We start from the raw sequence: 52,198 nt of genomic DNA, 5'->3' as shown, positions 1-52,198 counted from the left end.
AAAAACGTTTCGATACCAGTAGTGCTTATGGTCAGCTGATCATACTGGTGTTTTTGCCCATCTGTGTGTTGGCAGCAGTGGGCGGCATTTTGGTATTTCACGAAACCATGCGTGCGAGCGACTCGGAGCAAGAAGTATTGGCCGAAGCGGTACTTATTCGCTATACGCCAGTCATAGCTGAACTGATTCCTGAGCTGCTAGAACAAGAGCGCCAGCAAGTAGGGAGTAGTGCAGAGAGGACCCAGCAAGCGGCAATGACGACGCTAGAGGGTATCCAAGATAAGCTTGGACGTATGCAGTCTGAGCAGCATGTACAGCGCATTGCTATTATTAATGAAGGCAATCAAGTACTAGCAACAGTCGGTTATGGCCTCAATGAAGAGTGGCCATTAATCAGTGATTCCGCAAGCTTTTTGTCACAACGCCCAACGCCTGTAGGCACAGCGTATGGCAGTGTATTGGGAGAATTTGAAGGGCAGACGTTGTGGCTGCTCGTCGATATGGATAATGAGCCGCTCTACATTGCACGCTACCGTATTGCGATGGCGTTAGTAATTACTGGCTTGTTTACTATCCTGATTCTACTATTGAGTCTAAATATCTATTCGAAACGTTGGATTGCCCCCATTTATGAGCTGCGTTTGCAGTTGCAGCGTACCCATGTCGATAATTTATACCAACCTGTACCCGTTGAGTCAGATGGTGAACTGAATCTATTACAGCAAGATCTAGTCAGAACGTTGCGCCGCTTACATAGAAGCTTTCAAGAGCTCAAAGACCATGCCGAGCAAACTGAGGATGATTTACGTTTGGCATTTGATGAGATGGAGATGCAAAACATCTCTATTCGAAATGCACGTGATGCAGCTATTTCAACCAGCCAAGCAAAATCTGCGTTTTTAGCCAATATCAGTCATGAACTGCGCACACCATTGAACAGTATCGATGGCTTTATTAACTTGCTGGCACGTCACGGTGAGCTTAATCCTGAGCAGGACTTGTATGTACAGACCATACGTAAGTCCTCAGCACACTTGCTCGCTTTGGTAAATGATGTCTTAGATTTTTCTAAAATTGAGGCAGGCAAGCTAGTACTGGATCGTCATGAATTTGATCTTTATGACACTATTTATGATGTGGTTGATATGCTATCTCCTGTCTCTGCGGAGAAGGGTTTGCGCATGGCAGTACTGTTTTACAATGATGTGCCGATGCGTATCAATGGCGATGCGTTACGTCTTAAGCAAGTATTGACCAATATCGTTGGTAATGCCATTAAATTTACGGATAGTGGTGATGTGGTGGTGCGTGTGAGCTTAGATGATCACCGTGATAATTATCTGATGATTAGCGTGCAAGATAGCGGAAAAGGCATTTCTTTGGCAGATCAAAAAATGCTGTTCCAAAGCTTTAGCCAAGGCGATCCATCAATCACGCGTCAGTATGGTGGTACAGGGTTGGGTCTGGTCATCTCCAAACAGTTAACGCGCTTGATGGGCGGGGATATTGGATTTCATGATAATGCTCAAGAAAATATTGCCAATCAAGGCGCGACTTTTTGGTTTCGCATGCCAGCCCATGTCGACGTGCTAGAGGCGGCCACAGGGCAGACGATCGAATTACCAGTATTAGCGCCATTGGCAAGCGAGACCGATGAGTTTAATGTACTGGTTTGGATTAATCATACCGCTTCGATACAAGTACTCAAGGCTAGCTTGCAATACTTACCAATTAAATTGACTCAAGCCAACTCGTTGCCGGGTGTACTGGAGTCGTTGAAAGAGCACGGTAACTATTGGGATTGGGTCATCGTTGATGATGACACTCAAGACGATATGATGGCGCTTCTTAAGCAAATTCGTCTGCATTATCAAGGCAAGCTTGCTGTGTTTGGCTACCAAGTGGCGGCCGATCAAGCGCTACTCAATCGCTATCATGCCAATATATTGTATGAACCATTAGACAAAAGACAGCTGTATGCGATGCTCGATACTCAAAGCCGTAGTACGCCGCAAAGCCTTCAGGAACCACGCTGGAAAGGGGTCACTGTGCTGGCAGTTGATGACCATTTGCCCAATTTACTAGTGCTTGATGCTCTATTGAGCGAGCTAGGGATTCAGGTAGTTACTGCGAGCAGTGGATTTGATGCTATTGAGATTATCAGTAAACAGCAAACCAAAAATATCAAAACTGCCAAGAGCGATAAGCAAAGCCTATCGAATAAAACGCAACTCTCTAAAGCAGAAACACGTGATGAGATAAACAAGAAAACAAATAGCGCGTTCTATCATGAGGACACGAGCGCTGACGATAAGGCGGCTACTCAAGACAAAGACAATATTGATTTGATATTTATGGATATTCAAATGCCGCGTATGTCAGGTCATGAGGCGGCTAAGCAGATTCGAAATATCGAAAATGCGGATAGTCGTATCCCTATTATCGCTCTGACAGCTCACGGGTTGGCAGATGAACGTGACAAACTTATAGCCAGCGGTATCAACGACTATGTTGGCAAACCTATTAGCCAACCTCAGTTATTGCAAGTGCTACAGAAATGGCTTGGTCGTAAGAGTACCACACCACAATTGACCGCGCTGCCCGATACAGATTTGCAAAGCTTTGGCTTACAGCATCCTGATTTGCAGAGTGATAATTTACAAGATGCTAATGTACAAGGTGCTAACGTAAAGGATACCGACTCATCAGAGGCTGAACTAACTGCTATAGACTCGCTGCGCGGTTACTCAATTAATGACAATGATTTATCGAACGACTTACTCTCTAACAAGGTAAATAATAAAGAGTCTCAAGCCAGTTCAGATATGTCTTCAGATGACTCAACCGCTACTTATCCAATAATAAGAGGAGATGGGGTAGATCGTAATAGTACTTCTGTCAGTAGCGAGCCGAAAATTACCCGTCCACTATCCCTGAAAAAAATCCGTGATGACTATCTGCGCGATAGTCAGCCTCGTGAGGGCTATAGACGAGATACTGCGCGTGATATTCAACCGCGCTATGAAAGCTTACGTTTACAAAAACAAGGTCAGTCGCCACTACTACAATCACCAACAAAGTCTATCGACAGCTCTCAAGATAAAAGGCCTCAAGACCAAAGCTTTCACGATAGAACAGCTCACGATAATACGACTTTACACGAGCAAATCAATAATGACCTTAGTAACAACAATATAAGCAAAAGTGATACCTCAAACATTTTAGATTGGCAAGATGCGCTCACTCGTTCAGCGAACAAACCTGAATTGGCGGCCAAGCTTATTATCATGATGATCGATACTATCAATGATGAAAAACAGGCACTCATTCAGGCATGGGAATCGCATGATCGCAATATGCTGGCACAAATTGCTCATCGTATATTGGGCGGTAGTCGATATACGGGTGTACCACAATTGCGTCAGGCTAGCCAAGATTTGGAAGATAAGTGCTTGCTAAATGTACAGCATACGACACCTGTGCAATTTGCAATGATTGAGCCATATTATGAGGTATTATTAACGGCGCTAGACAACTTGCAAAAAGTAGATTTATCTTCTTATCCGCAGCTTAATTATCATCGCTTGAGCGAAAATGACATGACGTGGAAAATGATATAAGTTGAGGGTAAGGCAAGACAGACAAAATCATGCAGGTTCAGAAAGCGATAAGTAACCTCATTAGATTTGCTTATCGCTATCAGCTAGACAACCTGTGTTTGCTGTATATGAAACTGACTATAGTATCGTGGCAGTCAGTTATTACTACGGTACAACAAAGACAAGCCTGCTAATATTGTGAATATCAGTACCAGATTTATTTTATTCATTAATAAGGATTGTTATGAACGCAATTGCAAGTTACCAGTATGAGACCTTACAAGTTAGTATTACAGACAACATACTGACGGTTACCTTAAATCGTCCACATAAAAAAAATGCCATGAGTTTTCAGGTAATCAATGAGCTGATTAAGCTGGCAGGTCGCATTAGCAAGGACAGAACCATACGCGCAGTCATTCTAAATGGGGCAGAGGGAACTTTTTGTGCAGGGATCGACTTAGGGGACTTAAATCATCCAAAGAATACAGCATTTGCGCTTTGGGAGTTGATTAAGCCATGGCAAAGTGCGTTCCAACGGGTGTGCTTGGTATGGCGTGATCTGCCAGTACCCGTCATAGCAGTATTGGAAGGGTATTGTATCGGCGCTGGGTTACAGTTGGCGTTGGCTTGTGACGTACGTATCAGCCATCCTGATTGTCAGTTATCTATTATGGAAGCTAAGTGGGGTTTAGTGCCAGATATGGGACTGACCCAATCAGCATTTGGGGTCCTACGAGAAGATACTCTAAAAGAGCTCGCCATGAGCGCCCGTATCATCGATGCTAATGAAGGCAAAGAGTTAGGCTTGATTAGCCACTGTAGTGAAGCACCTCTTGAACAGGCACAAAAACTTGCTGCCGAGTTTGCAGAGCGCTCTCCTGATGCAGTGCTAGCAAGCAAACGCGTGATAAATGCGATGTATGATCAACCTGCTAAGACTTTATATAAAGAAAAAGCATGGCAGCTGAAAATGATGCTTGGTCGCAATCGTAAGCTTGCCCTCAGAAAAGCAAAGCAGGCCAGCACCTTATTTGGCAAACGCCAATTCCGCTAAATTTTTGCTATCAGTAAATTTTCTAGTGTTATTTTCGTTTGATTCATTCTGATAAAAGAAATTGCTACCTAAGAAAACCAGACATATTTTGATAAATTATTTTGACGATTTTTAATTGTTAACGGTTGTTTCGCCATTATCTTATAGCCATTGAAATGCAAGCAGATAGCACGATATAGCATTGTCTGCTTGCACCGATGTGGGTAAAGATGCACTATTGTTGTTAAAGGTATCTATTTTGATTACTGGATAAGCCAGTAAAATGACGAAAGCCTACCTAACAACACGTGCAAGCAATTAAACGTCGAAAAATAAAATATCAAAAATAATAGCCACTATATAAAACGGTCTAAATATGTCTGCTTCAAAACCCTCCCTTCCAAACAAACCTATCGCTTCTGAACGAGTGCGCTCTGCTGATTTGCCTGTTGCATGGATTATGATGCTTGGGCTGATGGTTGCGGTAGGCCCATTATCGATTGATATGTATCTGCCAGCATTGCCATCGATGGCCGATGATTTCGGTGTTTCAACGGCCTTTATGGCCAACTCTGTCCCTGCATATTTTTTAGGTTTGGTATTTGGGCAGCTATTTTACGGACCATTCAGTGACCGTGTTGGCCGTGTCAAACCCTTATATATAGGTATGACGCTGTATGTTATCGCTTCTATCCTTTGTGCGACCACTGATAATGAGTACGTACTGTTTGCAGGCCGTACTTTACAAGCATTGGGCGCGTGCGTCGGTGCAGTAGTTACTCGCGCTGCGATTCGAGATCGCCTCACTGCCAAACAAACGGCAAAAGCTTTTTCCATCATGATTTTAGTGATGGGCTTAGCACCCATATTGGCACCATCGCTTGGCGCGCTATTCTTACAGTTTTTTGATTGGCACTCTATATTTTGGTTCTTAGCTGCATTTGGCGCTCTAAACTTGCTACTTACTAAGTTTTTCTTTTTTGAAACTTTGACTGAAGAAAACCGTAACGTACGCCCTGCAAGAGAAGTGCTCAGTCAATATTGGGATTTATTAAAAGATCCGACTTTTAATTACCCAGCAATTGGTGGTGGATTGTTAATGGGAGCGATGTTTGTCTATATCAGCTCGGCTTCAGAGTTAATTATGGATACCTATGGCGTCTCAGCGACACATTTTGCTTGGTTGTTCGGAATGAATGCGGCGGGTTTTGTCGGTTTGACGCAGTTAAACCAATGGCTTACCAATCGCTTTCGAATACTAAGTATTTTGCGATTTGGGGCGATGATGCAGGTTATCTCTGCGGGTGTGCTATTCGTGACTGGCTTGCTTTTAGGGACGGATGCTTGGCTACCACTAGTGCTGGCTTGTATTTTCTTTTGTATCGCAGGACTGGGTTTGACTCAGCCTAATGCTTCTGCAATTGCGCTCGCTTTTCAGAAACGCCGTGCTGGTATGGCAAGTGCATTACAAGGCTCGCTAATGTTTTCAGTCGGTATCTTTGGCGGTTTATTATTGAACCTGTTTCCAGTCAATCCAGTCCTCAAGGTTGGTATTGCCCTGTTCTCACTAATGAGTTTCGGTTCCTTCCTGATTTGGAAAATAGATCGTAATTTAAATTTGGATGACGCAGAGTAAAAGCGTTTCGATTTTAAGATAGCTGTATTTTAAAAAGCACTCATACGTTCATAGCGTATGAGTGCTTTTTTGTGCACTCTATATATTTTTCTTCAGAGCAAAATTAGATTTTATAGATATTTTATATGATGGAATTTATTGATTATAAACAAGTATATGTTTTTTATAGTTATATGCAGCCTTTGCTATATATAGCTTACCTTAAATAATGACCAAACATAATTATTGCAATCATGAAATTAGACAAGTACTATCTAGCGTAACTTTCTGTAAGTGAATATGTATAGACATTGCTTAACCTTGCTAGATTGTCAATTAATTAAAATGTAAAACAACGTTAGGTTTCAAGGATAGATTATGATGCAGTTATATCGAGCGTTACCAATTCTATTGAGTGTTGGCCTATTTGGCTGTGGTAATTCTGCTACTCAAGAAAGTGCAAACGCACCAGTAAAGGAAAACACAGATAGCTTTGTGAGTAAGCTACCTGATACAGCGCCAACATTGAAAGTTGCCATGACTGGTGATTTGCCGCCTTTTTCGTTCCAAGATGACTATGGCAATATGCAAGGCACTGATGTTGATTCAATTCGTGCTATTGGTGAAGAGCAGGGATTCAAAGTCGAGTTTTATAAGGAAACTTGGCAAGACATGTTCGATAGCGTCGAAACAGGAAAGCGTGATCTAGCGATTTCTGGTATTTCTTACAAAGACGATCGGGCAGTGAGATATGGTCTATCAACACCATACTTTTTCAACCCAGCTACTATCATGTATTTGGAAGGTAAGTTTGATATAAAAGGCTTAAACGATATAAAAGGTCTAAAAGCAGGTACGTTAGAAGGCTCTAAAGAAGAAGACACGCTAAAAGAGATGGGCAGTTCAGTTGAGCTAATTTCGAGACCTACAGCATTTTTGGCGTATCAGGATTTGGTTCAAGGTAATACGGATGTCTTCTTGTACGATATGCCAGTCTTGCAATATATCGTCAAAGGCTATCCTGAGCATAAAGTGAAAATTGTACCTTATGAAGCTGCAGATGCACCTTCAGCCCAGCAAGTGGTGCTCATGGCAAAAGAAAATACCCAGCTTATCAAAACGGTTAATGAAGGTATTGCCAAACTAAAAGAAAAAGGGACATTTAAAGAAATTGAGGCGCGTTGGTTAGGTGCAGCAGAAACTGCTGAAGAAAGTGATTCTGATACTAATACTAAGCAAGTGAACTAAGGAATTCTGAAGATGGCAACCGTACCTAATGTCGACAATAAGCGCTATCAAGGTCTGATTATTTCAATTGCACTATTTTTATCTCTAATCGGTGCTTTGCTAGCGTTCACGTTTTATACCTCAAACTTATTAGAAAGAAATACCGCTTTAATTGACCAAACCAACCAAGTTGCAAACAGCGCACAGGCGGTAATTAAAGATCTTTTCGACTTGGACAGCAGTTATGGTGAGGATACTAAGTCTCCACACATACAGCGAGTGCTAAGCCGTTTAGAGCAAAACACTGCGCTAATTACCAGCTCTATCGCCGCCATTGAGCAAGGCAGTACGATCACAGATGCAGAAGGTAATAGCTACGATTTACCAAAAATTGATAGTAATGCACAAACCAACATAGCCGCTGCCAACGAGCAGTGGAAAACACTAGAGCCCAAAATTCAAGCATACTTAAAAGATGCTGACAACGTCATGGTGCCTTCTGCTGATGAATTGACTCAAGCAGTTGAACAGGCTAAGACATCAAGTTTGTTTATTAACGAATCTTTGGATAATCTAACAAAAGATGTATTTAATAGTGCAGAACGTCAAGCAACTACCATTCGTCTTATTCAGGTACTTGGTGTTGCCGCTATCTTTACCTACTTCCTAATCTTCGTATTCTTCTTTGTACGTCGTCTACGTGAGACGGATGCTGAAGCACTTGCCGCTCGCCAAGAAACGCAAGAAATTATGGAAACAGTAAACACGGGTCTTTTCCTACTGGATAAAGACTTGAATATTGGTCAACAGCATTCTCGCGCGCTGAACAATATCATCGGCTCTGATCGCTTGGCAGGGGAAAACTTTACCAATGTCTTGCGTGGTCGTATCTCTGATAAAGACCTTAAGACTACACAGCAATTCATTGAGCAGCTCTATAACCCTCGCGTTAAAGAAAAACTGGTAGATTCACTTAACCCGTTAAACAAGGTTATGCTGCATAACCTATCTGAAGACAAGAGTCTTGATAACCGCTTCTTAGATTTCAAATTCTCACGTGTTTATGACAATAAAGACATTGCCCGTATCTTGGTCAATGTGAATGATGTATCAGATGCAGTCTATTTAGAACAGCGCCTAGAAAAAGAGCGTTCGCAAAACGATATGCAGATTGAGATGTTAACGACTATCTTGAATGTAAATCCAAAGATTATTAACGAGTTTATTGGTAATACACAAGCGCATATCGAGAAGATGAATAATATCTTGAAAAATCCTGGTAGCTCACAATATGAGCTTGAAGGCAAATTAAAAGCTATTTATCGTGAAATGCACAGCTTAAAAGGTGAAGCATCAGCACTAAAACTACATAGCTTTACGAAGATTGCTTCTGATGCTGAAGACAAGCTGCATGCATTACAAAACCAAGGTCAGTTGTCTGGTAATGACTTCTTACCATTAGCGGTACATTTGGATGACTTGCTTAGCTTATCGAATACGATTGCGACGTTGGGTGAGCGTATCAACCGCTCAGCACCGTCAGCAGCTAAGGCGTCAACCGTACAAGCACCAGTCGCTACTCAAAATCCAGTAACAGACCATGCAGCTAGCAATGCTGACTTTGATGGTGGGCTAGATATCGACTTAGACAATGAAGCAGATGACGATTTATTGTCTTTTTACAGTGAATTTACAAAAGAAATTGCTGCAAGACAAGGCAAGCGAGTACAGCTAAAAAGTACGACGCTGACCCAAACGAGCATTCCGGCGCATCTTGCAAAGCCAATCAAAGAAATCAGTATTCAGTTGCTACGTAATGCGGTAGTCCATGGTATCGAGTCGCCAAGTGTGCGTCATACTACTGGCAAAACTGACGTTGGGACCATTGATTTAGAAGTACAGGACAACGGTTCAAACTTTATGTTGGTTGTGCAAGATGACGGACAAGGCATCAACTACGACAGCATCCGTAATAAGCTGATTGAAGAAGGTCGTTTCGGTACGGAAGAGGCAAATCAGCTTAGCAAAGGTGACTTGCTCAAACAGCTGTTCTCTTCTGGATTCTCTACCAAAGAGCACGCAGATGAAGACGGTGGCCGCGGTGTTGGACTTGATATCATCAAAGCAAAAGTAAAAGAGTATGATGGCAAGCTTAACGTAAATAGTGAGCTGGGTCAGATGACACGGTTTGTCATTACTTTACCTAAAGCTTAATCAAAATAGTAATTATATTGTCAGGGACGACAAGCACTTCATTAAAGGTAGTAGATAAGTTATGCATAAGTTAATGATTGTTGATGATTCAAATATTATTAGAAACCGTATTCAGCGCGCATACGATTCAGGAAAGTTTATGTTGGTTGCAACAGCGACTAGCGGTGTTCAAGCCATCGAAAAGTTCAATGTCCACCGTCCTGATGTGATCACCATGGACCTAACCATGCCACAAATGGATGGGCTAGAGTGTATTGAAAAAATCATCGCGATTGATCCTGAAGTACGCATTTTAGTGGTATCAGCGTTATCGGACAAAGCCACCGGCATTGAAGCATTGTCGCTAGGTGCTAGCGGCTTTTTGTGCAAGCCTTTTTCGGAAGAGGAGCTTGTAGAGTCTTTGTATGAGCTGATGCAAGACTAATACTATTCATCGACCAAAGCAGATGTCATTATGAAAGAGCAAAAGCTACAGATTTTTTTAAGTATTATTAGTAATTATTTTGACCAGTTTGGGGGAGAAGAGCTTATTGCTGATACCCCTTACTTACTAGAAAACAAACAGCCAAAAGTCCACGATTATACGGGCGTGATTGGTATATCTGGTGGCCAAAAAGGCGTGGTGTATTTTTCGGCGACGCGTGACTTGCTGTCTTCAATCTTAGACAGCATGGGCGAAACCGATAAAAGTGAAGAGAACTATGTAGATCTGGCTGGGGAAGTGGCCAATACAATCGCAGGCAATGCACGCAAAGAGTTTGGCTCAGAGTTTCATATCTCTGTACCATTTGTGTTCAAAGGTGCGCCGCAAAGTATTGTATTGCCGAACGATGAGCGTTCTTTTATCATCCCCATCACTTGGCTTTCTCAAGTAGGCGAGATTGTGGTTTGTTTGCAAGACTAATGCTGCCACGTAATACAGATGGATATTAATATATTATGGTTAAAGTAGAAAAACTGGGTGTATTTCTAAGCTCGATCAATGCATTTTTTGCGCAAATCGATGGCTCGGAAGTGTCAATTGATACCCCTTACTTGAACAACAACAAAAGCGCGATTGGCTTTGATTATAGCGGTGTCATTAAGATATCGGGCCCTTTAGAAGGCTGCGTCTATGTCAGTGCACCAAGCGTGATGTTGCGAGAAGTCATCAAAGTGATGGGCGAGCCTGACTCTTCAATCACGATGATGAAAGATTTGTTGGGTGAAATGGCCAATACAATCTCAGGTAACGCTCGGACAGAGTTTGGTTCAGAGTTTATTATCTCGCCGCCGCACATTGTTGAGAGTGCGCCAAGCGTGTCTTATTTACCTAAAGACCGTCAAAGCTATATCACACCATTTACGTGGCGTGGTTACAAGGCGGTCATCGGTATTTGCATTGTATAAGTTATAGTCAATCCTCTATAAACGAGTGATAGCTATAAAAGAGCGACGGCGGTATCCCTGCTTGAAAATAGCTATTAAAAAGATAATTATGAAAAAAGCGATGCAAATGTGTCGCTTTTTTTGTTTTATTATCGCCATATTTTGTTTTTATCTTATTGATACGCTACGAACAAACTGCTGGAGATTCTGAGGCGTTATGTGATAAAATACAGCGCAGCTATTTTTTATAATTCACTTTATAGTTTAGATTCGGGCATTTGCTTCAATCTAGCGATAGCTTCTTTTTTTAAACCAACCAATGACACACACATCATGGCAAAAAATTGCTGGGTGTTTGGCGACTTGATTAATTTGTGATCTGTTAGTGCTTTACTAATGAAAACTAACTGGTAGCAGATGCGTGTCGCTAAATAGGCTGTTTTTGTGATGTGGAGGCATAACCCAACCAATAGGATATATTCTCATGGCTACAAAGAATCCAACCAAAATCGAAATGCGCGACTTACTACAAGCAGGCGCTCACTTTGGTCACCAAACACGTTTTTGGAACCCAAAAATGGGTCCATACATCTTTGGCGCACGTAACAAAATCCATATCATCAACTTAGAGCACACCGTAAAAGCGTTCAACGAAGCGTTGACTTACGTAAACGGCCTAGCTGCTAAGAAAAACAAAGTATTATTTGTTGGTACTAAACGCGCTGCAAGCGGTATCGTACGTGAGCAAGCAGCTCGCGCTGGCATGCCATACGTTGACCATCGCTGGTTAGGTGGTATGTTGACTAACTGGAAAACTCTACGCCAGTCAATCAACCGTCTAAAAGAGCTAGAAAAGCAAGCAGAAGACGGTACTTTCGCTAAGCTAACTAAACGTGAAGCGCTAGAGCGTACTCGCGATATGGAAAAACTTGAGCGTTCACTAGGTGGTATCAAAGACATGGGCGGCCTACCTGACGCTATCTTCGTAGTAGATGTAGATCACGAAGCTATCGCTATTAAAGAAGCCAAGAACTTGGGTATCCCAGTTATCGGTATCGTTGATACTAACTCTAGCCCAGACAACGTTGATTACATCATCCCAGCTAACGATGATGCTATCCGTGCTGTGACTTTGTACGTAACTTCTATGGCTGATGCTATCATCGCTGGTAAAGAATACGCACAAACTCAAGCTGGTGGTAAAGCTGAGCAAGCACCTGCTGCAACTGAAGAAGCGCCAGCTGCAGAAGAAGCTGCTGCAACTCCAGCAGAATAAGTAGCTGACTTAAAAAGTTTAACTTTGTAAGGATGCCTTGATAGTGTATCTATCAGCATCCATATAATGTTTTGAACAGCGTATAAGCTCATAATAGGCATGATGTAGTTTTACTCGTCATGCCTTGTTATTGAATAAAGCCTTATTAATAATGCCATGCGTATAAGCGAGTAGCTATTGGGCGAGTATTATCGCTCCTACTGGTCATATCGCTATATTGTAGAGATGTTATTTATTTGACATCATTGATGGCTATATTAGTAATCGTTCAAAACGAGCTGTCTGCTAGATTTTAAGTAATACGAAGATATCGAATAGAAATACAGCATTTAGAAATACAGCACTCCTATACATAACTATACTAAGGTGACTCTTATGACAGAAGTAAAAGTATCTGCCAAAATGGTAAAAGAATTGCGTGACCGTACTGGTCTTGGCATGATGGAATGTAAAAAAGCGTTAGAAGAATCAAACGGTGATGTTGAAGTTGCCATTGATAACCTACGTAAATCTGGTCAAGCTAAAGCAGCTAAAAAAGCGGGTAACATCGCAGCTGACGGCGCTATCATCATCGCTCAAGGCGAGAACAAAGCATTCTTGTTGGAAGTTAACTGCCAGACTGACTTCGTTGCAAAAGATGACAGCTTCACTGCATTTGCAGAAAAAGTTGCTAACCTTGCACTAGAAAACAACGTAACTGACGTTGCTGCTATCTCTGAATTGTCTTATGGCGAAGGTCAGACTGTTGAAGAAGCACGTGTATCTCTAGTACAGAAAATCGGTGAAAACATCCAGATTCGCCGCGTTGAAACACTTGAAGGTGCTAACATCGCTGCATACCGTCATGGTCTGCGTATCGGTGTAGTGGTATCTTATGAAGGTGGCGACGCTGACACTGGTAAAAACCTTGCTATGCATATCGCTGCATTCAACCCTATTGCTGTAGATGACGAAGATGTTGCTGCTGACGTATTGGCACGCGAAAAAGACATCATCGAAGCAAAAGCTCGTGAGTCTGGCAAGCCTGACAACATCGTTGAAAAAATGATCGAAGGTGGCCTACGTAAGTACCTAGACGAAGTAACTTTACTACGTCAGCCATACGTTATGGACAACGACAAAAAAGTTGGCGAAGTCCTAAAAGCTGAAGGCGTAAAAGTACTTGGCTTCAAACGTCTAGAAGTTGGTGAAGGCATCGAGAAGAAGCAAGAAGACTTCGCTGCTGAAGTTGCTGCAACTCAGGCTGCTAACAAGTAAGTACCAAATAGTATTGGATCAGGCTGTGAGTACTTAATTGTGGCTCACAGTTTGGCTTTATTACTCTTAATGCATCAAGATATAAAGCATCATGATATAAAGCATCCAAACATAAAAAAGCCCATTGATTCGTTAATGGGCTTTTTTGTGTCTGGCTTTTAGATAATTGACTTATCGTAAAGCCGCATAGGCTGAGTTGGCATAGCTGGCACTATTCACATTGCTGCTGGTGCCATAACTGACATTTTGTAAGCCATTACTGGTACTGGTGCTACTGGTTTGATTGTTAGCACTGATACTTGCACCAAAAAGCCCTGCATCGTTCTTATACAAGCTATGATAACGGCTCATTACTCTTTGAACATAGTTACGTGTTTCTTTAAACGGAGGGATGCCACCGTATTTATCGACATTGCCTTCACCCGCATTGTAGCCTGCGACAGCATGTTCGATATTATTATTGAAGCGGCGCATGAGCCACGCAATATACTTGGCTGATCCTTCGATATTATCTGCAGGGTTCCAAGGATTGCTGACATTGAAACGGCGCGCAGTCGCTGGCATCAACTGCATCAGGCCTTGTGCGCCTACTGGTGAGCGTGCGTTTGGATTAAAAGCTGATTCGGTATGCATCATCGCTTTCATAAGGGCAGGGTCAACACCATTGCGCTCAGCGGACGCACGAATATAGCTGTCGTAAGAGTTGCGACTTCCGCTATTGCTAGCGGCGCTGCTACCATAGCTATCGCTACTTCCGTCATACATCTTAGAGTCTTTATAATAAGTTACTTTTACTTTTTTCGTAAACTTATCAAAATTTCCACTAGGATTGACATTGGTCAACAGTACTTGTCCACCTTTGTCTTTGTAGATATACATGTTGCCTGCATTTGCAGCGACAGAAAAGGTCGAAAGAGCAATGGCACTTAGCAAAAGAGGAGATAAGCAGCGAGTCATCAAAGTAGCCGTATTTATCATAGTAAAATCACTTTTTATCGAATAACAGCAAATTATTTTGCCTACATATGCATTGATTTAGGCGCTTAAGCGGTTACTGATTTTGCAGAATTATTTAGCCCACTGTGAAGACAGCAGCTTAGCAATTATCACTTTCAATAAGGAACCACTTGCAATAGATACAAAAAATAATAGTTGCTTACTATAACATATAATAACTTTTTGGCGCATCAGATTGACAAACTAAGTTGTAAAATCAGATTTTTATTATTAAATAACCTTAGATAAATCAATATGCTAACTTTTCTAAGTGATTTAATGAGCCATTTGTAGTAGGTTTTTTGAGTTGATAAATTTAGACAAATAAAGTGTCTCAATGTTTTAAGAAATAATAATGACATTTGAATAATCGAGGTTATTTTCAATCTGAAATTAACAGTAGGTAAGCCTATTAATGGTTAAATTTTTAAAAATATAAGAATAGTCTAGGTAGGCTTTCAGTGATGACTAGATACCGATAGCACTGATAAAAATAGGTACCCAAACTGCGGTAACTAACCCGTTCACTGCCAAGCCAAATGCGGCATAACGTCCGGCTGTGTGACTGATTTGCCAAGCTTCTACTGTACCAAACGCGTGAGCTGCTAACCCCAGTGCTAGACCTTTGGCTCGGTCGTCATTGATACCGCGGAACAAAAAGCGAGCGACCGTACCACCTATCAGACCTGAGACGATGATAATTAGGTTAGCCATTGCCAGTGGTGCTTTGATTAAATCTGCGACACTCAAGCCAATAGGCGTCGTAACAGAACGGGTAGCGAAAGCCAATAGGGTCTCATGACTGAGCGAAAATAAATAGGCCAGTGACATAGGCAATAATGCGCCAACGACACTAGCAATAGCGACAATTAGAGTGAGTTTTTTGACTGGTAAGCCTTTAAAATTCATCGCCGCCAATGGCACAGCCAGAAGTACTGTCACATATCCCAACAGATGGTCAAATACAGGTTTTGCCGCGCTGTAATAGTTGTTGTAATCCCACTGCAGTACAAATAGGAAAACAAGTACTAGGACAAGTGCGGTAATGACCATCGGTAGCCATGATAATTTACGTGCCAATACACGTGCAATTACGTGTGCTGCTAATGTCAATAATATTGCGGCTAGGGTTGCCATAAATACGCTGTCAAAAGTCATAATATTTCTCCGCAGCTCACGGCTGTCCCTTTTGCTCAGTGGTAGTCGTACTATCAGTGTTTGCAGCGTGATTGAGCCAACGATTGGCCAATAATGCTAGTCCCCACAGCGGTATGAGCGTACTAACGATCATCGTTATCATCACACCCAATAGCTCATCTCCTAGAGCAAATAGCAACAAGCCTGCACCAGCAGAAACTGGTAAGAAGGCAAAACCACTATCGACTAGCAATGTATTACTGGCCTGTGTGAGCCAGCTCGGTAACCCCTTGAGCAGTCGCCACGCCATCAAGATAACAAACATCGCAACCAAGCCGACAATATTGGCCGCTTTTTCGATGCCTGCCATTTGACAGAGGACAACCGCCGTTTCTCGGACAACGATAACCATGGTCAACGTTAGAATTAACGCAAGCCATAGTGGGAGATGGGGAGAGTGAGCAGGCTTCATAAGCAATTCTGGCCAAGTCAGATATAAATGGATGGCGTACAAAACAAAATGCGTGATCGCACCAAGAACACAACTTAGAAAATGATGCTATGCATACTGATAGTAGCAATGATTCACTTTTAAAGTATTAACGCTATCTATCAATATTTGTTGAATGTATAACAGGCGATTATATAGAGATTAAGGCAACTAATAAAGCCTATACACTGTGACTCGTCATATCCAAAAAAAATAGACGATATCACTGGATATCGTCTATTCTATTTTAACGTCCTATATAAGGGTCTGTGGGCTAACAGTATGAATCAAATGCTCATTCAATTACTGCCGCAAATGACTCACTATTCATAATAGCTGTTATTTTACAGGAACAACGATTATTTTTCTGAATCAGCTGTTTCTGAGTGTAATGCATCAAACTCGTCAAACGCTTTTTCCTCAGCCTCTGTCATGGTTGGCTCTTCAACGTCATCAACTTTTTCAAACTCTTCTAGTACCGGCATCAGCAGTGTTGCTTGTGCAAGCGGCAACACATCGATAGGTTTTAAGTTGGCTTGACCCAGTAGCTGTCTTAGACGGTCACTTGGCAAACGAATCGTCAGACATTCACGACCTGTATCGTCATAGCTTTCTTCTTCAATAACGCCCAGTTCATATAGAGTGTTTTTGAACTGTCCGGCATCATACGGCAAGGTCAAATCAAACGTTGTCAATTTACCTGTCAGCAGTTGCTGTACGGCAAGCGTTAGCTCTTCCATACCGAGGTTCTGTCTAGAAGAAACATAGACGCGGTTTGGCTGACCTTCGCTAGCATAGCCGATATGTGCAGGCTCGTCAGTCAAATCAATCTTGTTATAGACATTGAGCACAGGTACATCGTTATCGATTTCTGCCAATACTTCCTTGACCGCCTGAATCTGCTCGTGCATGTCCTCGCTAGAGGAGTCAATGACGTGCAATAACAAATCTGCTTCTAGCGTTTCTTCTAGAGTCGCATGAAAAGACTCAACCAGCTCATGCGGCAGATGACGGACGAAACCAACCGTATCGACCAAGACGACACGACCAACCCCCTGCCAGTCTAAACGGCGTAGAGTAGGGTCTAGCGTCGCAAATAGTTTGTCAGCAGCGTAGATATTTTCATCGACCAAACGGTTGAACAAAGTAGATTTGCCCGCATTGGTATAGCCGACCAATGAGATGGTCGGTACGTCTGATTTTTGGCGACGGGCTCGACCTTGCGCACGGGTCTGACGGACTTTTTCTAGCTTGCTCTTTAACTGATTGACGCGAGTCTGTAGTAGACGACGATCGGTCTCAAGCTGGGTCTCACCAGGTCCACGCAGACCAATACCACCTTTTTGACGTTCCAAATGCGTCCAACCACGTACCAGACGCGTTGATAGATGGTTAAGCTGAGCCAGCTCTACTTGCAGCTTACCTTCGTAAGTACGGGCGCGCTGCGCAAAAATATCCAAAATCAAACCAGTACGGTCTAACACACGGCACTTCACTAGCGCTTCGATATTACGCTCTTGTGAGGGTGACAAGCTGTGGTTAAACAGTACAATGTCTGCTTCGTGCTCACGCACTAGTTCTGCGATTTCTTCTGCTTTTCCGCTACCAACGAAGTATTTGGCGTCAGGGCGTGAGCGTGATCCAGTGACTAGTGCCAATCGATCGGCACCTGCTGAATCAGCCAACAGCTCAAACTCACTAAGATCGTCAGGATCTTGGATTTGGCGGATGTCTAAATGTACTAAAATGGCGCGTTCGCCACCTTCATGTCTCTCAAAATAATCCAAAGAGTATCACCTATTTAATAAAGTAAATGTCTCGCTATAATCAGCTCAAGAAGCTTTGACGTAGCGTTCATGTGATTATCTATATATGGTCTTATCACTTGATATTAAAGCGTATTAGCATAATTAGCGATGGTTTTATGTTACAGCGTTTGCTGCGGATAATTTTTTATAAATCTGCTTTATTGCCCGTTTGTATAAAAGTCAGCACTCACTGAGTGAACAAGCTATCACTGAGTGTGTGAACTTTGTTATACTGGGCTCGTTTTTTGACTATTAAACACCCGTTATTTAATCATGAGGGCGAAGATGAGCCAAGCTAAATCAAGCTTTTCACTCAGACGACAGTTGAGCCGAGGCCGACAGGTGGCTGGTATGACCACGACCATGGTCGGCGGCATACGCGCGGCGAAGCGTATCGGTGCATTTAAGCAGCCACCACGCGAGACCCTACCACGCTATATCCAGACATTCTGCCGCAAGATGGCAGGCTCTTTTGGGGTAAAAGTGGTAGAAGTGGAACCTGTAGAGCAGTTCCATGGCTTGTGGGTATCGAATCACGTGTCATGGATGGATATCCCTGTCGTTGGTACTGTGAGCCCAGCGTTCTTTTTATCCAAGGCTGAAATCGGTGAATGGCCTGTATTTGGCAAACTTGCTCATGCCGCAGGAACGCTTTTCATTGAGCGCGGCTCCGGTGATGCAAGCTCAGTATCGGCGCAGATTGCTGACTTTTTAGCCAAAGGTTTTTCGATTATTTTCTTCCCTGAGGCGACGACCACTAGTGGTAAAAAAGTAAAGCGCATTCATGGAACATTGCTGCAAGCAGCCATAGATGCTGATGTGCCTATCAGACCGATCATCATCGCTTATGTCAATAAAGACGGCACACTAAGCGACGCATTGCCATACTATGGTAAGCTGACGATGAAAGAAAGTATGAAAAAAGTGCTCGATAGCAAAAACGTGACCGCTTATGTATTGCCACTCGCGCCTATAGATCCAGAGGGTCGTAACAAAAGCGAGCTGACCAATTTATTGCAAGCACGCATGAATGAAGGGTTGGCTGAGCTGCACTCAAGAGTACTTAGCGCACCAGTTGAAGACTGATTACTTATAGTTGAGCTAGTTAGAGTTGAACTAGTGCAGCTAATCTCAGCCAGTTAATAGAAAGGGCGCAAATCGAAACGATTTGCGCCCTTTCTTATAGGAGATTTAATAGAGCGAACTTAATATTATTTATTCAGCAGGCTCTATTAACATCCAGTCTCTATAAAATACCAACTATGGTGATGGATTAGGTTGCTGTGTATGCACCGCTTCAATCGCTTCTAATACATCTGCTGTTAGCTCCACATTGACACTGTCGATGTTTGATTTGAGTTGCTCGGTCGTTGTCGCTCCAATGATGTTGCTGGTGACAAAGTGACGAGAGTTTACAAAAGCCAATGACATCTGCGCCATGTCCAGACCTGCATCAGCAGCTATCTTGGCATATTGCTCAGTGGCTGATTTGGCTTGCTCATTCACGTAACGACCGAAACGATCATACATGGTCAGACGGGCGCCAGTTGGACGTTTGCCATCAAGATATTTACCAGACAATACACCAAAACCAAGCGGTGAATACGCAAGTAGACCAACGTTTTCACGATGGGCAATCTCAGCCATACCAACTTCGTATAAACGGTTCAATAGGCTATATGGGTTTTGCACGGTAAGAGGTGGAATTAGGCCATTTTTATCTGCTTCCCATAGATAGCGCATGAGTCCCCACGCGGTATCATTCGATAAGCCATAAGCACGAATACGACCTTTTTTGATTTCATCGTTCAACGCTTGAATGGTTTCTAAAAATGGGGTTAAATCGTCTAATGACTGTGCCGCCATCTCTGCATCATAGCCGCGCTGACCAAAGAAGTTCGCTTGGCGTTCAGGCCAATGCAGTTGATAGATATCGATATAGTCTGTTTGTAGACGTTCCAAATTCCCGTCAATAGCGCTGCTGATGTGCTCGGCGTTAAAGCGCGTTTGTCCATCACGCAAAAAGTTCATTGGCGATATTTTGCTTGCGAGAATAACTTTGTCACGCTGTTTGGTCTTGTTGAACCAAGTGCCCATAAAGCGCTCAGTATCACCCTGTTTGTCTTTATCTGGTGGTGACGGGTACATCTCGGCGGTATCCCAAAAATTCACACCTTCACTGAGTGCCATGTCCATTTGCTCATGTGCTTCGGACTCAGTATTTTGCTGTCCCCATGTCATCGTGCCTAGACAGATTTTAGATACTTTTTCATCGAGTTGCGGTAATGTTTGATACTGCATATAAGTCTCCCTTTTGACTGTTTTTTATCAATATTTATTTTTAGATGAGTTGTATTTATTGATGTTTACATCAATTTGATACCAGTGACGCCGGGTGGTGTGACTTTAAAGATTTTTACTTTGAATAATACGTCTTGTCCTGCCAATGGGTGGTTAAAGTCTACTTCGACTTGGTCTTCATCGATGGCACTGATCGTACCGGGCAGCGTATTTTTGCCTTTGTCTTCGAACTCAACCATCATGCCAATCTCTGGATTGTCAGCGACTAGCGCAAACTGAGTACGGCTAAAATGTTGGATGTTTTCAGGATTCCACTCGCCAAAAGCTTGCTCTGGCTCAAGGTGTGCGGTACGAGTGTCACCGGCGCGCAGATTCATCAGTACTTGCTCAAAACCAGGTAACAAGCTCTCATCACCAATGGTCAAAGACACAGGTGCATCACGATTAAAGGTTGAGTCGATGATGGTGCCGTTCTCTAATGAAACTTCAAAGTGCAGCTTAACGAGGCTACCATGAGCGATACGAGTGTCTTCGTTTGGGTTAATAAATTGAGATTGAGTCATAATAAAAAGCCATCGGTTGCTAGAATAAAAGAATAGAAAATAATGCGTTTGATTACAGTCTCTTTAATTGCAGTATTATAGTGTAAGAAATAATAAGCCATCTAAGACCAGATGTAAGCGTCAATAATGTAACGCAGATGGTGTACTATAATTGGCAATACTAAAAGATATGAGGTGTCGATGGTGAATAAACAACAAGGCACTGTCAAAAAATGGCAGGACGATAAAGGGTTTGGCTTTATTGAAACTGAAGCAGGCGAGTCTGTTTTCTTTCATGTGAGTGAGTTTAAGGCTCAGCGCCGTCCTAATATCGGTGAGGCAGTGGTCTTTAGCATTGGACAAGATGCGGAGGGGCGTAGACGAGCCAAGCAAGTACAAGAACTTGTCTTTGTACAGCAAAAAATGGCACAAAAAAATCAGCAGATCCGTCAGCGCAATCAGAAACGTAGCCACCAAGCGGAATTTGAAGCGGGTCAAAAGAAACGCTCATTTCTTGGACTGGCTTTTTATGGCGTTTTAGCTTTATTAGCAGCGACAGATAAACTGAGCTGGCTAGTGGTCGGTTGGTACGTAGTGCTAGGGATTATTACTTATGGCATGTATGCCAAAGACAAAGCTGCTGCGCAAAGTGGCGATTGGCGTACGCCTGAGTCTACATTGCATATACTAAGCGCGCTAGGCGGTTGGGTAGGCGCGCTATTGGCTCAGACGTATCTGCGTCACAAATCACAAAAGCCTGAGTTTCGAGTGACTTATTATTTGACCGTCGTTGTGAACATGGCAGGCTTGCTATTTTTATTAGCAGGTGGCGGCTTAGAGACTGTCACTGATTTACTATCAGAGTTGCTATAACCATATTATAGATACTGCTATGGTTGGTGATATCACTGTTTATATAAAATGTTATTATTAATAGCAGATAAAAAAAGGTGGGTTACGACTGCGTAACCCACCTTTTTTATTTATAAATTGAATTAATGTCTCTAGCTATAGACGGTTATGAACGTGGCATTTCACGCTTCTTCTCCAAAAACAGCATATCAATGACAATCAATAATACACCGATAGAGATACCAACATCAGCGATATTAAAAATCGGATAATGCCAAACATCAGCATAATGCACATGGATAAAATCAATCACATGACCATGTAATAAGCGGTCGATTAAATTACCAACTGCACCGCCCAATACTAAGGCTAGACCGAAAGATAACAGCGTGGCTTTGCGCGGTGCTTTAATCAGATAAATGATTAGAAATAGCGACATGAGTAACGCCAGTCCTGAAAAAAACCACTTCTGCCAACCACCAGCATCCGCCAAAAAGCTAAATGCCGCGCCATAGTTGTAAGCCAATGTCCAATTGAGAAATGGCTCAATTACCGGCACTGGATCATGAAAGGTCAGTTTGGTTTCTGCCAACCACTTGGTCCACTGATCGATAATGACAATAACCAATGCCAATATATACCATACAAGCGCACGACTGCCATTGGCCACCAGCTTTGGTGTCCTATTTGTTGACTTGGTCAGGCGACTTCTAGGCGTAGTCGAGCTACCTGTGGTTGCATGAGCAGGCTTAGGCGAATGGTCAATCTCAACCTGCGGCTGCTGGTCACGCTGGCTTTCAGGCGAATCAGTTGGGTTAGGCATAGTGACGCACCTCGCCATCGCCACTGACATTGGTCACGCAGCGCGCGCATAGTTCAGGGTGTGCGCTATCTGTACCGATGTCATCACGAATGTGCCAGCAGCGTACGCACTTAGTACCAGTAGCCGCGCTTACTTGGACTACTAAATCTACAGCTTCTTCGGTATTAGTGTCGGTCGCTTCTTCTGTCTGTGCGATGCTATCAGCAGGCGCTTCGCTCATTGGCTTTAGTGCAGCGTTACTAGTAATCAATACAAAGCGTAGCTCTTCATCAAGCTTGGCTAAGCTCTCATACATAGCACCGTCAGCATATAGACTCACGTCGGCAGACAAGTTGGCATTGATGATTTTTTCGCCACGTGCAGTCTCGATATGTTTGTTTACCATGTCTTTTGCGAACATGATGCGCTGCCAGTCATCGTTGCTGATAGCGCTTAGCTCAAACGCTGGGAACTCATACCACTCTTGAGTGAATACATAGCCGCCTTTATCCGTATCACGTTGGTTCAGTACTTCCCAAGCCTCTTGCGCCGTGAATGATAGGATTGGGGTAATCCAGCGAATCAGCGCATGAGTGATATGGTAGATAGCCGTCTGCGCAGAACGACGAGGCTGACCATCCGCCTGCGTGGTGTACTGGCGATCCTTGATAATATCTAGATAGAAGCTACCCAAGTCTTGCGAGCAAAACGCAGTGACGTGCTGAGTGACTTGGTGAAAGTCCATTGCATCATAAGCGCTAATAATTTGCGCTTGGACGGTTTGTGCGCGTTCAATAATGAATTTATCAAGGCTAACCAATTCATTGATATCAATGCTGTCGGTCGCTGGATTGAAGTCATCAGTATTGGCAAGCAAGAAACGCAGGGTATTACGGATACGGCGATACATATCGATCGCACCTTTAAAGACCGTCTTACCTGCGCTCATCTCATAACGATAGTCACTTGAGGCAATCCACAGACGCAGCATATCCGCACCTGTTTTATTGATTTCTTCTTGCGGGGTGATGATATTGCCAAGTGACTTACTCATCTTGCGACCGTTTTCATCGACCACAAAACCATGGGTCAGTACTTGCTTAAACGGTGGGCGCTCATACATGGCTTCTGACGTCAGTAGTGACGTCTGGAACCAACCGCGATGTTGGTCAGAACCTTCTAGATACATATCAGCTGGATTGGTCAATTCATCACGCTGATCCAGTACCGCAAAATGCGTTGTGCCTGAGTCAAACCAAACGTCTAGTGTATCGGTAGCTTTGTCATAGTCAGCGGCTTCACTGCCTAAGAAATCTTCACAGCTAGCATCAAACCACGCTTCTACGCCGCCTTCATTGATTTTTTGCGCCGCAGTTTCCATTAGCTCAAGCGTGTTTGGATGCAGCTCGCCTGTTTCTTTATGCGTAAAGAAAGTAATCGGCACGCCCCACGTACGCTGACGCGAGATACACCAATCAGGACGCCCCGTCATCATTGATTCGATACGGTTTTGTCCCCACGCTGGGGTCCAGTTGACTGTAGGAATATCAGCAAGCGCGCGAGCACGTAAGCCTTTGGTTTCCATGTTGATAAACCACTGAGGCGTAGCACGGAAAATAATTGGCGACTTATGACGCCAACAATGCGGATAGCTATGCTCAATTTTGGTATGGCTGATTAGATGACCATTTTCATGTAGTGCAGCAATGATTTTTGGATTGGCTTTATAGATGTGCTCGCCTGCAAATACTGCAGCGCTATCTAAATAAACGCCCGTACCGCTTACGGGGTTTTCCACTGGTAAGTTGTATTTTAGACCAACGATATAATCGTCTAAACCGTGACCAGGTGCAGTATGTACCAGACCAGTACCACTATCAGTAGTTACATGATCGCCCAAAATGAGTGGCACTTGACGGTCTGCAATTAGTGGATGCTGGGCATGTAGGCCTTCAAGCTCGCTGCCTGATACAGTTGCTAGGATGCCGTTATTTTCTAGTTTTAGCTCACTTAACGCAGTTTCGACAAGGTCCGCTGCGAGTAACAGATTGCCTTTTTTAGTAGCGACCACGCTATAGTTATGCTCAGGATGTACTGAGATAGCTTGGTTGGCAGGTAGTGTCCATGGCGTGGTGGTCCAAATAACAGCAGCGATATTGCCCGCTATTTCAGCCAATGCAGCTACTTTATCTGTACCAAGTACATCAAAACTGACATAGATCGCGTCAGAGACTTTGTCTTGATATTCTACTTCTGCTTCTGCTAGGGCAGAGCTACAGTCCAAGCACCAGTTGACCGGCTTCATACCGCGAGTCACATGACCATTGTCATAGATTTTGGCAAGCGCACGTACGATGTTGGCTTCTTGATGGAAGTTCATGGTCAGATAAGGGTTGTCCCAATCACCAAACACACCTAAACGCTTGAAATCTGCTTTTTGCAGTTCAATCTGAGTACTCGCATATTCGCGGCATAGACCACGGAATTCGGTCGCAGACACTTTTTGACCAACTTTACCGACCTTGGCTTCGACTTTTTGTTCGATTGGCAGACCATGACAATCCCAACCAGGGACATAAGGCGCATCAAATCCTGATAAGGTTTTTGATTTTACAATAATGTCTTTTAGTACTTTATTGACCGCATGACCCAGGTGAATCTGACCGTTGGCGTATGGAGGGCCATCGTGCAAAATATATTTGGTCGCACCAGCACGCGCTTGACGAATTTTACCGTACACGTCATCCGCTTCCCAAGCAGCAAGCCAATCTGGCTCGCGTTTGGCAAGGTTTGCGCGCATCGCAAATGGCGTATCCGCAAGGTTCAGCGTGTCTTTGTAATCTTGGCTTGGTGTGTCAGTGCTTTTATCAGTCATAGAAGGTGTCTTTTTAAAAGGTAGGTTTGTGTGTCGGTTCAAAACCGGATACAAGGCTCGATGTTCAATGTAGTTCAATATAGTACTGAGTGTCACGCGGTATTGATAATGCTTAATTACTAATAGTAGGTATATTGCTCATCATAGTCGGTTTATCAACCATCATGTCAATAAATACCCATTGTCGCTCATTAGTCGGTAAATAGTTACGTCAATAATAAATGGTAACGAGACGATTGCAACATAAAATATGCTAGTAAAAATAATTCAAAAAAATATTTAGATCGGCAGCTATTATATGACAAAAAGGGTAGGGTAAAAAGAGCTGTGCGAGGTCAGCCCAATTTTGTCCAATATCAATCGTTTATCTGTGTTGTATATCATTGGTGAAGACATAGCTATAGGCCTTTTACACAATGACTTATTGAAGCATAAAGTACGACTCAAGTGCTAAAAAACAGATGCTAACCATAAGCGCAATTTCAATGACCATAATGGCTGAATACCTGTTAGCCCCTGTGTCATCTCGCCATTTTCTAATACCACATAAGACGGTGTGACTTGTCCTTGCCAATCTGCAAAGATATTGCCTTGTTGATCATTTATGGTGGTGAAATCAAACTGATGCTGATCGAGGTAGCCGCGTAACTCTTGGTTTGAGCCGGACTGTACGGCAACAGTGACAACGGGATAGTTATCTGCTGCTAGTTTATTGATAGTGGGCGAAGTAAAACTACAGACTGAACACCACGTACCCCAAAAGTATACCAGCGTAGGACGCTCGTGGCTCATCGCTGCCAAGTCGATAGTTTGTCCTTGGTAGTCGGTCAGTTGCAACTGAGGGTTGGCAGGCATGATAGGCTGTCGCCACCAATTGACCACGTTATAGATCAAGACAAACATAAGACCGTATAAGATTATCGTTTTAAGTATCGAAATGATCTTTCGCTTCGGCTGCTTCTTTGGTTTTACTTCTGTTTGCTCAATATCAGTCTTCATGACATCTGCTTTTTAGTTTGCATATTTTTGTCAAATTATGGCTTACAGTGATTGCCTGTTTTATCGTAACTATCTATATAGCCATTGCACAAAGAGTAGACAGTAGATAAAAATAAACGGCTGAAAATCAGCCGTATTATTTATAAAGTCTACTATAAGTGTACTACGTCAACCTATTATGGCTTTTGTGCTCGGTGTTGTAATGGATTGCCAATCAGTACGCTACCTGAATTTTCGCGGCGTTCTTCATCACTCAACTTGCTCGCTGGAACTTTGGCCTTGCGCTTCCATTTCAAGCTAAACAAATCATCACGGCGGTCAATCAGGTTATGTACTGAGCCCTCATGACGAACGTGAGTCAGCTTGTCCAAGTTTACATCAGAGAAGAACACCATCTCCGTGTTGGCAGTAGTCTCTGCCATAATCGCATCATGCGGGAATGCAAAGTCTGACGGTGAAAAAATCGATGACTGAGCATACTGAATATCTAGGCTTTCTACCTGCGGTAAGTTACCGACTGAACCACAAATCATCACATAGCATTCGTTTTCAATAGCGCGTGCTTGGGCACAATGACGCACACGTAAGTAGCCGTTTTTCGTATCGGTCCAGAAGGGCACAAACAAGATATCCATATCATCAAGTGCCATCAAACGTGCAAGCTCAGGGAACTCAACATCGTAGCAGACCAAGATACCGATACGACCCGCATCTGTGTCGAATACTTTGACTTCATCGCCACCTTCGATAACCCAAGCGCTGCGCTCATGCGGAGTAATATGAATTTTGCGTTGCTCTTCAACCGTACCATCACGGCGGCACAGATAGCTGACGTTGTATAAGGTATCGTCTTCGTCCAGTAACGGCATCGAACCGGTAATGACGTTGACGTTATAACTGACGGCTAAATGCGAGATTTCATTTTTGAACCACTCGGTATAACCCGCCAAAAATCGAATGGCAATATTTTGATCGGTTTCTTCGCATAAACCCATCAATGGCGCATTGAAGAATTCAGGTAAGCAAGCAAAGTCTGAGTTGTAGTCAGCCATGATGTCGACAAAGAACTCAACCTGTTGCAATAGCTCCTCAGGTGATTCGACTTCACGCATCTGCCATTGAATACCACCAATACGCACTTCAGACTTACGAGTATTAGGCTTATAGTCTTTAGGCTCATAGTAAATATTTGCCCATTCAAGCAAGGTAGCAAAGCCCTTTGATTGCTTATCATCTGGCAGATAAGCGGTCAAGATACGTTTAACGATAAAGCCATTAGATAGCTGGAACGACAAAGCTGAATCGTGAATTTCACGGCTTTCAACGGCATCAATATATTCGCCTGGAGTCAGATCTTTGTGATTATGATAGTTAGGTATGCGTCCGCCGGCTAAGATAGCACGGAAATTCAACTGTCGGCATAGCTCCTTGCGTGCATCATACAGACGGCGACCGAGACGGTAGCCGCGATAATCAGGGTCGATGAGCGCATCTAAGCCATAAATGGCATCACCTTCTGGATTGTCTCTGATGATTTCTTTTTGACCAATCAAATCGTCATAGGTATGCGGGTTTGAAAACTTGGCATAGTCAACGCGCATGGAGAGCACGATACCAATCAGCTGATCATGATCAAATAAGGCAATCTGACCTTCAGGGAACGCGTCAATCAAAGTATGAATGGTTGTCTTTGACCATGCGCCACCCAAGTTTACATAGACACGATCCATCAAAGCTTTTAATTGTGGATAATCTTTTTTCTTAATCTCAGCAATCGTGAGGTGAAAATCATCTAGTTTTTCCATCTTGCTCATAAGTTTCCTGTTTTAAATAGCTATTGAATGTAGTGTGATTAAATAATGGGGTCATGGCACATTGATGTGCCGATTTTGGTGCAAAAAAGTAATAAAAACATTCCAATAGGAAGATATTGTCGTTACAATAATTTATTGCCGTATTTACAATAGGTTATGTTGATATATCAGGCTGTTTTGCTCACTATATTTAGTAGTGATTTTGGCTAACGCAAAGGGTTAAAGGATAGCGACTGCCACATTCTATATCGCTTTATATCTATTGGGTTTGTAAACACCGATAAGCGCACAACTCTGCATTATCATTGTACCTGCGACTGTCTTGCTATTTATTATCTCAATATAGAATCTAAATAATATCTATCAGCACCTTTTGTTTTGCTTGTTATCATAGCAAGCTGTAACGGTAATAACAGTCTCACGTAGTAAATATTTGCTACGTTTTTGTGAGTCAATTTTTTGGTTCAACTCAGGCATAGTATTGTGTTGCTTGTTTCGTTTAGCCGTATCTCATCGGCTTCTTAGGATTATTTTATTATGCCTTTAAATCATACCAATAGAATCATGAAGTGGGATGACATAGATGACTCCGCTTTGGTTCAGTTGGTTTATGTCAGTACGCTGACTCTGGGCTCGCGTTTGAGCACTTCTATTTTTGATGAAGTAGAAGGCCACGCACGTAACTACAATCAGCAGCATAACATCACAGGCACGCTATGCTACGGCAATGGTCATTTTCTACAATGTATTGAAGGTAAAAAGTCAGACGTATTTAATCTGCAAGAGCGTATCTTTTTCGATAGTCGTCATAAAAATGTAGAAGTATTGCTATTACAAGTCATCAATCATCGCAGCTTTGCCGACTGGCGTATGCGTTTGCTGTTTTTGGAGCGTTGGTTATGGTCACCCGCGACCAAGAAACAAGCCGTACAATTATCTCCGTTTTTACCCTTTGTGCCGCACGGTTGGTCATCTGATCGGACCGAACAGTTTTTGCAAATTATCAAAACTTTCGATAGTCCACCCCATATTAAGGCGGCAGGTATTACTTATAATGCATTGGGTAATATGGTGCGTCATATCGCGGCACCGCATCAGGCGTTTCTGATTATTCAAGGGTTTTTGAGCATATTACTGGTCGTCGCATTGATACTGTTATATTTATAGATTGTAGTTTTTGCGAATTATAAAGTCATAAAAAAGACGCTAGCCTTTCGGGTTAGCGTCTTTTTATTTGCGATAAGCGTTTAGCATGCTCTTCACATATCAAAAATCTTACCACGGTTCATAATGTTGTTTGGATCAAAGACTTTTTTGACCTCTCGTAAATAATCAATCTCAGTCTCACTGCGGCTATAGTGCAGATACGGCTTCTTCGTCATACCAACCCCATGCTCAGCAGACACTGAACCACCATATTTCTGTACCGTCTCAAACACGTATTTATTGACGACCTGACACTCAGCAAAGAAATCATCTTTGCTCATGTTTTCAGGTTTTAAGATATTGAGATGCAAATTACCATCGCCAATATGACCGAACCAACAGACTTCAAAGTCTGGATAGTTGCTGCTGACAATGTGATCAATCTCTTCGATAAAGGTCGGTACGTGGCTTATCAGCACTGATACATCGTTTTTATAAGGGGTAAAGACTGAGATGGTCTCTGAGATATACTCACGTAGCTTCCATAGCTCTGCTGCTTGTGTGAGGTTTTGGCTCATGACACCATCGACCACCCAGCCTTGTTCCATACAATGCTCAAATATGGCCATGGCTTTGTCCATGATTGGCTCATATGGTGCTTCAAACTCTAATAGCGTATAGAACTTGGTACGTGACTCAAACGGCTCTTGTACTTGACCATGTGCCATCAGCTTATCAATCGCTACATCGTCAAAGAACTCAAACGCTGTTAAATCAATCTGTGCCTGAAAAGCAGAGAGTACGTTCATGACGTCATTGAAGCTGTCCATGCCAAGCACCATGACGTTTAAGTCTTGTGGCTGACGCTCAAGTTTGATTTGCGCATGAGTGACAAGGCCAAGTGTGCCTTCACTACCGATGAACAATTGGCGCAGATCATAGCCGGTGGCGTTCTTTACCATGCCGCGATTGAGATGCAAGATATCACCTTTACCCGTGACGACAGTCAGACCCATAATCCATTGACGGGTCATGCCATAGCGAATGACTTTGATGCCGCCTGCGTTGGTGCCGATGTTGCCGCCTATCTGACTAGAGCCTGCTGAGGCAAAGTCGACAGGGTAGTATAGGTCTTTTGATTCAGCGAATTCTTGCAACTGCTGGGTGACGACACCGGCTTCGACTTCAACCATGCGATCGGCAGGATAGAACTGTCCGATCTGGTTCATTTTATCCATGCTAACCACGATCTCACCGTTGGCTGCTACTGCACCAGCAGACAATCCAGTACGACCACCACTAGGGGTGAGGACGACGTTGTGTTCATTAGCTAGTAGCACAATAGCTTGTACTTGCTCGGTGGTCTTTGGAAAGACGATGGCAGCAGCAGCAGGAGCAAAGTGTTTGGTCCAGTCTTTACCCCAATGCTCTAAGCTCTCAGCATCAGTTTTGATTTGGGTCGGGTCAAAATCATGGGTATCAGTGAGCGTGCTCAAGATGGTTTGCACGGCATTGGTTTCGGATGTGTTTTGAGCGGTAGTTGGCGTCATGGTCAAATCTCAATATTGGCGTAAGCACGATGCTGGGGCTGCTTATTATATAGTGAAATAACTATAAATTCAGTGATGAGTCAGCTCGTAGAAGTAATAAGGGGGTGATAATTTTTACCTATAAGAAGAGGTAAGTAATAAATAATTGATTCGAACGGTTTCAAACAGAATAATTCACTATAGCATAAAAATTTTTCAGGCTTGATAACCAATAATTCATCTAATCTGCTAACATCGACCTCAAATTTTGTGTAAGATATCGGGACTGTTTTCGTTTCCTCCATCATAGATTATCCAACAGGTAATCTTATAAAACAATTATAGGACAGTTCTCATATGGCGTTATCACTACAAAAAGACAAAATCCGGTTTTTATTGCTTGAAGGTCTACATGACAATGCCCTAAAAGTATTGGAAGGAGCTGGTTACCACAACATCGAGAATATCAGTCACGCCTTAGATCAAGACGAGCTGATCGAAAAGATCAAAGATGCTCACTTTATCGGTATTCGTTCGCGCACTCAGTTGACGCGTGAAGTACTTGAGCACGCACACAAGCTTATCGGCATTGGTTGCTTTTGTATTGGTACCAACCAAGTAGATCTAGACGCCGCTCGTGATCTTGGTATCCCTGTCTTTAACGCGCCATTCTCGAACACTCGTTCGGTAGCTGAGCTAGTATTGGCCGAGGCTATTATGCTGTACCGCGGTATTCCCGAAAAGAATGCAACCGTACATCGCGGCGGCTGGGGCAAGTCTGCGACCAACTCACACGAAGTGCGTGGCAAGACTATCGGTATCGTCGGTTATGGTTCTATCGGTTCGCAGCTGTCTGTCTTGGCAGAGAGCTTCGGTATGAAAGTCATCTATCATGATGCTGTGACCAAATTGCCACTAGGCAATGCGGTACAAGTTGGTAGCCTAGAAGAGCTATTATCAACGGCTGACATCGTGACATTGCATGTACCTGATGTGCCAAGCACTCGCTATATGATGAAAGCTGAGCAGTTCGCTCAGATGAAAGAAGGCAGCTACTTTATCAATGCGGCACGCGGTACGTGCGTCGAGATTGATGATCTAGCAGATGCGCTTGAGTCTGGTAAAATCTTGGGCGCGGCTATCGATGTGTTCCCAAAAGAGCCAAAATCAGCTGACGAAGAGTTTGAGTCACCACTACGTAAGTTTGATAATGTGATTTTGACGCCGCATATCGGTGGTTCAACACAAGAAGCACAGGCCAATATCGGACTGGAAGTAGCAGATAAGTTTGTTAGATACTCTGATCAAGGTGATACGGCGACGGCTGTGAACTTCCCAGAAGTTTCTATCCCGTTCAAAGAAAACTCGCATCGTCTACTACACATTCACAAAAACGTGCCAGGCGTACTGTCTCAGATTAACCGCCTATTTGCTGAAGCTGGTATTAACATCCTAGCGCAGAGCCTGATGACAGAAGGTGATGTTGGTTATCTAGTGATGGATGTCGATTACAATGATTCGACCGCTGCACTAGACCAGTTAAAAGATGTAGAAGAGACTATCCGCGTACGTATCTTATTCTAATATAGTCAATCCACTATAAAGTTGGATTAACTATATCAGTGCTAATAGCTTTGATAAGCATTGAAGATTTATCATAAAAAAAGAGAGGCTCTATTGATTAGAGCCTCTCTTTTTTATTTCACTTCTTTTTTATTGTACTAATGCTAAGTTTAATTGGCTTTAGTATTGTTTGCAGCTTCCGCTTGTAGACGAGCTTCCGTCTTAGCAGCTTTGCGTTTTTCTATTACATCCATCACGTCACTACCGATATGGGCTTCACCACGCTTTTTGGCTAACTGCATTTGGTGCTCGCGCTCACGGAAACGGGCTTTTTGCTCATCGGTTGCCTTGTCGATACAGTGTGGGCATGACTCGCCTTTGATATAGGCAGGGCTTTGCATTTCATCGACAGTGATCGGCATACGGCAAGCAAAACACTGCTCGTAGCTGCCTTTCTCTAAGTTGTGGTTGACCGATACACGGTTATCAAAAACAAAGCAATCGCCTTGCCACATAGAGTCACTAGCAGGGACTTCTTCAAGGTATTTTAGGATACCACCTTCTAAATGATAGACCTCTTCAAACCCTTGCTCGCGCAAATAGGCAGTAGATTTTTCGCAGCGGATACCACCTGTACAGAACATTGCCACTTTTTTGTGCTTGGTTGGATCAAGCTCTTTTGAGACGTATTCTGGAAACTCGCGGAACGTTTCAGTGTTTGGGTTAACCGCATTTTGGAAGGTGCCGATTTGCACTTCATAGTCGTTACGCGTGTCGATTAAGGTAACTTCAGGATCTGAGATCAACGCATTCCACTCGCTTGGCTTTACATAGCGACCAACGGATTCCAATGGATCGATATTCTCGACACCCATGGTAACGATTTCTTTTTTTAGCTTTACCTTAGTGCGATAAAAAGGCTGTGCGTCAGTATAGGATTCTTTAAAAGTAAACGTACCAATCGCCTCAATACTACGCAGGTAGTCAAGTACGGTATCGATACCTTGGCGTGTGCCAGAAATCGTCCCATTAATGCCTTCTGAGGCAATGAGCAGCGTGCCTTTGACGTCATTATCTAGCATAGTGTTTAGTATAGGCTCACGATACTGTTCAAAATCAGCAAAGCGTGTGAACTTATATAGTGCAGCAACGACGATATTATTAGTTACACTATCGTATACAGGGGCTGAATTGTTGTCAGTTATCGCAGTTTCTTTGTTGGTGCTCATGTCTTTCTCCTGCTGGCTAGGCCGCAAACCTAGTGCGTTGGGGTTAAAGTAACTTTTCAGTTTAAAGCATTAACAAAATTGTGGAATTGGTTAATGCGCGCGTAGTGTAGCAAATTTTGCTAGATTTTTGAATAGTTTGGCTTGCTGCTATAAAAAACAAAAAAGCCCAGTAAAATACTGAGCCTTTTTTATATTCAATTCGTAGTACGAAAGTTAGATACTATTTACTCTGGAACCAAGTATCTGCTTTGCTACGAGCACTGGCGATGTCATCACTTGATAAGTTTAATGCCAACTGACCAATTTTACCGCGTGCTTTGTTACGGACTTTTTCGTCTAACATGCCATCACGGGCAGCCAAGTCATACCATTTATAGGCATCGACCAGATTTTTTTGCTTTTCATCCAATAGTGCAAGCGTGTAACTGGCACGATTATCGCCACGCATCGCAGCTTTTTCTAACCACAGACGGGCTTGTTGTAAGTTAGGCTGTACGCCTTCGCCGCGCAAATACATGATAGCAAGATTCAGCTGAGCAGGGGCAACGCCTTGCTGAGCGGCTTTGGTATACCACTGGATTGCTTGTTGGGTATTTTGCGCAATACCTTCACCTTTTTGCAAACGCTTGGCCAGATAGAACTGAGCATGATCGTTACCTTGGGCGGCACGACTAGACAACTCGCTCACAGGCATCAGCTCAAAACGTGAGGTATCAAGCGGTACGTTTGATATTAACTCAGCATTGGCTAAACCAGCACAAGAAAATAATGCAGTAAACAACGCAGCTTTTAATAATTTCATAGCAGCTCCAAAATTAGGCAGTTAATAAGCAAAAAAAAATTGTACCGCTAAACATTGTCTCGCTAAAGACAGTCAGACGGCGATAACAATTAGGTGGAATCTTGCGATATGAACTTACCTAATTATTAGCAAAAGGGGGTTGTCATCTCTAAATCAGAGATTTCACCCTAACTGATTAGACAAACGGTCGTAATAGTGGGGTGGCTGACAATATTTTGCTAGCTTAACACCCAAACTTACGAAACTCAAATACTAATTACAAGGCCTAATAGACGTTTGTACCTGATTGTCCTTAACAAAATCAGACAGTTACTAAAAAATTATATTAAGTTAACAATCTATTAAGGTTAATATCAGTACTTACAGCACTGTTTAGTAGTCTATAAAATATAAAGATAGCTGAGAATTTAGCGGCTATTTCTTGGTCACTCGGTAGATAGCGACGTCTGCTAACAAGTTAGGGGCTTGTCTTATTAGTGCCTTCATCAAAGGTGTATGTCCTTTCTCAGAATCACTAACCGCAAAACGATTAATAATATGAATATCATGCTGCGCACATAATAGTTCAAAATCTTTAAAGGTACATAGGTGAATGTTTGGCGTGTTGTACCATTCGTAAGGCAGCGCTTCAGAGACAGGCATCATACCTTTAAGCCCTAAATGGATACGGTTTTGCCAATGCGCAAAGTTAGGGAAGGTAATAACTGCTTCACGAGCAACTCTCAGCATATCAAGCAACAACTCATCAGGTGCTTTTACTGCTTGTAGGGCACGTGCCATGACAACCGTGTCAAAGCTGTTATCAGCAAAGCGCGCTAGACCATCATTGAGATCCTGCTCGACAATTGATAAGCCATTACCAATCGCCTCATTGATTTTGTCTTCATCAATCTCTAGTCCGTAACCTGTCACGCCTAGTTTCTGCTGTAAGTGGGCAAGCAGCTCGCCATTACCACAACCTAAGTCCAGTACGTGTGCTTGCGGCGCAATCCAGCGCTCTGCCAGTTGGTGATCCATTCTCATGAGCGCTCTCCTGTGGCTGGGCGGCTAGGGGTAATAAATGGCGCAGTCAAAAATCCTTTAACCGCACCCATGTAGCGAGGAATATCGAACAAGAAGGAGTCATGTCCGTGCGGCGCGTCAATATTGATATAGCTGACGGGTTTGCCAGTGGCCATCAGTGCATCGACAATCTCTTGCGAGCGCTCAGGTGCAAAGCGCCAGTCAGTGGTAAATGACACGACTAGATACTGGCATTGTGTATGAGCAAAGGCAGCTTTAAGCGCAGAAAGCTCTTGCTGACGATCAGACTCAATATCTTCAATCGTCGTTACTGCATCTTCTAACTCACTCTGTGCCTTGGCTTTGCTAGACTCGACTGAGGCCGCGATTGAGTCTTCTATTTGCACTGCCGACTCTGTAGTATCTTTTGCTACGGTTGATGGGTAGTCGCGTATTGGATAGTCGCGCGTCGGATCAAAGTAATCTAAGGCTTTGGTCATAAGCAGATAGGTATTGGCATCGAAGTTTTCACTAAAGCGTTCGCCTTGATAGCGTAGATAGCTTTCGACCTGAAACTCGACATCGTAACCATACATGAATTTACCTGATTTTAAATCACGGCCAAATTTGGCTTTCATCGCGTCATCAGTTAAGTAGGTAATATGTCCAACCATACGTGCCAATATCAGTCCGCGACGAGGATAAGTGCCTTCTTGTATATAGCGTCCGTCTTTGAAGTCAGGATCGGATAATATAGATTGGCGCGCCACTTCGTTAAAGGCGATATTTTGAGCAGATAGCTTTGGTGTGCTGGCGATGACCACACAGCGCTTTAACCGCTCTGGATAATCAACAGACCATTGTAGCGCTTGCATACCGCCCATTGAGCCGCCGACAATGGCGTGCCAAACGTCAATGCCTAGACGATCTGAGAGCATTGCTTGGGTTTTTACCCAGTCTTTGATGGTGATCAGCGGAAAATCAGGGCCATACACCTGCGGCTCATCGCTACTATTTGAATCAAGGCTGTCCGAACCAACGCTATCGGGGTTAATAGTGGTAGGCCCTGTTGAACCAAAACAGCTACCGATATTATTGACACATACTACATAGAACTGATTGGTATCAATCGCCTTATTAGGGCCAATCATATTGTCCCACCAGCCTGCTTTTTTGTCATCAGCGCTATGGAAGCCAGCTGCATGGTGATTGCCCGATAACGCGTGGCAAATCAGAATTGCATTTGATTTGTCGCTATTGAGCGTACCATAAGTCTCTACCATCAAGTCAAACGAGGGCAGGGTACGGTTGCATTCTAACGTTAAGGGCTCAGCAAAATGGAAATTCTGAGGCGTAACGACACCCACTGATCCTAAAGCACTGTCGGTATCGGCTGAGCTATTAGGGTGAGGTTGTGAATTAGGATGCTGGTCACTGGTATTATCAGAGCGTGCGTTCAAAGCTACCTCGCAAGACTACAATCATCAATAAAATAAAAGCAAAATAGCACATTGTTAACAGGCTATTTTAGCTACACGGTTTTTATAAACTGGGCCTGCCTATTGTATGGTGATGCGCGTTGGAGTACAACCGTCGAGCGCGCCTTTCGAGCGTATCGATCGTAGTTTTTATGGAACATACTTTATAAATGAATAACGAGTAAGTCGCCAGCATCAAGTAATCAAGAGTTAATAAATAGCAACTGCGTATCAAATTGTATAGGAGCGCTTTTAGCCCGCGTTATTAATAGATAAAATGCTACACTAATGAGGTGTCTATTCAACTGTGTCTTAACAGTATCGTCTCTTATTATTTTGACATCACCCTTAATAACTTACTGCTAATAAAGTGCTGCTATGAAACCTAAATTGCCCCCACGTATTGCCGTTTTGTTAGTGAATCTTGGTACACCAGATGAGCCAACGGCCCCTGCCGTACGTCGCTACCTCAAACAGTTTTTGTCAGACCCACGAGTAATCGAGATTCCCAAATTTCTATGGGCTATTATTCTGAATCTATTTGTCTTGCCCAGTCGTCCTAAGCGCGTAGCAAAGGCATACGCCAGTATCTGGGAAGGTGACTCACCGATTCGTAAAATACTAAAAAGCCAAGTTGAGCTATTAGAACCACGTTTGGCCGATAGTGTGGCACCCTTTCGTGTCTCTGTGCATCCTGCGATGAGCTATGGTAATCCTGGTTTGCCTGATGTCATGGACGCGCTACGTGGTGAAGGGGTTGATCACTTTGTCATACTGCCGTTGTTTCCACAGTACTCTGCCTCTTCAGGCGGTGCTGTATATGATGCGCTGACGAAGTGGACGCTCAAGCAACGCAACTTGCCAAATTATACGATTGTCAAAGACTACTTTGCCCATCCGCTATATATTCAAGCTTTGGCCAACTCTATTCGCCGTTTTCAAGAGAAGCATGGCAAGCCTGAAAAGTTAATGTTTAGTTTTCATGGTATTCCGCAGCCTTATGCTGATAAAGGTGATCCGTATCCTAAGCGCTGTAAATGTACCGCTGCACAAGTGGCACATGAGCTTGGCCTGAACGATGACGAATGGATTATTAGTTTTCAGTCACGCTTTGGTAAGCAAGAGTGGGTCAAGCCGTATACCGATGTGGTGTTGGAAGATTGGGGTAAGTCAGGTGTGCGCTCGGTACAGGTGATCAGTCCGGCGTTCTCGGCAGATTGTCTAGAGACACTAGAGGAGCTAGCCATTGAAAACCGTGATAACTTCCTTGATGCTGGCGGGCAAGAATATCATTATATCCCTGCATTAAACCTTGATGAGACACATATTGAGTTGCTTGAAGCGTTGAGCTTGCCTTTAGTAAAAGGTTGGGCTGGCACGTTAGATGGCTGGGTTTAGACAATCGAGAGTCGCTGTTTCAGTAAGTTGAATAGTAGAATAAAAAAAGCACGCTTAATATAGTTAAGCGTGCTTTTTTGGTTTAGAGGGGTAGATAAACAATCGTATTGAGTTCTAAAAATCATCATCGTTGCTACGTTCGGCCGCTTCTCTATCAACAATATCCATCGCATCAGGATAATCACTGTCATCAAGATTGTCCTGAACCAAAATCTCATCGACACGTGACTCATCGATATTTTGACGATGCGCAGGTGTGAGTCCCTGGGTCGCATCACTACCGACTTCTGAATTGTTAAATCCCGCACTATTATCAATCACATCATCGTTATCAATGGTATGCAGCATAGGATTGTCCAAATCAACCAATTGGTTGTCTTGTTCATCCTGATTATTGTTATCTAAGTTATCGACGTTGTCATTATTGTCACGACGATTACCGTCAATATGATCCATCTCTTCTGGTAGTGGGTTTTTTGAGTTTTCCATGAATAATTCCTTATTGTAGTTATTAGATGTCGCCATCATTAGAAGTAAAAATATCGCGCTGGCTTGTTAAAGCATCGCTCATTGCAATGTAGATAATATGCTTCTCAGTTTGTACGCTTAATCAACTTTTCACTAGTAGTAAGGTGTGACAGGATGTTCAAAAAATGTAAGACGATGACTAGAACGCAAAACGACTACTCAAGATGAGTAGCCGTAATTATTTATGAAATTTGTGCTAAGGCCCTGTACGATAGCCAGATTGCTACATAAGCAATCAAACTTATAGTGTTAATTATTGGCGTGGTCGAACTTGTAATTTAACTTCTGTACTAGACATGACTCATAGTTAGCCAGTTTAAATTGCCATAAATAGGTCAAGGCAATACCGTAGATTGCAGTCTCAGCCAGCTCTTCGACAATTTCACCAAATGTATGCGGGAACATAATAGCGTTCTCGCCCATGTACTGAATGACAGCAAGTACAGTAACGCTAAGATAGAGCGAAACTGGCACGTTTTTTAGCACTGCCCATAGGTAATGCCTCGAATAGACCAGCAAACCAAGCGCGATGAGATAGATAACGGTAAGGACGCTGTCCTCCCACCAGTCATAAGATTGACCAAGCATCAAAAAGTCGCTTGGAACCAGTAAGTCTGGTAGATAGTTCAGCTCTCGACGAATGACAGAAACAAATATAAGTACGGCTGCTAGCCAAAAAGCCTTAATTTGTTTGACATGACTTTTCATAACATACTGTGAACTGCGCAATAGGCATACTATCAAAAGTATAATGCCAGGGACTTCAACGATGCCATCTGAACTCAAAATAACTGGCTCCTGCGTATCAAAAAAATGTGTCAAAAACAAAAAAGTGAGCCCGTAGACTCACTCTAAACCGAAAAACATCTAACGAAATATGCATAATTTACTATGACGCTATTATAACCCAATATGGTAATAATAACGTCATAGAATATAACCAAGTAGTCATAAGTGGTTGTTTATATAGATGATACAGTGGGTTTCAAAGCCTATCATAACCCATCATATCTTTAAGCTCGCTAGCGTTCTAAGTTGACCAAATCAATGATTAATGCGCCTCATCCCAGTTTTGACCGCTATCAGTCTCAACTAGTAACGGTACAGCAAAGTCGACATGCCAGCCTTTATCTACGGCCGTAGTCGTCAAGACATCTTGCATGGCATCGGTAATCAGTTGGCTAACCGCGTCTACTTTATCGGCATCCACTTCAAACACCAGTTCATCATGGACTTGCAGCAGCATTTTGGCTTGATCTTTTGGCAATACCTTATCAACGGCAATCATGGCAAGCTTAATCAAATCAGCAGCGGAACCCTGTAGCGGCGCGTTGATTGCGGCGCGCTCAGCGCCTTGCTTGACCATACGATTGCTATGATTGATATCAGGGGTATAGAGTTTACGGCCTAATATCGTCTCGACATAGCCTTGCTCGTACGCGCTAGCACGGGTATTAATCATATAGTTTTTGACACCCGGATAGCGCTCAAAGTACATATCGATATAGTCTTGTGCTTCACCGCGGCTCATCTGTAATTGCTTGGCAAGTCCAAAGGCACTCATCCCGTATAGCAGACCAAAGTTAATGGCTTTGGCATTACGGCGCTCAGTTGAGGTAACGTCCGTAACGTCCTTGCCAAGCACTTCAGCAGCAGTCGCAGCATGAATATCTAGGCCTTCGTTAAAGGCATGCGTCAAGTGCTTATCACCTGAGAAATGCGCCATTAGACGTAACTCAATTTGTGAATAATCGGCGGCCAAGATCACGCGACCTTCTGGGGCGATAAAGGCTTGGCGAATCAGGCGGCCAGTCGCAGTACGAATGGGAATATTTTGTAAGTTAGGATCAGTTGATGACAGACGGCCAGTACTGGTTAGTGCTTGATGGTAACTGGTATGCACGCGGTCGGTCTCAGCATCTGCAACATTATCGAGTGCATCGGTATAAGTGCTTTTTAGCTTAGACAGCCCGCGATACTCTAAGGTGATATCGACTAATGGATGATCGATTTTTGATAGAACCGCTTCACCAGTCGAGTATTGACCAGATTTGGTTTTTTTGCCACCCGGCACGCCAAGCTTGTCAAACAGCATCTCACCAAGCTGCTTCGGTGATCCTAAGTTAAACTCTTCCCCTGCCACTTCATAAGCACGTTTTTCTAGCGCGATGATTTCTTCATCAAAGCGTTTTGATAGCTCGTTTAAGAAAGAGCGTTTGATGAGAATGCCGTTTGCTTCCATTTGGCAAAGTATCTCTGCCGTTGGAATCTCTAGCTCGTGTAGCAATTTGGCATTATTGGTATCATTTGCCAGCTCAACGCTGAACACGTCAAATAACTGATAAGTAATATCAGCGTCTTCACAAGCATAGTCACTCGCAATATCGATAGCCACTTGGTCAAATGTAACTTGCTTCGCGCCTTTGCCTGCGACTTCTTCAAAGCTAATCGTCTGCGTTTGCAGATAATGGCGTGCCAAATCGTCCATACCGTGTCGAGTCGCTGCCGCATTGATGACATAGCTGGCAAGCATGGTATCCATCGCCCAGTTATTTGGCTGCTCATGTATCGCACCGACTAAGTCAATATCATAGTGAGCAAGAATATGCGCGTCATATTTCAGATGTTGACCGATTTTACCGATATTTGGATTCTCTAACACAGGCTTTAAGCGCGCCAGTACGGTATCGCGGTCGAGTTGTCTCGCTGTTAGCTCATCACCTTCTAAGCTGTGGGTGAGCGGGATATAATAGGCTTCATGCGCTTGCACCGCAAAAGACAGCCCGACGATTTGCGCGTCGCGCCAATGGACGCTGGTAGTTTCAGTATCAATGACAAAGTGCGGAGCTGCCTCTAGTAATTTGACCAAGCTATCAAACGCTGGCTTGTCGAGTACAGTGTGCCACGCTTTATCATGGTTAGTACTGTCTTTGATGTTGTCGCTCTTAGTGGATTGGAGCGATTTTGCCACCTGTGCCTGTGACTCAGTATTGGCTTGGCTATCAGCAACACTTTTAGAGCCATTGGCAGGGTGATTTGGGTGATCGAGTGATGCCAGCTCATTTCTAAACTCAAGCTCATTATATAAGTCGCGCAATTCGTCTATATGGGCACAAGGGTCAGTATTGATTTTTAGGTCATTCCAATCTTGACCGATGGCTAAGTTGGTGACGATGGTAGCAAGCTTTCTGTTAAAAGGAATGTCGTCAGCGTGTTCAATCAGACCTTTCGCCCCGCGACCTTTGATAAAGCCGATATGCTTGAGCATGTTTTCAATATCACCATACTCAACGAGTAGGTCTTTAGCGGTCTTTTTACCGATACCAGGTACGCCTTTGATACCATCAGAGGCATCACCCATTAGCGTTAAGAAATCGATCATTTGGTTTGGGTTAATACCGAATTTATCGATTACTGCTGGCGTATCCGTGACTTTACCTGTAAAGCTATCTTCCAGTATTACGCAGTCGTTGACCAGCTGCATCATGTCTTTATCACCCGTTGAAATGACCACATGATGGCCTTGCTCGACAGCACGATGGGCAAGTGTACCGATGATATCATCCGCTTCTGCACCCTCGATACGCAACAGCGGAATACCTAATGCGGTGACTAAACGATGAATATAAGGAATTTGCTCTACTAGCTCGACATCGATGGGTGGACGAGCGGCTTTATAATCAGCAGACATATGATGGCGAAAAGTCGGTGATTTAGTATCGAAGCAAACAGCCATATGAGTAGGGTGATAGCGACGCATCAATTTTAGCAATGCGTTGAGTGTGCCGCGTATCGCATTGGTGATTAGGCCCTTCGAGTTTTGCATGGTTTTTGGCAAGGCGTGATAAGTGCGGAACAGATAATAGGAACCATCAACCAAAATAAAAGGCGGCTGATCTTTGTCTACATGACTGGTATCCATCAGCGCCACGTTGGGCATGGTATCGAAGTTCGGTAATGCTTTTGGGTCAAGCGCTTGGTGAGAGTTGTGGTCGTTATCGGTGGTATTGTCAGCTATGTCATCAGTCATAAAAGTCACTTATCAGCTATTAGATAAAAATATATACGCTTATTATAACGATAAAATTAGCGCGTGCCGAACTGCTTAACCGTTACGAGATGTTCTATCGTGTTCTTTTTTATTGAAATCTACACTGAGTTTTCGATATTTTATGTCTAGGATAAATAAATTGCTAAAAACAAAAAAAAGAACCCAGATAATCTGAGTTCTTTTAATGTCTGATAACTATCAGCTATTTGTCATTTAATAGACGTTGATAACGAGTCTTTGAATGCGTTATTTTACTTCTGAAGAAACTTCGACATCGATATTACCGCTGGTTGCTTTCGAATATGGGCATACTTCATGCGCTTTTTCGACCAATTTTTGAATCTCGTCAGCAGACAGGTCTGTATTATCAGCGATGACATGGATTTTTACGGCAAGCTTATATTCGTGATTGTCACCTTGTAATAGGTCTACAGAGGTCTCAACAGTTGAGCCAAATGTTGCGCTTTCCATCTTTTTGACTACGCCTAAGGCGCCATCAAAACAAGCGCCATAACCCATTGCGAGTAATTGCTCAGGGTTATTACCTTTTTCATTACCGCCTGGTGGTACCATATTGATTTCAAGATCACTATCGCTTAAGGTTGCTGTACCCATGCGGCCGCCAGTAACAGTAGATTTGGTAGAGTATAGAGATTTCATGACACATCCTTTGTTGTGAGTTTTTATGTTTATATTTGAGTGGTAAATCTTAATATGAAACCTAGCATAACAAATCGCTCACGCAGCTCAGTGCATAGAGAGTAAATATATACTGCTAGTTTGTAAATGAGATTTTGAGCACAGTTTTATTCGTTTCTAGATTTACAAGCTTATCGTACAGTCGTCAAAGAGGTACAATAGCGGTAATGAGCCATATATACGTTATCAGTACGGATAATAGAAATCTGAATCATAAGGACATTGTTTGATGAATAGATGGATTGCGATACCTAGTGTTTGTTTTTTGACGACGCTTGCTTTGATAGGGTGCGAGGAAGAAGACGGCGCTTATGGGACGGCTAGTAGCAAGATTACATTGACAAGCTTTGCTAATAGTTACGATAGCAAAGCCAATGCTACGGCAATTGCGCGAATTGATGAAACGTATCGTACTGGTGCGCGCGAGATCAAAACAACCAATCTCATCAATAGTTATAGCAATCAAAGCCTGAATGATTTAGACAGAACCGTGCTGGCAGATGACTTCGAGGGTCGACTTGAAAACAAAGACATTGAGGTTAATAATCGGACGGTCAAACGCCCCATTTATGAAAAAAACACCAATAACCAGCTAGACTACCAAACCACTTATAAGACGCTTAACTTATCAGGGCTGCGTGCGAACAGCTATGTTGCTAGTACAAACGTGAACAATAGGTACGGTATTATTACCGACTTAAACAACTATTCTGAAATTCCGACCAATGTTGCTTTTCCTGAAGGGTCGGTTTGTTATATCCCTGTAATAACCAGTGAGCGTTCGTTTTTGGCATTTAATGATAAAAACAAGACCGGTTACGCTTCAATAGATAGGTGGATTGACGTGGCCAAAACCCGCTTTAGTGCGGATAGAGATCATAGAACTTCTCAATTCGGAGTGGGCGTAGGCAATCAGCAGCAAGCCGCGCAAGTCATGTTTTTTGAATACAAAAATCAACCTGCTTATGAATATAGCGGTGTTGAGTACGGAAAGGACGTCTATGAGGCAAACTATGTCGCCAAAGGTAGCACCGATCCGAACACAGACAGTCGTTTTGACGTAGTCGATTGTACAATTGTTAATGAGGTGGCTGGCGACTTCTTAGCTGAGCAAATCGAACGCTACTATTGAGATGGAGTGATGGTTATTAGTCGCGCTAATTAAGCAGGATAATCGCAATTTAAAAGCCCAAAAACACGCTTCGTTGAAATAACGGAGCGTGTTTTTTTATACGCTAATTCTGCACCCTGATGCTAAATCCGCTACAATAAGCCCATTATTTATTTTATTTATTTAGAGTCACTTCTAAATCACATAACTGTTGAAGCTGAAAATTATGAGCGTAGATCCAAAGAAATTAAACAAAGAAGTTGCTAAGCGCCGCACCTTTGCCATTATCTCGCATCCCGATGCTGGTAAGACCACCATGACCGAAAAACTCCTGTTGTGGGGTCAAGCGATTCAGGTAGTGGGCGAAGTAAAAGGCCGTAAGACCGATCGTCATGCAACCTCAGATTGGATGAGCATGGAACAAGAGCGTGGTATCTCGATTACGACGTCTGTCATGCAGTTTCCGTATAAAGACCATATGGTTAACCTACTAGATACCCCAGGTCACGCCGACTTTAGTGAAGATACCTACCGTACTTTGACCGCAGTGGATAGTGCACTGATGATGGTCGATGGTGCAAAAGGTGTCGAAGAACGAACCATCAAGCTGATGGAAGTGTGCCGTATGCGCGATACGCCTATTATCTCATTTGTCAACAAGCTAGATCGTCAGATTCGTGAGCCGCTTGAGTTGCTTAGCGAAATCGAAGCCGTTCTAAAAATCAAATGTATCCCAGTGACTTGGCCTATCGGTATGGGTCAAGACTTCATTGGCGTCTATCATTTGACTGAAAATAAAACTTACTTTTATGAAAAAGGTAATGGCGGCAAGATGACGGTCTCTGAGACCAGAGAAGGCTACGATTATCCAGATATCCGTGAGCGTCTAGGACAGTTGATGTTTGACGCTTTCGAAGAGTCGCTTGAGCTGGTACAGATGGCGCTAGAAGAGTTCAGTGTTGAAGCATTTTTGGCTGGCGAGATGACGCCAGTATTGTTTGGCACAGCATTGGGTAACTTTGGGGTAAACATGGTACTTGATACCTTGGTCAAATATGCCCCACCGCCAAAAGCCCATTCAACGACTGAGCGTGAAGTATCAGCCACCGAGACAGATTTTACAGGCTTCGTCTTCAAGATTCAGGCCAATATGGATCCGCGTCACCGTGACCGTATTGCGTTCTTGCGAGTGTGCTCTGGTAAGTACGAGAAGGGTATGAAAATGAAGCATGTGCGTCTGGGTAAAGACGTACGTATTGCTGATGCGTTGACCTTTTTAGCAGGTGACCGTGAGGCGTTAGAAGAAGCCTATCCAGGTGATATCATTGGTTTGCATAACCATGGCACCATCTCTATTGGTGACAGTTTCACTGAAGGCGAGGAGTTGAGCTTTACGGGTATTCCGCATTTTGCCCCTGAATTGTTCCGCCGTGTGGTATTAAAAGATCCGCTCAAATCAAAAGCTCTGCAAAAAGGTCTTCAACAATTAAGTGAAGAGGGCGCAACGCAGGTGTTTATGCCGCAGATTAATAATGATTTGGTTTTGGGTGCAGTCGGTGTCCTACAGTTTGAAGTGGTCGCGCATCGTCTCAAAGAAGAGTACAAGGTTCAATGTACCTTTGAGCCAGTATCGATAGCTACGGTACGCTGGATTCATTGCGATGATGAAGTAGCATTGGCGAAGTTCAAGAAGAAAGCTCATGACCAATTATCAATAGATGGTGGTGGTTATTTAACGTACCTTGCACCATCACGTGTTAACTTACAGTTGATGCAAGATCGTTATCCAGAAGTGACTTTTAGCAGTACGCGTGAGCATTAAAATCAGCCACATCGCTGTATTGTTTATCTATTAAGACACGCTAGCCGTGTCTTTTTTATTGTCTGTTATTTATGTGATAAATGCGAGGAGATAAGCATTTAATTGTGAACAGAACCTTAAAAACACAAACAGTGTTCCTACAATACAGTGCAATTGTTACGGTAGAATGATAAACAACATTTTATATTTATAAAAGAGGACATATGCACACTACGACTCAAACTGATGATAAATCTATATCGGCTGATCTATTTTCGATAAAGGTAAGCCAGAGACGTTCAATTGCTATGTTGACTGGCAGCCTATTATTAAGTGCCGTTAGTATGTCGGTAAATGCAGGAAGCTTTCTTAGTAGCACTGAATATCTACCGTATCAACTACCCAGTAATATACAAGAGACATGTGACAAGCGTGATAACTGTCCAGAGATTGAAGTTAAATATCTCAAAAGTAGTCAAAACTGGATAGATGAGATTGCCAATGCCCGTATCGATAACTTAGTCGTCAATAGTCAGATGACAGAGTCAGCACCTATCAAGGGTGAAAGCAGCAAGAAGGAAGTTACGGCTGCTCTTGATAGCTTTGTGAGCTCGCAATTCCGAGATATGCCTGATGATGTGTCGTGGGGTTATAATCTGATGGTAACGCCCAATTATCTAGGTCATGTCGATGAGTTTGAACTGTTTGAGATTAGCTCTTATATCTATACTGGCGGTGCACACGGCATGCCTTATAGCGAGTACCTAGTATTTGACCCAAGTACCAAAAAGCAAGTCACGCTTGACGATATGCTTATCTCAGGTAAAAAACCTCGTTTTGAGGCGCTTGCCTATGATGCGTATAAAGGATGGGTTAAAACGGTTGCTGAAGATGTGAGCAGTTATGAGAAAAACTGGCCATTTACGTTAAGCGATAATGTGACCTTGACAGATACAGGCGTTAGCATTCGTTATCAGCATTATTCTATTGGTCCATATGCTTACGGTATGCCTGTCCTTAATATCCCCTATAGTAAGCTTGATAAAGTTATAAAACCTCACTTTATACCAAAGTAAATACTGTACAGTGTTTGAGGAAAGTGCTTAATAAACCGTGCTGGGCAGATATCATTAAAGGAATAGCGACAATACTTATCATAAATTGGCAGTAATATTTTAGAGTTATTATTTTTAGCATCATTGGATATTCAATAGAAAAATAAGGAGTTATAACATGACGAACGAGACAGACAGTATGAATACGGCAGCAAGTACAACTTGGCAACTGAATGCATTAACTGAAGCGCTAGGTGACCTGACACTGACAGTTAGTGATAGCTTATCTATAGGTCGTGGTAGTGATAACGACGTAGTACTAGGTAGCAAGCAGGTTTCTCGCAACCATGCAGTGCTCAGTGTGCTAGATGGTCAGCTGTACGTGAAAGACTTAGATTCTTCTAATGGTACGTTCATCAATGAGCAACGTATTGCAGGTAATGAATCTAGTCATCTAAAAGCAAATGATACGCTTGGCTTTGCAAGTTTTAGCTTTCAAGTACAGGCATCTGCTGCGCCAGTGACCACAGAGGAGTTAGTAGCAGATGCACATGAAAATGCTGACACAGCTGCCTTGACAGAAACTCCTGCTAGTGAGCCTGTGACCGAAAAGCAAGTAGTTGAGGAAAGCGTTCTTGAAGAAGAGCCGATCATAGAGCAAACAGGCAACGAGCCAGTGATCAAAGAAACTGGTATCGAAGAAATGTTACCTGCTACAGATGATACTGTACCTGTAGAGCCTTTATCTGCAGATGCCGGCTCAGATATGACCGAAGAATCAGTAACCCCTACGCACGAAACCGTTGAACCAGTTGTTGAAGAGCTAGCTACTGAAGAAGCCGTTTCTACAGAGCCAATTGTCAAAGAAACCGGTATTGATGAAGTACTGTCTGACGCTGATGCAGCATCGCCTACGCCAGTAGAAGAAACGCCAGTTGCCACAGAGGTAGTAACTGACACATCTGTACCAACAGCAACTGAAACAGAGGCTGTGACGTCTACAGAGCCATTACAGACAGCATCTACTGATAGCGCGCCAGTGGTAGAGGAGCAGCCAGCAGTGCATGAGCAGCCAGCAGTGCATGAGCAGCCAGCAGTCCAAGACGAACACGACAAAACGACAAAAACAGAGTTACAAGAAGAAGCTGACCCTGAAGTTTTAAAAGCCAAACAAGCAGCTAGTGCACAGTTTTCAGGCACGGCTAATTTAGGGCAGCCGCGCGATCTTGGTACCGAAGGCAATAATGCGATGGATCAAGAAATCAGCAACCCTGCTCATGCAGGTCATGTAGAGAAAAAAGCGAGCGGCGGCTGGTTTATATGGGTATTTGTGACCATTCTAATTATCGGTTTGGCCTTATGGTTGTTTAATATGGGCGGTGCATAATTCAACTCTACACTCGGTCTTCGTCGTGATTTTTGATAGAGAGCCTTATTGTGCTTACCGTTTTTTAAACAAATGACTCATTATAGCGTCGATATTTTAGCGAATATTGGCGCTATATTTTATAGAGCAGCTTATAGTTTTATTATTGCCTATAAGGTGCTAAGAGAGAGCTATTATGATGACTTTTGAAGAATACCAAGCTTTTAGAGATAGAGGCTTTAGTCACGCACCGCTAGTAAAAAAGCGTCTGATGGATGCGCAGACTCCCGTATCTGTATTCTCCAAAGTACGTGATCTAAACGGCTCTGCATATCTATTTGAGTCTGTGGTAGGCGGTGAGCGCTGGGCACGGTACTCCATGATTGGATTGGGTAGTGATCTGATTTTGCAGTACGCTGATGGCAATATGACGACCAAACGAAACGATCATATTGATACAGAGGCAGTAGAGAATCCCTTTGATTACCTGCGTGAGCTGATGGCGCAGTATCAAATGCCAACTGCTGAAGATGTGCCGACCATGCCGAGCTTTAGCGGCGGTCTAGTCGGTTACTTTGGGTACGATATGGTACGTATTATTGAGCCAAGTGTTGGCTTATCTGATGCGCCCAATCCAATGTCGATGCCAGATATGTGGCTGATGCTTTCGATGAGCGTTATTGTATTTGATAATTTAGAGAATACGCTGTCAATCATCGTCTATGCTGATTGCCAGTCTGAAGATGGCTATAGTTCAGCTATCCGTGAGCTAGAACAAATCGAGGAAAAGCTAGCAGAACCATCCAACCTGCGCGCACCTGTAATGCCTACGCCTAAATTTATATCGCAAACAGGGGCCGAAAAATACTGTAGCGATGTCAATAAAATAAAGGATTACATTGCCGCAGGTGACGTCATGCAGGTAGTGCCAGCGCAGCGATTGACAGCGGACTATACAGGCGACTCTCTAGCCGTCTATCGTGCGCTTCGCTACCTTAATCCGTCGCCTTATCTGTTCTTGGTGCATGGCTATACACTCGATGATCACAAACGCTTTGATATTATCGGTGCTTCTCCTGAAATCCTATCCCGTATCGAAAATGGCAAGGTGACGGTAAGGCCGCTAGCAGGGACACGGCAACGTGGCCGAGATAAGGCTGAAGACCTCGCGCTTGAGCAAGAGCTGCTAAATGATGAGAAAGAAACAGCGGAGCATTTGATGCTCATTGATTTGGGTCGCAATGATCTTGGCCGCGTTTGCGAGTATGGCAGTGTCAAAGTCACAGAAAAGATGTTTATAGAGCGCTACTCACAAGTGATGCATATCGCATCTAACGTTGAGGGTACGATACGAGCTGACAAAGATGCACTAGATGTATTTTGTGCCACTTTCCCAGCTGGTACGCTATCGGGTGCACCCAAAATCCGCGCCATGCAAATCATCGATGAGATAGAACCAGTACGTCGAACAGTATTTGGTGGTTCAGTTGGTTATTTAGGTTGGAATGGTAATATGGACACGGCCATTGCTATCCGTACTGCGGTGATGCGCCGTGGTGAGATACATATTCAAGCCGGAGCAGGGGTCGTTGCTGATTCTGTACCAGAAAAAGAATGGGATGAAACCAATAAAAAAGCATTGGCCCTAATAAAAGCGGTAGAAATGGCCTGTAATGGCTTGCGTATTCGCTAATTAAATAGCCAGTGATGTGGCAAAAATAAAGGCTGCAAGTAAAAAGCCAATTTATTGCCATATTTTTATTTATAAAAAAACTAGCTTAATCAGTGACTTAAATATTTATATCAAATTAATTTAAAAAAAGATGAAAAAGTACTTGCGCATCTCAAAAAATTTGATAGAATAGCCACCACTTTAAGAGAACAAGCCGACTTAGCTCAGTTGGTAGAGCAACTGACTTGTAATCAGTAGGTCGCCAGTTCGATCCCGGCAGTCGGCACCATCTCTCTTAAAGTAGCTTTTTATGAATTTGTCTTAAATGTAAGTCATTTTTGTTCAAAGCAATCTAAGGTGGGGTTGGGGAGCGGTCAAACCCAACAGACTGTAAATCTGTCGCGAAAGCTTCGAAGGTTCGAATCCTTCCCCCACCACCATATTTTCTAAAGTTTGTCATAGCGCCAAGCATACTCTCTATATCTAATAACTCTCGATTAGAGTTATCCTGAATAAGAGTAAATGCGGGTGTGGTATAATGGTAACACCTTAGCCTTCCAAGCTAATGACGCGGGTTCGATTCCCGCCACCCGCTCCATATATACACCATCGCAAAGCATAACAATAAATCATCACGAGAGTCAGTAATTATTGCTGCATCGTGATATTTTTTTTAGTGCAACTCAAAGGTCTTAACACACGCTCATATAGCTCAGCGGTAGAGCACTCCCTTGGTAAGGGAGAGGTCTCGAGTTCAATTCTCGATATGAGCTCCATTTATTGTTTATACCTTTTATGCTTGTTTTGCTATTTATATAACTTTGCGTCGATATCGAAATTATAGAATATTGAAATATATAACAGTAGTGCGGTAGACAATGATTCAAAGGTGACACTGAGGTGTTGCCTTTTAGTGCTGTCAGTATATTAATAAATATTGGTTTTGATGGTCTTATATATAGAAGACTAAAACTAATAGGTCAGTATGCAGACATTAATACACTATTTTTTGCACTTTGGTTTCCCTCTTTTTATTGCGATTGCGTTTTTTAGAAAAGAGTGGAAAAAAGCATATCTAATTTTGCTTGCAACCATGTTGGTTGATATAGATCATCTGGTAGCAAACCCAATATTTCAGGCGAATAGATGTAGCATTAATTTTCATCCGTTACATACTTATTATGCGATGCTAGTGTATTTTGCTTTACTCTTTCTTCGTAAGCCTCTTAATATCATTGGAATTGGACTGTTGTTCCATATGTTAACGGATTTTACGGATTGTTTGATGATGTCGGTCAGCTAATATCGCGACCTTGCATATCAAGATAATTATACGGTTATAAGAAAGGTTATAATCAATCGAGCTTTATATCTACTAGTTAGAGAGAAGTTGATTTCGATTGAGAGATGTATGACTATTTAAGACAAGTCAGCGTATAATAACGGATACAAGAATTAGTTCGGAGCATTGTTTAAGCAGTGGTTCGTGCGGTTGATAGCTAGGTTTATGATGATTTAATTCTATTATGAGCCATTAAACAGCTTTTTATTGATCATTCA

Annotated in this window: 40 protein-coding genes and 4 tRNA genes; 25 read left to right on the top strand and 19 right to left on the bottom strand. The window is 43.1% G+C overall.

From position 1 onward, the window contains the following. From CXF69_RS12720 to tsf, 10 genes are all read left to right on the top strand, one after another. Positions 1-3,620, top strand: a 3,620-nt coding sequence (locus CXF69_RS12720) for a hybrid sensor histidine kinase/response regulator (protein ID WP_101204228.1), incomplete at its 5' end; no start/stop codon positions are given. Positions 3,621-3,843: 223 nt separating this feature from the next. Then, positions 3,844-4,656 carry a crotonase/enoyl-CoA hydratase family protein gene (locus CXF69_RS12715; RefSeq protein ID WP_101204229.1) on the top strand — a complete coding sequence of 271 codons (813 nt, stop codon included), beginning with the start codon at positions 3,844-3,846 and terminating at the stop codon, positions 4,654-4,656. 355 nt (positions 4,657-5,011) lie between these two features. Further along, positions 5,012-6,271, top strand: a complete 1,260-nt coding sequence (locus CXF69_RS12710; RefSeq protein ID WP_101204230.1) for a multidrug effflux MFS transporter — start codon at positions 5,012-5,014, stop codon at positions 6,269-6,271. A gap of 357 nt (positions 6,272-6,628) precedes the next feature. Further along, positions 6,629-7,498: a transporter substrate-binding domain-containing protein gene (locus CXF69_RS12705; RefSeq protein WP_101204231.1), complete on the top strand. Its 870-nt coding sequence runs from the start codon at positions 6,629-6,631 to the stop codon at positions 7,496-7,498. 12 nt (positions 7,499-7,510) lie between these two features. Next, positions 7,511-9,691 (top strand): ATP-binding protein, encoded by a 2,181-nt coding sequence (locus CXF69_RS12700; protein WP_102078799.1) that lies wholly within the window; start codon positions 7,511-7,513, stop codon positions 9,689-9,691. Between the two features lie 61 nt (positions 9,692-9,752). Then, positions 9,753-10,115 carry a response regulator gene (locus CXF69_RS12695; protein WP_057758425.1) on the top strand — a complete coding sequence of 121 codons (363 nt, stop codon included), beginning with the start codon at positions 9,753-9,755 and terminating at the stop codon, positions 10,113-10,115. 30 nt (positions 10,116-10,145) lie between these two features. After that, on the top strand, positions 10,146-10,595 hold the full coding sequence (locus CXF69_RS12690) for a chemotaxis protein CheX (RefSeq protein WP_101204233.1): 450 nt from the start codon (positions 10,146-10,148) through the stop codon (positions 10,593-10,595). Between the two features lie 35 nt (positions 10,596-10,630). Further along, positions 10,631-11,080: a chemotaxis protein CheX gene (locus CXF69_RS12685; RefSeq protein WP_101204234.1), complete on the top strand. Its 450-nt coding sequence runs from the start codon at positions 10,631-10,633 to the stop codon at positions 11,078-11,080. A gap of 463 nt (positions 11,081-11,543) precedes the next feature. Then, positions 11,544-12,335 (top strand): 30S ribosomal protein S2, encoded by a 792-nt coding sequence (rpsB, locus tag CXF69_RS12680; RefSeq protein WP_057758431.1) that lies wholly within the window; start codon positions 11,544-11,546, stop codon positions 12,333-12,335. Positions 12,336-12,710: 375 nt separating this feature from the next. Continuing rightward, positions 12,711-13,592, top strand: coding sequence for a translation elongation factor Ts (tsf, locus tag CXF69_RS12675; RefSeq protein ID WP_101204235.1), 882 nt, complete (start codon positions 12,711-12,713; stop codon positions 13,590-13,592). 171 nt (positions 13,593-13,763) lie between these two features. Here the strand turns inward: tsf and CXF69_RS12670 are convergent, their stop codons facing one another. The 4 genes from CXF69_RS12670 to hflX form a co-directional block, all read right to left on the bottom strand. Next, entirely contained in the window at positions 13,764-14,570 is an 807-nt protein-coding gene (locus CXF69_RS12670) for a lytic transglycosylase domain-containing protein (RefSeq protein ID WP_101204236.1), read from the bottom strand. Between the two features lie 486 nt (positions 14,571-15,056). Beyond that, positions 15,057-15,746, bottom strand: a complete 690-nt coding sequence (locus tag CXF69_RS12665; RefSeq protein WP_101204237.1) for an LrgB family protein — start codon at positions 15,744-15,746, stop codon at positions 15,057-15,059. A gap of 16 nt (positions 15,747-15,762) precedes the next feature. Then, complete coding sequence (locus CXF69_RS12660) at positions 15,763-16,197, bottom strand: hypothetical protein (RefSeq protein ID WP_057758440.1); 435 nt, start codon at positions 16,195-16,197, stop codon at positions 15,763-15,765. A gap of 377 nt (positions 16,198-16,574) precedes the next feature. Next, positions 16,575-18,002 (bottom strand): ribosome rescue GTPase HflX, encoded by a 1,428-nt coding sequence (hflX, locus tag CXF69_RS12655; RefSeq protein ID WP_057758442.1) that lies wholly within the window; start codon positions 18,000-18,002, stop codon positions 16,575-16,577. A gap of 306 nt (positions 18,003-18,308) precedes the next feature. Between hflX and CXF69_RS12650 the strand changes: the two genes are divergently transcribed. Next, positions 18,309-19,109, top strand: a complete 801-nt coding sequence (locus CXF69_RS12650) for a lysophospholipid acyltransferase family protein (protein ID WP_057758444.1) — start codon at positions 18,309-18,311, stop codon at positions 19,107-19,109. Between the two features lie 174 nt (positions 19,110-19,283). On the opposite strand, the gene CXF69_RS12645 is transcribed toward CXF69_RS12650, so the two are convergent. Then, a complete protein-coding gene (locus tag CXF69_RS12645) occupies positions 19,284-20,324 on the bottom strand; it encodes an aldo/keto reductase (RefSeq protein ID WP_101204238.1) in 1,041 nt (346 codons plus the stop codon). 65 nt (positions 20,325-20,389) lie between these two features. Then, on the bottom strand, positions 20,390-20,887 hold the full coding sequence (locus CXF69_RS12640; protein ID WP_057758447.1) for an FKBP-type peptidyl-prolyl cis-trans isomerase: 498 nt from the start codon (positions 20,885-20,887) through the stop codon (positions 20,390-20,392). A 180-nt stretch (positions 20,888-21,067) separates the two neighbouring features. Here CXF69_RS12640 and CXF69_RS12635 point away from each other — a divergent pair, with 180 nt between their 5' ends. Next, complete coding sequence (locus CXF69_RS12635; protein WP_101204239.1) at positions 21,068-21,739, top strand: DUF1294 domain-containing protein; 672 nt, start codon at positions 21,068-21,070, stop codon at positions 21,737-21,739. A 145-nt stretch (positions 21,740-21,884) separates the two neighbouring features. Here CXF69_RS12635 and lspA read toward each other — a convergent pair whose 3' ends face one another. From lspA to CXF69_RS12615, 4 genes are all read right to left on the bottom strand, one after another. Further along, a complete protein-coding gene (lspA, locus tag CXF69_RS12630; protein WP_101204240.1) occupies positions 21,885-22,541 on the bottom strand; it encodes a signal peptidase II in 657 nt (218 codons plus the stop codon). Continuing rightward, positions 22,534-25,395 carry an isoleucine--tRNA ligase gene (ileS, locus tag CXF69_RS12625; protein ID WP_101204241.1) on the bottom strand — a complete coding sequence of 954 codons (2,862 nt, stop codon included), beginning with the start codon at positions 25,393-25,395 and terminating at the stop codon, positions 22,534-22,536. The genes lspA and ileS overlap by 8 nt, the downstream gene beginning before the upstream one ends. A 450-nt stretch (positions 25,396-25,845) precedes the next feature. Continuing rightward, positions 25,846-26,394 (bottom strand): protein disulfide oxidoreductase, encoded by a 549-nt coding sequence (locus CXF69_RS12620; RefSeq protein WP_101204242.1) that lies wholly within the window; start codon positions 26,392-26,394, stop codon positions 25,846-25,848. A 176-nt stretch (positions 26,395-26,570) separates the two neighbouring features. Beyond that, positions 26,571-28,208, bottom strand: a complete 1,638-nt coding sequence (locus CXF69_RS12615) for a carbon-nitrogen hydrolase family protein (RefSeq protein ID WP_101204243.1) — start codon at positions 28,206-28,208, stop codon at positions 26,571-26,573. Positions 28,209-28,745: 537 nt separating this feature from the next. Here CXF69_RS12615 and CXF69_RS12610 point away from each other — a divergent pair. Next, positions 28,746-29,375, top strand: a complete 630-nt coding sequence (locus CXF69_RS12610; RefSeq protein WP_101204244.1) for a BLUF domain-containing protein — start codon at positions 28,746-28,748, stop codon at positions 29,373-29,375. Between the two features lie 92 nt (positions 29,376-29,467). Here the strand turns inward: CXF69_RS12610 and CXF69_RS12605 are convergent, their stop codons facing one another. Then, positions 29,468-30,904 (bottom strand): FAD-binding oxidoreductase, encoded by a 1,437-nt coding sequence (locus tag CXF69_RS12605; protein WP_101204245.1) that lies wholly within the window; start codon positions 30,902-30,904, stop codon positions 29,468-29,470. A gap of 336 nt (positions 30,905-31,240) precedes the next feature. Here CXF69_RS12605 and serA point away from each other — a divergent pair, with 336 nt between their 5' ends. After that, complete coding sequence (gene serA, locus CXF69_RS12600; RefSeq protein ID WP_057758460.1) at positions 31,241-32,467, top strand: phosphoglycerate dehydrogenase; 1,227 nt, start codon at positions 31,241-31,243, stop codon at positions 32,465-32,467. Between the two features lie 149 nt (positions 32,468-32,616). Here serA and CXF69_RS12595 read toward each other — a convergent pair whose 3' ends face one another. The 4 genes from CXF69_RS12595 to metX all read right to left on the bottom strand — a co-directional run bounded on the left by CXF69_RS12595 (position 32,617) and on the right by metX (position 36,846). Further along, entirely contained in the window at positions 32,617-33,675 is a 1,059-nt protein-coding gene (locus CXF69_RS12595) for an oxygen-dependent tRNA uridine(34) hydroxylase TrhO (protein ID WP_101204246.1), read from the bottom strand. Between the two features lie 220 nt (positions 33,676-33,895). Further along, positions 33,896-34,477 (bottom strand): tetratricopeptide repeat protein, encoded by a 582-nt coding sequence (locus CXF69_RS12590; protein ID WP_057758462.1) that lies wholly within the window; start codon positions 34,475-34,477, stop codon positions 33,896-33,898. Between the two features lie 414 nt (positions 34,478-34,891). Continuing rightward, positions 34,892-35,500 (bottom strand): methionine biosynthesis protein MetW, encoded by a 609-nt coding sequence (metW, locus tag CXF69_RS12585; RefSeq protein ID WP_057758464.1) that lies wholly within the window; start codon positions 35,498-35,500, stop codon positions 34,892-34,894. Continuing rightward, positions 35,497-36,846, bottom strand: coding sequence for a homoserine O-acetyltransferase MetX (metX, locus tag CXF69_RS12580; RefSeq protein ID WP_227522858.1), 1,350 nt, complete (start codon positions 36,844-36,846; stop codon positions 35,497-35,499). The genes metW and metX overlap by 4 nt, the downstream gene beginning before the upstream one ends. Positions 36,847-37,335: 489 nt before the next feature. Between metX and hemH the strand changes: the two genes are divergently transcribed. Beyond that, entirely contained in the window at positions 37,336-38,355 is a 1,020-nt protein-coding gene (gene hemH / locus CXF69_RS12575; protein WP_101204248.1) for a ferrochelatase, read from the top strand. 114 nt (positions 38,356-38,469) lie between these two features. Here hemH and CXF69_RS12570 read toward each other — a convergent pair whose 3' ends face one another. From CXF69_RS12570 to CXF69_RS12555, 4 genes are all read right to left on the bottom strand, one after another. Then, complete coding sequence (locus CXF69_RS12570; protein WP_101204249.1) at positions 38,470-38,844, bottom strand: hypothetical protein; 375 nt, start codon at positions 38,842-38,844, stop codon at positions 38,470-38,472. Positions 38,845-39,132: 288 nt separating this feature from the next. After that, positions 39,133-39,591: a hypothetical protein gene (locus CXF69_RS12565; RefSeq protein WP_180952633.1), complete on the bottom strand. Its 459-nt coding sequence runs from the start codon at positions 39,589-39,591 to the stop codon at positions 39,133-39,135. A 343-nt stretch (positions 39,592-39,934) separates the two neighbouring features. Then, positions 39,935-42,913 carry a DNA polymerase I gene (polA, locus tag CXF69_RS12560; protein ID WP_101204250.1) on the bottom strand — a complete coding sequence of 993 codons (2,979 nt, stop codon included), beginning with the start codon at positions 42,911-42,913 and terminating at the stop codon, positions 39,935-39,937. A 267-nt stretch (positions 42,914-43,180) separates the two neighbouring features. Beyond that, a complete protein-coding gene (locus CXF69_RS12555; RefSeq protein WP_057758473.1) occupies positions 43,181-43,594 on the bottom strand; it encodes an Ohr family peroxiredoxin in 414 nt (137 codons plus the stop codon). 268 nt (positions 43,595-43,862) lie between these two features. On the opposite strand from CXF69_RS12555, the gene CXF69_RS12550 reads away from it, so the two are divergent. The 10 genes from CXF69_RS12550 (at position 43,863) to CXF69_RS14420 (ending at position 51,941) form a co-directional block, all read left to right on the top strand. Further along, entirely contained in the window at positions 43,863-44,765 is a 903-nt protein-coding gene (locus CXF69_RS12550; protein WP_102078393.1) for a hypothetical protein, read from the top strand. 205 nt (positions 44,766-44,970) lie between these two features. Next, on the top strand, positions 44,971-46,566 hold the full coding sequence (locus tag CXF69_RS12545) for a peptide chain release factor 3 (protein ID WP_101204252.1): 1,596 nt from the start codon (positions 44,971-44,973) through the stop codon (positions 46,564-46,566). Between the two features lie 203 nt (positions 46,567-46,769). After that, on the top strand, positions 46,770-47,621 hold the full coding sequence (locus tag CXF69_RS12540; RefSeq protein ID WP_101204253.1) for an RsiV family protein: 852 nt from the start codon (positions 46,770-46,772) through the stop codon (positions 47,619-47,621). 157 nt (positions 47,622-47,778) lie between these two features. Beyond that, on the top strand, positions 47,779-48,987 hold the full coding sequence (locus CXF69_RS12535) for an FHA domain-containing protein (protein ID WP_101204254.1): 1,209 nt from the start codon (positions 47,779-47,781) through the stop codon (positions 48,985-48,987). Between the two features lie 175 nt (positions 48,988-49,162). Further along, the gene (gene trpE / locus CXF69_RS12530) at positions 49,163-50,659 is read left to right on the top strand and encodes an anthranilate synthase component I (RefSeq protein WP_101204255.1); all 1,497 of its coding nucleotides are present in this window, start codon (positions 49,163-49,165) and stop codon (positions 50,657-50,659) included. A 192-nt stretch (positions 50,660-50,851) separates the two neighbouring features. Next, a tRNA-Thr gene (locus CXF69_RS12525) sits at positions 50,852-50,927 on the top strand. Between the two features lie 67 nt (positions 50,928-50,994). Next, positions 50,995-51,078, top strand: a tRNA-Tyr gene (locus CXF69_RS12520). A gap of 84 nt (positions 51,079-51,162) precedes the next feature. Beyond that, positions 51,163-51,236 (top strand) — tRNA-Gly (locus tag CXF69_RS12515). A gap of 103 nt (positions 51,237-51,339) precedes the next feature. Continuing rightward, positions 51,340-51,414 (top strand) — tRNA-Thr (locus CXF69_RS12510). A 209-nt stretch (positions 51,415-51,623) separates the two neighbouring features. Next, positions 51,624-51,941 (top strand): DUF6122 family protein, encoded by a 318-nt coding sequence (locus CXF69_RS14420; RefSeq protein ID WP_102078394.1) that lies wholly within the window; start codon positions 51,624-51,626, stop codon positions 51,939-51,941. Positions 51,942-52,198 lie beyond the last annotated feature (257 nt).

This window comes from Psychrobacter sp. Choline-02u-9 (assembly GCF_002836505.1).
In the GTDB taxonomy this organism is placed as follows: domain Bacteria; phylum Pseudomonadota; class Gammaproteobacteria; order Pseudomonadales; family Moraxellaceae; genus Psychrobacter.
This window is presented reverse-complemented; position numbering and strand designations above follow the sequence as displayed.

What these genes read in the sequence shown, in the direction of transcription:
- CXF69_RS12715 (WP_101204229.1), top strand. Translation starts at nt 3,844, where the DNA reads ATGAACGCAATTGCAAGTTACCAGTATGAGACCTTACAAGTTAGTATT.
- CXF69_RS12710 (WP_101204230.1), top strand. Translation starts at nt 5,012, where the DNA reads ATGTCTGCTTCAAAACCCTCCCTTCCAAACAAACCTATCGCTTCTGAA.
- CXF69_RS12705 (WP_101204231.1), top strand. Translation starts at nt 6,629, where the DNA reads ATGATGCAGTTATATCGAGCGTTACCAATTCTATTGAGTGTTGGCCTA.
- CXF69_RS12700 (WP_102078799.1), top strand. Translation starts at nt 7,511, where the DNA reads ATGGCAACCGTACCTAATGTCGACAATAAGCGCTATCAAGGTCTGATT.
- CXF69_RS12695 (WP_057758425.1), top strand. Translation starts at nt 9,753, where the DNA reads ATGCATAAGTTAATGATTGTTGATGATTCAAATATTATTAGAAACCGT.
- CXF69_RS12690 (WP_101204233.1), top strand. Translation starts at nt 10,146, where the DNA reads ATGAAAGAGCAAAAGCTACAGATTTTTTTAAGTATTATTAGTAATTAT.
- CXF69_RS12685 (WP_101204234.1), top strand. Translation starts at nt 10,631, where the DNA reads ATGGTTAAAGTAGAAAAACTGGGTGTATTTCTAAGCTCGATCAATGCA.
- rpsB (WP_057758431.1), top strand. Translation starts at nt 11,544, where the DNA reads ATGGCTACAAAGAATCCAACCAAAATCGAAATGCGCGACTTACTACAA.
- tsf (WP_101204235.1), top strand. Translation starts at nt 12,711, where the DNA reads ATGACAGAAGTAAAAGTATCTGCCAAAATGGTAAAAGAATTGCGTGAC.
- CXF69_RS12670 (WP_101204236.1), bottom strand. Translation starts at nt 14,570, where the DNA reads ATGATAAATACGGCTACTTTGATGACTCGCTGCTTATCTCCTCTTTTG.
- CXF69_RS12665 (WP_101204237.1), bottom strand. Translation starts at nt 15,746, where the DNA reads ATGACTTTTGACAGCGTATTTATGGCAACCCTAGCCGCAATATTATTG.
- CXF69_RS12660 (WP_057758440.1), bottom strand. Translation starts at nt 16,197, where the DNA reads ATGAAGCCTGCTCACTCTCCCCATCTCCCACTATGGCTTGCGTTAATT.
- CXF69_RS12650 (WP_057758444.1), top strand. Translation starts at nt 18,309, where the DNA reads ATGAGCCAAGCTAAATCAAGCTTTTCACTCAGACGACAGTTGAGCCGA.
- CXF69_RS12645 (WP_101204238.1), bottom strand. Translation starts at nt 20,324, where the DNA reads ATGCAGTATCAAACATTACCGCAACTCGATGAAAAAGTATCTAAAATC.
- CXF69_RS12640 (WP_057758447.1), bottom strand. Translation starts at nt 20,887, where the DNA reads ATGACTCAATCTCAATTTATTAACCCAAACGAAGACACTCGTATCGCT.
- CXF69_RS12635 (WP_101204239.1), top strand. Translation starts at nt 21,068, where the DNA reads ATGGTGAATAAACAACAAGGCACTGTCAAAAAATGGCAGGACGATAAA.
- lspA (WP_101204240.1), bottom strand. Translation starts at nt 22,541, where the DNA reads ATGCCTAACCCAACTGATTCGCCTGAAAGCCAGCGTGACCAGCAGCCG.
- ileS (WP_101204241.1), bottom strand. Translation starts at nt 25,395, where the DNA reads ATGACTGATAAAAGCACTGACACACCAAGCCAAGATTACAAAGACACG.
- CXF69_RS12620 (WP_101204242.1), bottom strand. Translation starts at nt 26,394, where the DNA reads ATGAAGACTGATATTGAGCAAACAGAAGTAAAACCAAAGAAGCAGCCG.
- CXF69_RS12615 (WP_101204243.1), bottom strand. Translation starts at nt 28,208, where the DNA reads ATGAGCAAGATGGAAAAACTAGATGATTTTCACCTCACGATTGCTGAG.
- CXF69_RS12610 (WP_101204244.1), top strand. Translation starts at nt 28,746, where the DNA reads ATGCCTTTAAATCATACCAATAGAATCATGAAGTGGGATGACATAGAT.
- CXF69_RS12605 (WP_101204245.1), bottom strand. Translation starts at nt 30,904, where the DNA reads ATGACGCCAACTACCGCTCAAAACACATCCGAAACCAATGCCGTGCAA.
- serA (WP_057758460.1), top strand. Translation starts at nt 31,241, where the DNA reads ATGGCGTTATCACTACAAAAAGACAAAATCCGGTTTTTATTGCTTGAA.
- CXF69_RS12595 (WP_101204246.1), bottom strand. Translation starts at nt 33,675, where the DNA reads ATGAGCACCAACAAAGAAACTGCGATAACTGACAACAATTCAGCCCCT.
- CXF69_RS12590 (WP_057758462.1), bottom strand. Translation starts at nt 34,477, where the DNA reads ATGAAATTATTAAAAGCTGCGTTGTTTACTGCATTATTTTCTTGTGCT.
- metW (WP_057758464.1), bottom strand. Translation starts at nt 35,500, where the DNA reads ATGAGAATGGATCACCAACTGGCAGAGCGCTGGATTGCGCCGCAAGCA.
- hemH (WP_101204248.1), top strand. Translation starts at nt 37,336, where the DNA reads ATGAAACCTAAATTGCCCCCACGTATTGCCGTTTTGTTAGTGAATCTT.
- CXF69_RS12570 (WP_101204249.1), bottom strand. Translation starts at nt 38,844, where the DNA reads ATGGAAAACTCAAAAAACCCACTACCAGAAGAGATGGATCATATTGAC.
- CXF69_RS12565 (WP_180952633.1), bottom strand. Translation starts at nt 39,591, where the DNA reads ATGAAAAGTCATGTCAAACAAATTAAGGCTTTTTGGCTAGCAGCCGTA.
- polA (WP_101204250.1), bottom strand. Translation starts at nt 42,913, where the DNA reads ATGACTGATGACATAGCTGACAATACCACCGATAACGACCACAACTCT.
- CXF69_RS12555 (WP_057758473.1), bottom strand. Translation starts at nt 43,594, where the DNA reads ATGAAATCTCTATACTCTACCAAATCTACTGTTACTGGCGGCCGCATG.
- CXF69_RS12550 (WP_102078393.1), top strand. Translation starts at nt 43,863, where the DNA reads ATGAATAGATGGATTGCGATACCTAGTGTTTGTTTTTTGACGACGCTT.
- CXF69_RS12545 (WP_101204252.1), top strand. Translation starts at nt 44,971, where the DNA reads ATGAGCGTAGATCCAAAGAAATTAAACAAAGAAGTTGCTAAGCGCCGC.
- CXF69_RS12540 (WP_101204253.1), top strand. Translation starts at nt 46,770, where the DNA reads ATGCACACTACGACTCAAACTGATGATAAATCTATATCGGCTGATCTA.
- CXF69_RS12535 (WP_101204254.1), top strand. Translation starts at nt 47,779, where the DNA reads ATGACGAACGAGACAGACAGTATGAATACGGCAGCAAGTACAACTTGG.
- trpE (WP_101204255.1), top strand. Translation starts at nt 49,163, where the DNA reads ATGATGACTTTTGAAGAATACCAAGCTTTTAGAGATAGAGGCTTTAGT.
- CXF69_RS14420 (WP_102078394.1), top strand. Translation starts at nt 51,624, where the DNA reads ATGCAGACATTAATACACTATTTTTTGCACTTTGGTTTCCCTCTTTTT.